This window comes from Pedobacter miscanthi, assembly GCF_032678605.1.
GTDB classification, from domain to species: domain Bacteria; phylum Bacteroidota; class Bacteroidia; order Sphingobacteriales; family Sphingobacteriaceae; genus Pedobacter; species Pedobacter miscanthi_A.
Genome location: NZ_JAVTSU010000002.1, coordinates 230,686 through 288,356 on the forward strand (window position 1 = coordinate 230,686; position 57,671 = coordinate 288,356).

Sequence of the window (57,671 nt, forward strand, 5' to 3'; positions counted from 1 at the left end):
CGCGCATCATTGCCGGAAAATTACCCAGGCTCAGCTTGTATTTATCTTCACCATAGGGTGCAACAGTATAAGGTGTACGGTTAATTAAAAAAGGATATTTTTTGGTTTGATTTTTGGGTATGTAAATGGAAGTGAATAACTTAACTCCATCGCGCATGGGGATTTGACGTTCTATTTTGGTGTAGTTTTCTCTCACATAAGCCGAATCAGTTTGCTGGGCAAGTAATTCACTGGAAATAAACAGACAAAACAGAAGACCGAAAATTCTTTGAAGATTCATTTAGTTTAATTTTTTAGAATAAAATTTAAATATAGGAGATTAAGGATTCATTAGAAAAAATAGCCCGTAAAAGGTTTGTTAGTAATAAGTCCGAAAGTCCGAAGACAGAGGTCAGAAGCCTGGTTTCAAATAATGTAAGATGTAAAATGGATGATGGAAATAGTCCGAAAGTCCGAAGACCGAGGTCAGAAGCCTGGTGTACAAACAACTTTGTGCCTTTGTGCCTTGGTGGTAAATGATGTAAGATGGAAAATGTGCGATGGATGATGGAAAGAGTCCGAAAGTCCGAAGTCAGAAGCCTGGTTTCAAAAAAAACTTTGTGTCTTTGTGCCTTGGTGGTAAATGATGTAAGATGTAAAATGTGCGATGGATGATGGAAATAGTCCGAAAGTCCGAAGACCGAGGCCAGAAGTCTGGTTTCAAAAAAAACTTTGTGTCTTTGTGCCTTGGTGGTGAATGATGGGAAATGGATGAGGTATTTTCTTCTTTCCAGTGCGTATTTTTATACAGCTTAACCGTCTATTCGTCATTGCTTTATCAAAATTTAGTTAAATCTTGTTAATGGATAATCTTTTAAGCGTTTTCATCGTCATATTGATATAGAATTAAACACAAAGAAATGAATAGGTTATTAAATAAAGGATTGGTTGTTTTCGCTGCAGCAGCGATGATTGCAACCTTGAGTATCGAAAGTGTTTCTGCACAAAGGCCAAGCAGGGGCGGAGGCGGCGGCGGTGGCAGGTCTGGTTCTATCGGCTCATCAAGGGGTGGAGGATCTATTTCCCGTCAGCCTTCAATGCACGCGCCAAGCAGAGGTAGTTTTTCTCCAGGTGTTCGTTCCGGAAGACCAAATTATAGTTATAACAGGCCGGGTTATCGTCCGGGATATGGCAGGCCAGGTTATGGCAGACCGGGTTATGGCTACAGGCCTGGTTTCGGAAGACCCTATTACAGGCCATATTACAGTTATTACAATTTTTACAGGCCGTTTTTAGGTTTCAGGATTGGTGTATTGCCTTATGGCTATTATCCGTTTTATTATGGTCCGAACCAGTTTTATTACTCTGGTGGCTTGTTTTATCAACAAAATAATAATCAATACGAAGTGGTAACACCGCCGGTAGGCGCAGAGGTTCCTAATTTACCATCGGATGCGAATCAGGTTACCATTAACGGGGTAGATTATTACGAATATAAAGGCGTATACTACACTCAAAAAGAAAATGCCGATGGCAAATCTGTATATGTAGTAGCCGGAAAAGATGGTGTTTTAAATACGACTGATGGTCCGGTTGATACGCATAATATTGGCGATATTATTAATCAGTTGCCAGAAGGATGCAGGGAAGTAACCATTAAAAATGAAAAATATTTTGTTTCGCCTGATGATGTTTACTATGAAGAAATTGTAGATGGAACAAATATTACTTACCGCGTAATTGGTAAGTTGTTTTAGAATTTTTTAAATACTGAGGTTAAGATAAATGCTGGTCGTGATTAAACATGATCAGCATTTTTTATTAAGGAATATTTATTTTAATCATTAAAGAGTTAAGATAATTAAGGCTATATTATATGGTAGAAGTGCAGTTGGATGTTACCATCCGGCTGTTTTATTTATTCTAAAAAAGATTGATTGCAAAATTTTAATAGTTTTCTGTACGTATCAGATGGTCACTGTAACATCTGACACCACAGACTGCATAAGGGAGGGATTTCATACCCTCGGCTCTAGAGAAGACCCTGAAATAAATACAGGGCGACGTATTGCGGGCAACCAAAAATCTATATTTTTACACCCTAAACATTTCGATTTGAAACCCATACGCCAATTCTTCCTTGTTTATGCTCTTTTTGCTGTTGTATTTTCATCTTGTTCGGTAACAAAAAACACAGCTGTTAAGCAAATAGAAACCAGCATTTCATCAATTAAGTTTTTAGATGAATATGTTATGCCTTTAAATTCAATTTTCCAAAATACGGTTGTTGGCGGTTTATCCGGGATTGATTATGATGTAAAGCAAAACCAATATTATTTGATTAGTGACGATCCATCGCAATTTAGTCCGGCAAGAATTTACACAGCACAGATTGATCTCAAAGATAATAAAATCGATACTGTTCGGATGACAGGCGTTACTTATTTGTTGCAGGAAAATGGTAGGCAATATCCAAAATACGGCACTGATAAAAGTGTGAAACCAGATGGAGAATCGGTACGTTATAATCCGGTTACCAAACAACTGATCTGGAGCAGCGAAGGAGAAAGGTTATTTAAAAACGGTGATACTACTATTGTTCAGCCTGGCTTAACTTTTATTGCTACCGAAGGAAAATTTTTAGACACGATTCCATTACCTAAAGGTTTTCATTTTACAAAAACGGATAATGGTCCGCGTAAAAACGCACTGTTTGAGGGCTTAACTTATGCCGATCAGTACAAAACTTTATATGCCAGTTTAGAGGAACCCCTTTATCAGGACGGGCCACAATCTTCTTTTGGATACGATAAAGCGCTAACGCGGATTTTAAAATTCGATGCAACTACTAAAAAAAATGTTGCACAATATGCCTATAACCTGGGCGATTTACCTGTGAAACCCAGTGTAGATAACGACTGGAATATAAATGGCATTTCAGAAATATTAGCGGTTAATAACCATACACTTTTGGTAATGGAAAGGGCCTGGGCAAAAGGACATGATGACCATACTTTTTTAAAACTTTACCTGGTTGATTTAAATGGTGCAGAAAACGAAATCGATAATGCATCTTTTGTAAAAAATCCTCCAAAACCATTAACCAAAAAACTACTTTTCGATTTTGATACTTTAAACAGACACATTGATAATTTTGAAGGCGTAACTTTCGGTCCGAAACTTCCTAACGGGCATCATTCCTTAATTTTTTGTGTCGATAATAATTTCGGAAAATCGCAGGTACAGCAATTTTTCCTCTTCGAAATCATCCCATAAACATTCCTTTAAAAAATTATAATGAGTAAAATAAAAGCATTGCTGTTCGATTTAGATGGGACATTAATTGATTCGGAGAAGTTTCATTTCGATTGTTGGAATACCTTTTTATGCGATTATGGAGTAGCAATCGATTTTAAAGATTGGCTAAGCAATTACGCCGGAATCCCATTACCTAAAAATGCTAAAACTATAATTGACCGATATAAAATCGAAGAAGAGCTGGAAGGTTTTGTCGATAGAAGAGAAAAGATCACTTTTGATGGCTTTAGAACAACAGATATTGAGTTAATGCCTTTTGCATTGGAATTTATCCAGTTTGTTTACGAAAAAGGACTTACCCTCGCGGTAGTTACTGCCAGTCCTAAAATGGATGTTGAAGCGGTTTTTGAACGTAATGGCCTGGCTAAGTATTTCAGTTTGTTTATTACCCGCACGGATGTAAGCAAATCTAAACCCGATCCTGAAAGTTATAACCTGTGTGTGGAGCGCTTAGGGTTGGCAAAAGATGAGTGCATTGTTTTTGAAGATACCCTGAATGGTGTTAAATCGGCCCTGGCCGCGGGCATTACCTGTTACGCTATACAGAACAATGTGCGTGCACACCAAAAACTAAAAATCGCCGATGAACTCTTTCTGAGTTTTGCCAATGCGAAAGCGTTTATGCTGGAAAAAGAATTGATTTAATTCTTGATAATTAACCAGATGAGTAAATAGCAATCTACTACCTCATGGCAAAAAAAGGATTATGGATTTACTTTCAGTATTAGCAATGCGGATTGGGCTTTAATAGCAGCATGATATTGATGCTCAGTCATCGGCTCCCTGTAAAAGCGTCATTTACTATTGGCATTTCGCTTTCAGCTTTCCGCCTTTTTTCCCTACATTTGGCTAATTAAAATTATCAAGAAATTATGCAATACGATGTCGTTGTTATCGGTTCAGGGCCGGGCGGTTATGTAGGCGCAATCCGTTGTGCTCAGTTAGGTTTAAAAACTGCAGTTGTTGAAAAATATAAAACTTTTGGAGGTACTTGCTTAAACGTAGGCTGTATTCCATCTAAAGCTTTGTTAGACTCATCAGAGCACTATCACAACGCTGCCCACACGTTCACTACGCACGGTATCAACTTAAAAGATTTAAAGGTTGATATGAAACAAATGATCGCCCGTAAAGACGATGTTGTTGCTCAAAATACGGCTGGTATTACTTATCTGTTCAAAAAAAACAAAATCGATTCTTTCGAAGGCATAGGTTCTTTTGTTGATAAAAATACCATCCTGGTAACCAAAGCTGATGGTTCTACTGAAACGCTTTCTGCTAAAAATGTAATTATTGCTACTGGCTCTAAACCTACGGCTTTACCATTTTTGCCAATCGATAAAAAACGCATCATTACTTCTACCGAAGCTTTAAATATTAAAGAGGTGCCAAAAACCATGGTCGTAATTGGTGGTGGTGTAATCGGTTTAGAGTTAGGTTCAGTGTACGCCCGTTTGGGTACAAAAGTTTCTGTAGTTGAGTTTTTACCATCTATAATCGGTACTATGGATGCTGGTTTAGGTAAAGAACTTCAACGCGTATTAAAGAAAACTTTAGGCATGGAGTTTTACATGGGCCATAAAGTTACCGGAGCCACTACTAAAGGTAAATCGGTAACCGTTACTGCCGAAACTCCAAAAGGCGAAACCATTTCTTTAGAAGCTGATTATTGCATCGTTGCTGTTGGTCGTACCGCTTATAGCGAAGGTTTAGGTTTAGATAAAATCGGAATCACGATAGAAGAAAGAGGTAAAAAAATCCCTGTTAACGAACATTTGGAAACTTCTGTTAAAGGAGTTTATGCCATTGGTGATGTAATTACCGGTGCCATGTTAGCCCACAAAGCTGAAGATGAAGGTACTTATGTTGCCGAAACCATTGCCGGTCAAAAACCACATATTAATTATAACTTAATTCCGGGTGTGGTTTATACCTGGCCAGAAGTAGCTTCTGTAGGTTTAACCGAAGAGCAGTTAAAAGAAAAAGGCGTAAAATATAAAACAGGTTCTTTCCCTTTCAAAGCCAGCGGACGTGCGAAAGCAAGTATGGATACCGATGGTTTCATTAAAGTTTTGGCTGATGCTGCTACTGATGAAGTTTTAGGTGTACACATGATTGGTCCACGTGCTGCAGATATGATTGCTGAAGCCGTTATTGCCATGGAATTCCGTGCATCTGCAGAAGATATTGCACGCACCTGCCATGCTCACCCAACTTATACAGAGGCATTAAAAGAAGCTGCCCTTGCAGCAACTGATAACAGGGCGATACATATTTAATTGATCATTCGGTTTTACGATCGGTCAATTAATTTTAATATTTTGGGCATGCCCCAAGCTGCGCAAGGGTCGGGCTATATGTTTCAATCTTTTGTTTTGCTTTCGACTACGCTCAAGCTGACAACAAAAGGATTTACACTCCTATCCCTCATGCAAAAACCTAAAGCCGATAAGAAATTGTCGGCTTTTTAATTTTAGAGTTGTCAACTTTCTAGCAAGCTGGTTATTAAAGTTGACAACTCTTCATATTCATATTTCTTTCCTTTAGCCCCTTTCCGTCTTTGCTAGGTACGAAGCAATCTTACAACGATTGCTACTAATATTTTTTACCCTTCAGCTCATCCTTGCCTCGGCTCGCCGCCGCCGAAAGGCTCTTTCTTTTTGGCGTCAAAAAGACCAGCGCAGCTAGCTTGAACACCATCAAAAGAGATAGAAGCAAGTGAAAAAACAAAAAACGCCGGCTGAAAATTTTTCTTTCAAAGCGAGTGTTTTGGCTAGTTCAGTGTCTGCCGAAAAATTTGTTAGGCCGGAATTAAGTAGAACGGGGATGTGGTGCTTAGGCCTAGCTGATTAGAAATGCATCATGCATACGATGTTCACTAAAAATCCGAGTAGGTTACACTGTAGTTTATTTAATATTTTCTTAATAAAATGATAACAAACCGCGCCTGAAAAATGGCGTTATGTGCGGCTATTTTTGCGGTTCAGATATTAAACAAACCATGAACTGTAAAAAACTATTTGGTGCCATCCTGATGGTATCATTGGCATTTACTGCCTGCAAAAAAGATTCAACTGATGATCCGATTGTAGATCCTCCCGTAGAAGCTGTTGTTCCTGAGAAAATCGACAGCTTTAAAGAAACGGCTTCGATTGATTTAGGTGGAGAATTTGCTTCAGAAATTTCAGCTTATGATCCGTTAACCAAGCGATTATTTGTAGTAAGTAACGATGGCGGAACCAAAGTTGATGTGGTTGATATGAGTAAATATCCAACGGTTACAAAATTGCAGACTTTAACTTTTGCAAGTAATGCAGGTATTAACAGTGTTGCCGTAAATAATGGTTTATTGGCAATTGCTTTAGATGGTGCAGATAAGCAAGGTAATGGCGATATAGTTGTTTTAAAAACCTCAACTTTAGAAGAAGTTAAAAAAATAACAGTAGGTGCCATGCCTGATATGGTAACTTTTAGTCCGGATGGAAACTACATTTTATCCGCTAACGAAGGTGAGCCCAATCTTGCCTATACCGTTGATCCTAAAGGAACCATTTCGATCATCAATATAAAAGATAATTATTCCGTAAAAACATTAGATTTTTCAGCTTTCGAATCACAAAAGGCAACTTTGCTTGCAGGTGGTTTCAGGATTTATGGTTTAAATGCAAGTTTTGCACAAGATATTGAACCCGAATACATTGCAGTAAGTACCGATTCTAAAAAAGCATACGTTACATTACAAGAGAATAACGGTGTGGCCGAAGTGGATATCGTTGCCGGAACCATTACCAAAATTAATCCTTTGGGTACAAGGGATATCAGTCTCGCCGAAAATGCTTTCGATGTGAGCGATAAAGACAATAAAAAAGTGCTGGGTACCTGGCCGATTAAAGCTTATTACCTGCCAGATGCAATATCGTATTTTACCACTGGTGGTACTGCTTATCTGGCTTTGGCTAATGAAGGCGATACCAGACAGGATTATACACCAAAAGATGCAAAAGAAGAAGTACGGGTAAAAGATCTAGTATTAGATCCGGTTAAATTTCCGAACGCGGCAACCCTACAGTTAGAGGCTAATTTAGGAAGACTTACCGTAACCAATACCGCTGGTTATACCATGGTTAGTGCCAATAAGGTATATCAGGAATTGTTCTCCACAGGAGGAAGAAGTGTGAGTATCCTTAATGCAAATACCGGGGCTTTGGTAGCCAACATTGGTAAAGATTTAGAGCAGCATGTAATTGATGCAGGTAAATATGATGATGACCGTTCGGATAATAAAGGTGTAGAAGTAGAAAGTGTAACCGTAGCACCGGTAAATGGACAAACCTTAGCTTTTATTGGCATGGAACGTGCCGATGCAATCGCCATTTATAATGTTACCAATCCGGCAGCACCTGTTTTTGTTCAGTTATTCTCTACCGGCGATGCACCAGAAGGTTTACTGTTTGTTAAACCAAAAGATAGTCCTAACGGAAGAAGTTTATTAATTGTATCAAACGAGGCAGATGGTACTGTTCGGTTCTATCAGCCCGATAAAATATAGTCTCTCTATTCCTTTATTAATTGTGATGTTTTAGCCCCGGTTTTATACCGGGGTTTTTGTTTTAGTCAGCTATTGGCATTTCGAGCGGAGTGCAGCGCAGTCGAGAAATCTGTCTCAAGGTAGATCTCTCCGCTCCACTGCGTTTCGGATCGAGATGACGATTTTTTAGTCTTTCCGTTTTCATCTTTGGTCTTTCTACTATCATCTTTAGTCTTTTCTTTTTTTTCTCCCAACAATAAAAACTAAGCCCTATATTGCGCTACAAATAAAACTTTAGGGGTGCCTTCAAATAGTTGGCTGAGAATATACCCGTTTTATAGGTGAAAGGTAAGAGGTAAAAGGCGGAAGGTGAAAAACCCTATGCCCTAAACTTTATATCCTATACCCATAAATGAACCTGATCTGGATAATGCCAGCGTAGGAAATTAGTTTGTCTGCACAAATTGTGTACAATGCACCCCGCATTTGAAGACTCCTGAAGTTGTATTGCAAAATGTGTCTTTCGTATGAATTATATTAACGTATTAACCATTGCCGGTTCTGATAGTGGAGGTGGGGCTGGTATCCAGGCCGATTTAAAAACATTTTCGGCATTGGGCTGCTTTGGCACTTCCGTAATTACAGCGGTAACCGCACAAAATACCATGGGGGTAAGATCGGTACATGGTATCCCTGCTGAGATAATCAAAGATCAGCTGCAGGCCGTGCTTGAAGATATATTGCCTGTTGCAATCAAAATCGGGATGATTAACCAGCCGGAGGTAGTGCAGGTGATTGAAAAAGAACTAAAAAGTTATAACCTTCATATTCCGGTTATTTTAGATCCCGTAATGGTGGCCACCAGCGGTCACCGCTTAATCGAACCCGATACCATCAACCAGTTAATCGAAAAATTATTCCCGATGGTAACTTTAGTTACCCCGAATATTGATGAAGCCATTATCCTTTCAGGGCAAGAGATCCATAACCTGGAGGATATGATCGCTGCAGGCAAAAAGATTATAAAAAAAGGTGCAAAAGCCGTTTTGGTAAAAGGCGGACATTTATCAGGTCCGATTATTTACGATGTACTTATTTCCGGGAACGCTGCCCCCGTGATATTGAAAAGCGCTTTTATAGATTCTAAAAACCTGCACGGTACAGGCTGTACACTTTCTTCGGCCATTGCAGCCGAAATGGCCAAAGGAAATGATTTACCCATTGCAATCAAAAATGCCAAAAAATATATCAGCAAGGCATTACAAAGCGGTAGCAAAGTAAAAACAGGCAATGGCAATGGTCCGTTAAATCATTTTTTTAACCCCTTAAAATTAATTATCCAATGAAATGGAGCGAACAGGCCTGGGAAAGGGTTAAACCCATCTATGATGAAATTTTAACAATGCCTTTTAATACCGAATTAAGCAAAGGCACATTACCGATAGAAAAGTTTATCTTTTATTTAGCACAGGATGCCTACTATCTTTTAGAATTTGGCAGAACTTTGAGTACCATTAGTGGCCGTATGCAGAATGCTGAACAGGTAATGGCTTTTGCCGGATTCTCTACCGGGGCTATTTTTGCCGAACGCAGTTTACATGAAAGTTATTTCGTAGAATATGATTTAGCTCCTAAAGTGCAACCTACACCATCTACCTTATTATATACCAGTTATATCCTCAGTGAGGCGGCCTATGCCAATGTAGAGGTTGCCGTTGCAGCTGTTTTACCTTGCTTTTGGGTTTATAAAGCCGTAGGCGATTATATTTTTTCGCAACAAACCGGTGAGAATCCTTATAAAAGATGGATTGATATGTATGCTGGAGAAGATTTCGCTGCTGCGGTAGAAAAAGCAATTGATATTGCTGATCAACTGGCTATACAGGCAAGTACCGCTACTCAGGCAAAAATGTTAGCTACATTTGAAATGGCAACACGGCTCGAATGGATGTTTTGGGACAGCGCCTATCAAATGGAAAGCTGGAAGATTTAGGTTTTAAAGGTGGTTTTTTGCAAATATTTTGATATAAATTCAAAAAAATGTCTGTATTTCCAATAGATTTAAGGAACTTTGTAGTTCAATCTATTATTTAAAACATCAATTTTGGAAGAAAGTACGCAAGGCCAGGAAATTTTATTAAACCAAGAAAATAAACCTGTAATAGCGCAAAGCTCTCCAAAACAAGTACGTTTAGCCATATCTGCCTTTTATTTTATGCAAGGTGTTTGTTTTGCAAGTTGGGCCAGCAGGATACCAACTTTTAAAGCTTCAATGGGTTTAAACGATGCAGAACTAGGTTCTATTCTTTTTGCATTACCCGCCGGACAGATTATTACCATGTTTTTTTCGGCTAAACTCACTACCCATTTTGGAAGTAAGAAAATGCTCAGGGCAACCGCACCGCTTTATGCAATTGCTTTAACTTTTTTAGCATTAGCAAGCACCGGCTGGCAATTGGCTGCGTTTTTAGTCCTCTTTGGCATCACGGGTAATCTTTGCAACATTGCCTTAAATACACAGGGGGTAGCCGGCGAAAATTATTATGGTAAACCGATTATGAGTTCTTTCCACGGTGCCTGGAGCATAGGAAATTTAACCGGGGCGCTAATTGCACTCGGTTTGGTAAATTTAAAATTAGGCATGTACACCCACTTTTGGATTGTTGCCTTAATATCGTTAACGAACGTAGTATTTAGCTCGAAAAAATTATTAGATCATAATAGTAAGCCCGATGTTCCGGTTGAAAAAACAAAGTTTTTTACCATGCCACAGGGTATTTTGGTTTTGTTAGGTGTTATCGCATTTTGCAGTATGGCCACCGAAGGAACCATGTTCGATTGGAGTGCTATTTATTTTGAAGATGTGGTAAAATTGCCCCATAATAAGGCTATAATAGGTTATGCTTCTTTTATGTTTATGATGGCCAGTGGCAGGTTTTTAGGCGTGTACCTGATCGGTAAATTCGGGCGGAAAAACCTGTTGCAAATTAGCGGTGCAATTATATCAATAGGAATGGCACTTGCCGTAATATTCCCGAATATCATTGTTGCCATTTTTGGTTTTATGCTTATTGGCCTGGGGGTTTCCAGCATTGTACCCATGGTGTACAGCATTGCGGGCAACAACAAAAAAGTGCCGGCTGGTAAAGCGATCACCATGGTTTCGAGTATTGGCTATTTTGCTTTTTTATTCGGGCCACCCTTAATTGGTTATGTTTCGCAATTGTCCAGCTTACGTTATTCTTTCGGGATCATTTCTGTTTTTGGTTTATTGATCACTTTTCTAGTGACGAAAATAAAGGCGATAAATTAGATTGGAGTTCCCAAAAAATATATCGGTAATTTGGAGCGTAGTGTCAGTACAAAAAAAATAAGTTTCTTCCCGTTTTTCGCTTGTACGCTTCGCTTCCTCGTGCCTCGTTGCTGCAGGGTACCACTTTAACCGGGGCTAAAAGGCCAAAATAGTATTTCATTTTGAGGGTTGCAAAGTGCAGAAGCCTTTGTTTATAAACCTGATGGGACGGGATGCCAATTCCTTCAATTGGCAGGAGGTACAGCAGGGCTAAACCAACCGAAGAAATACTGGCCCCTCATTTCCAAAATACGATATGGTTGTTATAGAAATTTAGTTAAGAAGTTATAAAAATATTCAATTACCTACTCCTTCTTCACCAACCCATGTTCTCTTAAAGCGGCAACAGCAAGTTCGATCAACCTTAAATTTTCATCCTGATGCCCGTGTTGCACCTCTACATTAATATAGGGAATATTATTTTGCATGGCATAAACCGAAAGCGAGCCATCGTTTGATGCAAATTTAGATTGAAGGATTACGTTAACTTTCGCTTTTTTCAAGCTACTAAACAACCTGGCTTCGGTAACATAAAATCACTTTCCTAGTGACGAAAATAAAGGCGATAAATTAGATTGGAGTTCCTAAAAAATATATCGGTAATTTGGAGCGTAGTGTCAGTACAAAAAAAATAAGTTTCTTCCCGTTTTTCGCTTGTACGCTTCGCATCCTCGTGCCTCGTTGCTGCAGGGTACCACTTTAACCGGGGCTAAAAGGCCAAAATAGTATTTCATTTTGAGGGTTGCAAAGTGCAGAAGCCTTTGTTTATAAACCTGATGGGACGGATGCCAATTCCTTCAATTGGCAGGAGGTACAGCAGGGCTAAACCAACCGAAGAAATACTGGCCCTTCATTTCCAAAATACGATATGGTTGTTATAGAAATTTAGTTAAGAAGTTATAAAAATATTCAATTACCTACTCCTTCTTCACCAACCCATGTTCTCTTAAAGCGGCAACAGCAAGTTCGATCAACCTTAAATTTTCATCCTGATGCCCGTGTTGCACCTCTACATTAATATAAGGAATATTATTTTGCATGGCATAAACCGAAAGCGAGCCATCGTTTGATGCAAATTTAGATTGAAGGATTACGTTAACTTTCGCTTTTTTCAAGCTACTAAACAACCTGGCTTCGGTAACATAAATAAGATCGTCGCCATCCATCTCAAAGTTAATGTAAACAGAATCGGCCGTACTGGCCAGATCGTATCCGGGTAAATAAGACGAGATGCCGAAACCTCCATCTGCATTATTGTGCAGGGTTAAAAAATAACCTGTAGCCTTTGGATCATAAAAATCTACAATCTGTTTACCCGCGCCTAGTATGGCTTTTTCAACCTCGTTCGAGCTGAACAGGTCTTTTTTTAACCTTGTGTTTACGCCTGCCTGGGTATAGATTGCATTAGGATCTATCCGGTATTGATCATCCATATAGGTAAAATAATAATCCCGAATGCCACCATACTGGCTATCGATCAGTTCACCTCCGTTCCAGCGGATGTAGTCAAAACCTGCTTTTACACCTGTATCTTCATTATCATGTACCACCAAAAACTTTACACCATTGGGTTTGTAACTATATTTTACCAGAGTGATATCGAAATTGTAAATTTTAATAAAGCTCGAATCTGTTTTCATTGCCGCGAAAACGGGAGGGTGCTGGGCTTTTACTAAGAAGGCAAAACAGAGCAGGAACAGGCTAAGAATGATTTTAAACATAACCCCTAATATACAATGCGGGCGCATAATTTGTTTGGAGACAGCATTGTAGAATTATCTGGGCATGGCCAAAGCAAGCAATTTGATATACTCCTCCGTGTTTTCTCATCGCTGTGGCCAAAAATAAAATGGTTCGTGGAGACACGAGCCACAGCGCAAGGGGAAGTTTTTAAAATAAATGATTAATAATCACACCTCTTTCGGTGCACAATGTTTTCCGTGTTCTTTGCATCCGTGGCAAATATTCAAGTCACTGCTCTGGTTACAAAAAAGCCCCGATTTTAGGTCGGGGCTAGTTGATTGTTAATATGGATGTTGATTAATGTTTTAAATCTACATCATATTCGAGTACATCTTTATGATCGTATGGTTCTACCATTAGCTCATCAATCGTTTTTCCTTTTTTGTTGAAACCTAGTTTATCCAACATAATATCGAAAATTAAGTAAACAACCGGTACAACGATCAGGGTTAAAAATAGTGAACTGGTTAATCCACCAACAATAACCCAAGCCAAACCATTTTTCCATTCGGCACCTGCACCGCTTGCCAATGCAATAGGAAGCATACCGAAGATCATGGCGATAGTAGTCATTAAAATTGGACGTAAACGCGCATGGTTAGCTAAAATTAACGCATCTATGGTTGATTTACCTTCTGCTTTCATGTGGTTGGTAAAATCGACCAGAATGATCGCATTCTTGGCTACTAACCCCATTAGCATAATAAAACCTAAAATGGTAAAGATACCGATAGAGTTGTTGGTTAACGCTAGTGCTAAGAAAGCTCCGATTAAAGCAAGTGGTAGCGAGAACATCACCACAAATGGATAAACAAAACTATCGTAAAGCGCAACCATAATCAGGTATACCAAAATAATAGAAGCCAATAAAGCAATACCTAATGTACCGAAACCTTCACTTTGGTTTTCCTGATCTCCAGCCCAGGTATAACTTACACCAATTGGTGCTTTTAGCTTGCCATTTTTTTGCAATTCGATCAGTTTCGCCTGAAACTCAGCAACCACCGTTCCTGTTGGCCTACCGATTGATTGTGCCTGAACGGATACTGAAGTAGACTTGTTTAAACGCTCTAACTGACTTGGGCCAGAACCTTCGGTAATGTTTGCAAATTGCGATAGCTTAATCTGTTTACCATCATTGTTTACAAAAATCAGGTTACGAACATCGTCAATATTTTTTCTGTTAAAATCCTGATATTGAATGTTGATGTCGTACTCGTATTCGCCTTTTCTGTATTTACCATCGGTGTTACCCGCAAATGCTGTTTGCATGGTAGAACCTACTGTTTGTAGTGTTAAGCCAACTGCCGACATCTTATCGCGGTCTACCTGAACGTTAATCTCTGGTGTTCCTTTTTCTACCGATAATTTAATCTCTGTTGCTCCAGGGATTGTTTTAAGTAGTTTTTGAGCGCCTTCGGCATATTTTAAAGCACTATCAAGGTTAGAGCCCATTACCACTAAGCTAATAGGTGCATTTTCTGCAATACCCAAAATACTAATTGGCACTGTTTTAACTTTCGCCCCAACAAGTTCTTTTGCTAAAGCACGACTCATTTTTGTTGCGAAAATATCTGAAGACATGCCTTCGCGTTTATCACGCTCTACCAGCTTAACGTTAATTTCTGATTTGTATGCTGTTGCCTGGGTTCCACCAAAGTCACCACTGGCCTGGCCAACTGTAGTAATTAACTGTACAATTTCTGGCTGTTTATCTAAGTAAGCTTCTGCTCTTTGGGTAAAGAAGTTGGTTTGTTCCAAAGGAGCATCTTTAGGTAACTCAATTTGGATCAAAAATTCTCCTTTATCAGATTTAGGGAAAAACTCTGATCCGATAAAACCTGCAGCAGCTAACCACATTGCTGCAATAAATAATACCACTACCGCTAAAATTGTACGTCTTTTATGGTTTAAAGACCATGTTAAGATGCTGGTAATCCAGATGGTAAATTTCTTAAGTTGTTTCTCGAACCATAAAATAAAGCGACCGAATATGTTTTTGCCTTCTATATGTTCTAACTTTCCAAAACGGGAGAAAAGTAATGGAACAATGGTAAACGAAGCCACTAACGATAGCAATGTTGCAATAATTACCACCACACAAAACTGACGTAGGATATTAGATACCAAACCAGAACTGATTGCAATAGGGAAGAATACCACCACAATTACCAAAGTAATCGATACTACAGTAAATCCAATTTCTCTTGTTGCATCAGAAGCGGCCCTTACTTTGTTTTTACCCATCTCCATGTGTCGCTGGATATTCTCCAGTACCACAATCGCATCATCCACCAGGATACCTACCACGAGTGATAAACCAAGTAACGACATCAAGTTTAAGGTAAAACCAAATAAACTGATACCAATAAATGTTGCAATTAACGATGCAGGGATTGATACCATTACAATTAACGCATTACGTAAACTGTGCAGGAAGAAAAGCATTACAAATGCCACCAAAACAACCGCTAAAATTAAATCGTGGATAACGGCATCGGCAGATTCTAGTGTGAAAATCGAGCTATCGTTAACAATTTTAATATCAAGGTTATTGGCTTTATATTCATCCTTAAGTTTAGCGATAATGGCATGTGTACCCTTACTCACCTCTACTGCATTTGCATCACTTTGTTTAATGATCTGAATGGCGATAGATGCTTTACGATCAACACGTGCCAGTTTTTCGGTTTCTTTTTTCGAATCCTGAACATCGGCTACATCGCCTAAACGAATTTGTGCACCATCTTTCGAGGTGGTTAAAACCAGATTCCTTAATTCTTCAATGCTTCTGTATTTACCTGATAAACGAATTAAAACATCCTGGTTTTGTGTTTTAACACTCCCGGTAGGGAAATCTAAGTTCGAAGTTAAAATCAGTTGCTGAACCTGTGGAACAGAAAGGTTGTAACCCTGTAATTTATCAGCATCTAATGAAACCTGAATCTCACGTTCCGAACCACCAATTAAATTTACCTGAGCAACGCCCGTTACCCTCGAAATTACCGGGGCAATACGTTTATCAATTAAATCGTAAAATGTAATGTCATCCATGTTTGCAGATGCAGTCATGGTAATCACCGGTAAATCATCTAACGAGAATTTACTTAATGATGGTGTTTTTACATCCTCTGGCAATTGAGAAAGAATGGCATTTACCTTACGTTGCGCATCATTCAGCGAAATATCGATGTTGGCCTTATCTGTTAAGGTAATGGTAACGGTTGATAAACTCTCAAATGATACAGAGTTGATCTTTTTAATGTTTTCCATCGATGATACCGCATCCTCAATTTTTTTGGTTACGGTATTTTCAACCTCATTTGGCGATGCACCAGGATAGATGGTCGAAATAGATACTACGTTGTTAGAGAATTTTGGAAGTAATTCATAACCCAACGAAAAGTAACTTAATAGCCCAAGCAAAGTAAGTGCGGTAAATACCACAATCACCAGCGAAGGCCTTTTTATAGATATATCTGTTATCTTCATTTTAATTAGTATTGCGTTTTGCGATTGGCGTATCGCGTTTTTAAAGCCGACTAAATCTCTCTAACTTATTTTACGATACTTACTGCAGTACCTTCAGCTAAATTAATCTGACCGCTGATAATTACAGTCTCACCTTCTTTTAAGCCATCAAGGATTTCAACATTGTCTCCTAAAATGCGGCCGGCAACAACTGTACGGGTTTTAGATGTATTGCTGGCTTTATCAAATACGAAAACCTGGTTGCTGCTAACACTACCTATAAATGAAGTACGTGGAATAAGAATACTAGGGGCCTGTTTAGGGAATTTAAATATAGCAGTTCCGTACATACCAGCTTTTAAGGTATTTTTGTGGCTGTTATCTACTTCGATTTCGATTGGGAAGTTTAAAGTCCCATCAGCTTTAGCGGCAATAAAAGTTACTTTACCTGTAAAATTATCAGTTGGGAAAACAGAAGATTTGATCTCGATGTTATCTCCAACTTTAAGGTTGGCCACCTGCGATTCGTTCACGTTTACTTTCAGTTTTAATTTAGAAACATCAACCAATTCAAATAACTGCGTGCCTTGAGTGTTTACAAATGCACCAACTTCGATGTATCTTTTATTTACGATACCGTTAATTGGTGATTTAATGTTTGCATCACTTAATTTACGTTGCGAAGCCTGTAAACGCAGTTTAGCATTTCTGGTTGATAGTTTAGCCTGATCTAACTGTTGTTGCGTAACACCACCAGTTTGAAATGAACTTTGGTATCTGGCTTCATCTTTTACTGCATTTTGGTAGTTAGCCTCAGCAGTTTCTCTATCAGTATTGATAATTTCTGCATCAACACGTGCCAAAACCTGACCTTTGCTTACGCGGTCACCTTCATCAACATAAATGGCTGTAACACGACCAGCGTTTTCTGATAAGAAGTTAAGTTCTTGTTTAGGAATAAAGTTTCCGTTTGCACTGAAATCTAAATTCACAGCTTTTTTCTCTACTTCAGCAATACGAACGGCAACAGCACCACCACCTTTAGCAATGAAAGCAGTTTTTTCTTCGTTCTTCTTTTTATTGTTGCTTAAAACATAAGCTATTGCGCCAATGGCAACAACAATTACGACAATGATAATAATTACTCTTTTCATTTCTATTTAACTAGCGATTTAATATTTCCGTTTGATTTTATTAATTGTATTTCGGCGATTTTGTAATTCAATAAAGCCTGTGTATAGCTGTTCTGTGCCGATGTAAGGGCGTTTTCTGTATCCAAAAGATCGGTTAAAGAAGCCAAACCATTGTTGTAGTTGTTTTGTGTGCTTTTGTAAATTTCCTGAGCTAAATCAGCATTTTTACGCTGCGATTTAATGGTGTTTAAATTGTTGCGCAACTGTATTTTTGCATTTTCGTAAGCCAGGTTTAAAGAGTTTACAGATTCTTTTCTGCTTTCTTGTGCTTTTTTAATGTTTACATCTGCCTGGCGGATTTTTGAACGTGTTAAAAAGCCGTTAAAAATTGGCACTTTTAAAGTTAAACCAACTGCTGATGCTCCGTACCCGATTGCAGCTGCATTAGATTTCAGGAAATCGAAACTGCCACTCTGGCTCGAGTAAGTATAATTACCAGTTAAAGCCAATGTTGGGTAATATTCGGCAACATAAGCCTTTCTTTGCAGTGATAAAAGTTTATCCTGGTTATCCAAAAGTTTAACTTCTGTTCTGTTGGCCAGATCGATAGAATCTGTAAATACAGGTAAAGTGGTTACTTCTGTCAATTCGGTAGATGGTAGATTGATCGGCGTAGAAACCGGCATACCCATTGAGAATTTCAACTGATTTTCCAATTGCGTAATCGCATTAATGGTTTGCTCACGTTGTGTGTTCAGGTTGGTTAAGTTTACCGTGATACGGTCTACATCAATTTTTCTGGCCAAACCGTTTTTAAACTGGTTCGAAACAATTTTTTCTACAATCTTCACATTTTTAATATTAGTGTCGATTACATTAAGCTGTTGTCTGTTTACCAAAACCTGGTAGTAATTGTTGGCAACCAGTTCGATAATCTGCTCTTCTGTTAATTGCGAAGTAAGGTTGTAATACTCTTCGCTCGATCTTGCAGCCTGTAAACCTGTGAAAACCTGTTGATTGAACAATTGTTGCGAAAGTTGTACACCGGCAGTTGAATTCCAATTATCTCCCAATTTAACTGATTGACCGTTAAACACGAGTTGGCCAATTATTGGATTGTAATTTAATCCTGCGTTACCTGTAAGTTGGGGTAAGGCCTGCGCCCTAACTTCCTCTACCTTGTATCTTCCGCCTTCAATATCCAGTTTCGCGTTTCGAACCTTGGTGTTGTTTTGGAGCGCGTAGGTTAGCGCATCTTTTAAGGTAACTTGCTGCTGAGCAACAACCAGCTGCGGTAAAACCGAGCCGATGAGCAGTAGGAGCATTAATTTTACCATTTTTACTCTAAGCATAATGTATTGTTTTTTGTTTTTGGGTTCTTATCTATTTAAGTTCTTATTTCAGTCTGCACATCTTAAACCTCTTACAAAGATGGTAGTGAGATTTTTTTGTTTCAATGTCATTCTGTTGAATGCTTTTTTATCCGGAAAAAGATCTTTGCCCGTTTCCATAATGCACATGGTACACAGGCCCATTAAACTTTCTAAATAAAGTTCTGCAACATGGGCGGTATCCTCATGCTCTATTTCTCTTTTTTCCTTTGCGCGACTAAAAATCTCAGCGAAAAATTCTTTCTCTGAGCCTTTAAGTGCCTTGAGCTTGTCTTTTATTACATCGTCGTTTAATAAATCAGGAATACCTTCCGTAATCCTCAGCATGTAATATTTCTGAAAAAAAGTATTTCTCACGTCTATCGTATTAAAAAGAATATCTTCTAAAGGCTGATCAGGATTATATTTCTTTTTAATCAGTTCAAAAAAATCGTGGAATACCCTTTCTATTACCCCTATAATTAAATGTTTCTTATCCGGGAAATAATAATAAAGTGATGGCTTTGAAACGGAAAGATCTTCGGCAATATCGTTCATCGTGGTTTTGCCAATACCAAAATGGATAAAGCGTTTTATCGCACCATCAATAATCTGCTCTCTCTTTTTATCGGCTACAATCATTTTACTTTTCTACTTTCTGACTTTTTTAATATTTTAGTCAAAAATAGTGCTAAAAAATGATTTGTCATGAACGCTTTGTTTAAAAGCGCATTAAGCTTACAAATTTATGACACAATTTTGCATCTTCAGCTGTTTATATACCTTTACAAACCAATCATTTAGAAAACTTGTTTATATTAATCGATATTTTAACTGTACTTTTTACCATTGTAGCAATGGAGTGTTTATCGTGGTTTATACATAAGTATTTATTCCATGGGCCGCTCTGGTTTATGCACAAAAGCCATCATCAAAAGGCAAAATCTTTTTTCGAATGGAACGATTTGTTTGCATTGTTATTTGCTGTACTCTCGTTATTTTTAATGTATACCGATCGCAGCAGTTTCGGTTTCAGGTTTTTTATCGGTTTAGGTATTACCTTATATGGCCTCATCTATTTTGTGGTGCACGATTGGTTTGTACATCGGCGTTTTAAAACCTTTAAAAGTAATAACACTTATTTGCAGGCAGTACGCAAAGCGCATAAAATCCACCATAAAAAACGGGAAAAAGAAAAGGGAAGGGCTTTTGGATTGTTATTTGTTAGCAAAACGCTGTTAAAACCATAAATCCGGATAATGAAAAATTCATGTACAATCATTCTTATCACAATTTTATCGATAACCTTATACGCCTGCGGTAAAAAAACAGATAAAGACCGTGCTATAGAGCTTGTTGAATCGAAATATGAAAATAGCAGTCAAAAACCCGATTTTGAGCTTGCAAAGCTTGATAGTCTTTACAATATCTCTCCAATGGCTTATCATGATAGCCTCAAAAAAGGAAATGAACTGGATGCTGAATTAGCAAAATTAGAAAGTGAGATCGAACATTTAAGTCAGGCAGAGTCTGATAGTGTGGGGCTGATTAGTGCGAAGCTCACAAAAGAACGTTACCATTTGCTGGAGGTGGCCAAAGCAAAACCCGTTTTTATCGGCTGGAAATTGACTGATGTAAAAATAGATGGACCAAAACCAGTTGTTAAAATTTTTAACTTTGATAAAGGCATTACCAGGATTGTAGAATAATTTTCCCGTAAATTAATTGTGAATCAAACACCGCATCCTTAAATTACTCTATCTATTATTTCTTACTTTTGCAGCATAATACAAAATCAGCATGCTTCAGATTCAGGAAAATATTTCGTTAAAACCGTACAACTCTTTTGGTATTGATGTTAAAGCCAATTATTTTGCCGAAATATTTTCAGCGGATGATTTAAGAACGCTTTTCCAAAGTGAAGTAGTAAAAAGTCAAAAACTATTTATTATTGGTGGCGGAAGTAATGTTTTATTTACTGAGGATTATCAGGGATTAATTATAAAAATCAGTATTAAAGGTATTCAGCCGGAAATTACTGATGATGAAATCCTGGTTACCGCTGGTGCAGGCGAAGTTTGGAACGATTTTGTGAATTATTGTGTGGGCCATGGTTTTGCCGGGGTAGAAAATTTAAGCCTTATTCCTGGTACAGTTGGAGCATCTCCTATACAAAATATTGGTGCGTATGGCGTAGAGCTGAAAGATGTTTTTGAAAGCTGTACCGCATTCGAAATCAAAACCGGGAAAATTAGAACCTTTACTTATGCCGATTGCCAGTTCGGTTACCGCGAAAGTATTTTTAAAGGTGAATTAAAGGGACAGTACATTATTACTTCGGTTACTTTTCGTTTATCGTCAGCCTCAAAAATTAATACCTCTTATGGTGCAATAGAAACCGAACTTAAAAACAGAGGAATTGAAAAACCGAATATTGCCGACGTTTCTGCAGCAGTATCACACATCCGTGTAAGTAAATTACCCGATCCAACTACCATTGGTAATGCCGGTAGTTTTTTTAAAAACCCGGTGATTGAAAAGTATGAGTTTGCCGATGTTGTGGCAAAACATCCCGATGTGGTACATTATGCTACAGTTGATGATAAAATTAAACTGGCAGCTGGCTGGTTGATCGAACAATGCGGCTGGAAGGGCAAAATAACAGGTAATACCGGTACCTGGAAAAACCAGGCTTTAGTTTTAGTTAACCATGGCGGCGCAACTGGCACAGAAGTGTACGCTTTTTCTGAACAGATTATAGACAGTGTAAAGTCTACTTTTGGAGTCACTTTAGAACGAGAAGTAAATATTCTGTGACGAAAACTTGCTGTGGCATGATTTTACGCTTTTGGCACCGTGCCAGAAATTTTTGGTACTAAGTTTGTTTAGGTTAAACCGAATAAGCAATAATTTGTTTTAATCTACCTAAAGCTAAAAATCATGACAAAATTTGAATTCAATCATCTGGTTAATCATCACTCGGTATCACTTAGGTCTTATGCTTTAAATTTCACTAAAGACGCAGAAGACGCAAATGATTTGGTTCAAGACACTATGCTTAAAGCAATTACTTATTATAATAAGTTTAAAGAAGGTACGAACTTAAAAGGATGGTTGTTTACCATTATGAAAAACACTTTCATTAACAACTACCGCCGTTTGGTGAAAACCAACACATTAATTACGCAGAGCGAAGATATTTCTTCTGCAAACCTTTCCTATAGCGCCACTAAAAACCAGGCAGAAAGTAAATTTGTGTTGGGTGATATTGATAAAGCCCTTTCACAATTGCCGGAAGAGTATTATGTACCTTTTATCCGCTATTTTGAAGGTTATAAATACCATGAAATTGCAGATATGTTAGAGATTCCGATTGGAACGGTAAAAACACGTATTCACGTGGCCAGGGGAATCCTGAAAAAATACTTAAAAACATATTCGAAAGAAATTGCCACCACTGAAATGGCTTAAGATACATCAATCGAAAAACTAAGGGCTCAGATTTTATCTGGGCCTTTTTTGTTTAAGGTTGAAATAGCGGAATTCAATAAAAGATTCGCCATCTCGACCGTAGCGGAGAGATCTATCATCTGTTTGATCTGCGATTTTTATCTTTTTTGTATCCGCGGGAAAAACCCGGAATGATATCGCATTTTTGTTTCCCGCAGATAACGCAGAAAAGGCCGCAGATTTATTTCATTACACTTATATTATTGTCTGCCATCCTGAGGGCAGTCGAGATAGATTTCTCCGTTTCGCTATGCTGCAGTCGAAATGACGACCCTTTTATTTAATTATTGGTTGTATTAACTAACATAAGGTATTCCCAAAATCTCTTAAAAAGCAAAAGGCCTGAAACCTCAGGCCTTTTTGCTTATCATATATTTGGTTAGTTGATTCTTATTTTTTCTTTCAACAATTCGCCTTCTCTCTTATTTCGAAACAAATGCAAACCTCGAACGATTATGTGTTTTGAAGCTTTATTGCAGTGTTTTTGTTTTGTGGTTATAAAGATAAGGGAAATTTTAAATTTGTCAAGCTTTTTTTAACTTTTTTTTTATTTCTTTTGCTACCACTTGTCCAGATATGATTGCAGGTGGCACTCCGGGGCCTGGAACGGTTAATTGACCGGTATATAAAAAATTTGTTACTTTACTTTTTATCTTCGGTTTTAAAAAAGCGGTCTGTTTCAAAGTGTTTGCTAATCCATATGCATTTCCTTTAAAGGCATGGTAATCTGCAACAAAATCATTCATGGCATAACTGCGTTTAAATAAAATGTTAGCGCTGATGTCGTTTCCTGTTAAATCCTTAAAGCGGTTAACCAATAAATTAAAATATTCTTCCCTTTTGCTTTCACTATCTGGTAAACCAGGTGCAAGCGGAACTAAAAAGAAAAGATTCTCGCAGCCTGCCGGAGCAACACCAGGATCGGTAACCGAAGGGCAACAGGCGTAAAACAATGGTTTAGATGGCCACTGTGGTTTGGTGTAGATTTCTTCGGCATGCTGATCGAAATTCTCATCGAAGAACAAATTGTGGTGTAATATATTTTTGAGTTTTTTATTTAAACCGATATAAAACAACAGGCAAGAGGGAGCCATGGTTCTTGTATCCCAGTATTTTTCATTGTAATTTCGGTATGGTTTATCAAAAAGATGCTGGTCGATGTGGTGATAATCGGCGTTACCCACTACAAAATCGCTTTTAAAACTGCTCTTATCCGTAATCACTTCTTCTGCAATATTATTTTTAACCTGTATTTTGGTTACTTCAGTATTGAAAATAAACTTTACGCCCTGGCTTTCTGCAATTTTTTGCATGGCAGTTACAATTTTATGCATGCCACCCATAGGGTACCACGTGCCAAGAACCAGATCAGCATAGTTCATTAAACTATACAGGGCTGGAGTATTTTGTGGTGTGGCGCCTAAAAATAAAACCGGAAATTCTAATAACTTCCTTAACCGGTCATTTTTAAACAATTTGTGTACATGTTTCCGCATATTGCCCAGAAGCTGGAGTTTTATTCCGCTAATGGCCAACCTTGGATCGAAATATTCCATTACGCTGTGCGAGGGTTTGAAAACATACTCGTTCATGCCCACATCATATTTATATTTAGCCTGATCGAGAAAAGATTCCAGGTTTTTACTGCTGCCGGTTTCTAACTGCTCAAATAGGGCATATAAATCTGTTATGGTTGATGGAACATCAATTGTATCATCTTTGCCGAAATAAATGCGGTAAGAGGGAATAAGTCTTTTAAGTTCGTAAAAGTCGGAGGTTGTTTTGTTGAAAAGTTTGTAATAATTTTCGAAAACATCAGGCATCCAGTACCAGCTTGGACCCATATCAAAAAGGAACCCGTCTTTTTCCCAGGTTCGTGCACGGCCACCGGCCATTTCGTTTTTTTCGATAACGGTAACCTCACAGCCATCCTTTGCCAGCAATGCTGCTGCAGCCAAGCCTGCAAAACCGGCGCCAATAACGGTTATCCTGGGTTTTTTCTCCATGGTGTAAATAAAGGAAATTTATTGGGTTTTGTTTTTGTTTTTTGTCATTCGGTGGAAGCTGTCATTGGTAATGCAGTGAAGAATCTGCTTTGTAATAGCACTTGCTAAATGGGGCAATAGCTTTGATCTTGAGGTGGAGTTTGGAGGTTCTGTGTTTCATCGGTTAGAGATCCTTCGTTGCACTCAGGATTGACAGCTGTGTGATATATTTTGTCATTCTGGACGCAGTGAAGAATCTGCTTTGTAATGGCACTTGCTTAAATGGGGCAATGGCTTTGATCCTGAGGTAGAGTTTGGAGGTTCTGTGTTCCAATCGGTTAGAGATCCTTCGTTGCACTCAGGATGACAGCTGTGTGATATATTTTGTCATTCTGAACGCAGTGAAGAATCTGCTTTGTAATGGCGCTTGCTTAAATGGGGCAATGGCTTTGACCCTGAGGTAGAGTTTGGAGGCTCTGTGTTCCATCGGTTAGAGATCCTTCGTTGCACTCAGGATGACAGTAGCGTAAAAGAATTGATTTATTCTTCAGCAATGATAGCATTAAGAAAATCCCAGTTTTTATTCTCCAATTCTATCAAAGAATTCTTTTTTGCTCTTGTCCAGCCTTTTAATTCTTTTTCGCGTTCTATAGCATACTCAATGTATTGGAATCGTTCGTAGTAAACGAGATAGTGGCAGTTGTATTTATAAGTGAAAGCAAATTTATTTTCTTTATTTTCGATGTGTTGTCTTAGTCTTACTTCTAAATCATTCGTAACTCCAATATAAACCACGGTTTTATTCTTATTAGTTAAAATGTAAACGAAATAATTATGATCCATTATTAAAAATAAATATTTTTTTAATAAAAGTACTTGTCATTCTGAACGCAGTGAAGAATCTGCTTTGTAATGGCACTTGCTTAAATGGGGCAATGGCTTTGATCCTGAGGTAGAGTTTGGAGGTTCTGTGTTCCAATCGGTTAGAGATCCTTCGTTGCACTCAGGATGACAGCTGTGTGATATATTTTGTCATTCTGAACGCAGTGAAGAATCTGCTTTGTAATGGCGCTTGCTTAAATGGGGCAATGGCTTTGATCCTGAGGTAGAGTTTGGAGGTTCTGTGTTCCTATCGGTTAGAGATCCTTCGTTGCACTCAGGATGACAGCGATGGAGCGTGTGTTGTCATCCTGAACGCAGTGAAGAATCCGTTTTGATTTAACACTTGCTTAAATGGGGCAATGGCTTTGATCCTGAGGTAGAGTTTGGAGGTTCTGTGTTTCATCGGTTAGAGATCCTTCGTTGCACTCAGGATTGACAGCTGCAATAAATGCAATTAGCTTTTCCTACCTTTGTACCTAAACATGATTAAACTACGCATTATATTTTTTCTGCTGTTTGCAGCAAGCAATATTACTTACGCCCAGCTTTCTACATCCGAAATTTCGGTGCTCAAAACCAACATGGTTAAAGCGGTAGAAAACTCCAAACTCACCGATTCTTTATTTGCCAAGCTAAATAAACTGCCCAATAAAACAGCACTAATTACAGCTTACACAGGCACTTTGGAGGCATTAAAGGCAAAACACTCGTGGAATCCATATAATAAGATTAAATACGTAAGCCGGTCGCTTAGAACGATGCAAAAAGCCATTGATATGGATAGAGAGAATATGGAAATCCGTTTTATGCGTTTCTCGATCGAGTTTTACACACCATCATTTTTGGGTTTTAGTACAGATCTGGCCACAGATAAAAAGGAGATTATTAAACATTATCAAAATGAAAATTTTGGCTTGGCAGATAATGAGCTGGTTAAAAATGTGGCCAAATTTATGATCGACAGTAAGAAATGTACCCCGGCAGAAATTAAAATTTTAAATAAACACCTCTAAAATGCACTATACCTATTTACTGATCAACCTTGCCGTAATTCTTTTTCCCCTTGTTTTATCGTTCGATAAAAAAGTGCATTTCTTTAGCAAATGGAAATTTATATTTCCTGCGATTCTGATTACCGGTGTGGTGTTTTTAATCTGGGATATTCTGTTTACCAGGCTTAACGTATGGTCGTTTAACACCGATTACTTGATTGGCGTAAACTTAATGGGATTGCCGCTGGAAGAAATGCTGTTCTTTTTAACCGTTCCTTATGCCTGTGTATTTATTTACGAGTGCTTAAATGTTTATTTTCCTAAAAATAACCTTCAAAAATACAGTTTGGCTATAAGTAATTTATTGCTGGGTGTATGCGTGGCCATGTTGTTTTTTGGCCATAGCAGGTGGTACACTTTCATTAATTTTGGCTTTTTGCTATTGGTATTGGGTTATGTAGAGTATGTTAATTCGAAACATCGGTTTATGTACAGGTTTTACAGGGCTTATCTGGTTTCACTCCTTCCTTTTTATATCGTAAACGGATTTTTAACCGCTATTCCGGTCGTAATCTATAATAGCCGCGAAAATGTTGGTTTTAATGTAGGTAGCATTCCTTTCGAAGATCATTTTTATCTAATGAGCCTATTATTGATGAATGTTTACCTTTACGAGGTTTTTAAAGCTAAAGGAAGTAAGAGCGTAGCTTAATTTGCATTGTTGTTTTTTTTGAAAATGAGTGTGCAGTGGTTCTTTGCAACTGCGGTCCCGCTTTCCATTAATCCGATGAAAAATCGGAATCATTGCAATCGGGTTTAGAAACAGGGGTTTCTACACCCTGCAAATCCTCAATATGAAATACAGTCCTGGCTACCTAGCCCCGGTTGGAGCGGTACCCTGCAGCAACGAGGCACGAGGCAGCGAAGCGTATAAGCGTAAAACGGGATGAAACGGAGTGTTTTGTACAGGTTTGCGCTTCAAAAAAGGCTTACTGCCTATCTCAACTATAATTCGTAATAAAACAGAGGCTTATGCCCCCTTATATTTCTTACCTGGTTAAAAACCTTTTTCTTTATCTTCAACGCGAAATTAATTTTGATGGATTTACCAGCTTATACTAAAGGGCAGCTCGCCTTACGCAACGGACAGGATAAACCCCAAATTTGGGTGGCTTACAAAGGGCTGATTTACGATATGACGGATAGCAGGTTATGGCGTAACGGCAAGCATTACGAACATTGGGCCGGACAGGATTTAACCGACGAACTGCCCGATGCACCGCATACTGAAGCCGTTTTTGAGAAATTTACGGCTATTGCAGTGCTGGTTAAACCAGATTCATTTTAGTAAGGGTAGCTTGTTTTAACTCCTTAAACTCTGACGGTCTTTTGCCTACCATTTTGTAAAAAGTATTACTGAAAGAAGAAATGCTGTTGTAGCCCACCTGGTAAGCTACCTCGCTGATGGTAGCATCGCTTTCCAATAGTTTTTCCATTGCCTTAATCATTCGGGCCAGTTTCAGGTACTGAAAAAAGGAAGTATCCAAAGCCGATTGAAACAATCTTGAAAGCGTACGTTCGCTAAAGCCCATGGCCTTACCCACGCTTTCTAAACTCATGCCATCATCGGCCAATCCATCTACAATATGCCTTAATACAGGCCGTAACCGCATGTTTTCTGTGGTGGGGAGTGCTATCGGCAGCGGATGTTCGCTCACCACAGGTAAAATATTTTTAAGTGTATTTAAAAAATCATATTCATGCGTTTTGGGTGTAATATTCCCGTTCCAGCGCTCCGAAAAGAGGAACATTTCGAGCAGCAGGTTATTTACCGGGTAAATGCCAATTTGTTTATAAAATGGATTTTCGTCATCGGTAGTGGTATCGAAATAAATATTCCGTACAATGGCGGCATGGTAACGGTGCTGCAAATGGTGCTCTACCCCGGCAGGAATCCAAACGTAATGCCGGGCAGGTAGAAAGTAAGATTTTTCTTTGGTGTACAGAAAAATAATGCCACCCTCTACATAAGTAAGTTGCCCCTTTAAATGCGTATGGTCTTGAAATCGGTCTTCGAACCTGCTATGCCAAACATACATGGTTTCTGGTTTTTCGTCGATTGCAAATAAAAGGTCTTCGTTGTTTACTTTTATCATTTGGCTGGTTTGAATAAATATCTGTCAGTTTAGATAAAACAAAGTAACAAATCTGTAGCGAAATTTGCATCATTAATTAACAGATATGATTTTTTTAAAGCGTAAAAGAATGTTTTGGCTATATATGGCCTTTCTTTTATCATCAGTTTTTGCACATGCACAAGCGGTCTCCGATCAAAGTAATTTCACCATCAGCCAGGTTTGGGCACTGGCCGATAGCAATAATAAAAAAATACAGGTGCAGGGACTTAACGTACTGGCCGCCGATGCCCATATAAAAGTGAGCAAGGCCGAAAGGTTGCCTGAAATAGCTGCAGAAGGGACTTACGCACATGTTTTACCCCTGCCGATTTATGAAAACGGATTGTTTAATACCCCAAGCCAGTTTCCGGTTGCGCCAACTTATTATAAAGTTGGTGCTGATGCGTACTTCAATATTTATAACGGTGGAAAAACGACTACGGAAATTAATGTTTCGAAAGTAGAAGACGAATTGAGCCGGATACAAAAGGGGCAAAGCAAACAGGAAATCCATTATATGGCGGCGGTTTACTTTTACGACGTATTCCGTAATGTTTCTTACAAAGCTTTGCTGGAGCAGGATATCCGCGACCGCGAAAAGCAGCTTGCTGAAATTAACCAGCTTTATAAAAACGGTACGGTATTAAAAAGTGATGTGTTAAGGGCTGAATTACGTCTTTCGAAACAAAAGATGTTGCTTACAGAAATTGAAAATTCGATTAACATTGCTAAACAGAAACTCAATATTTTAATCGGCAGGGCAGATGATGCACCTTTAAATCCACAGATTCCGGATCAGGAGACGGATGCCATCGCATTAAAGCGGGTTGACGAATATTTTAACGATGCAAAAACATCATCCTATAAAATCCAGATTTCAGAAAAAGAACAGGCACTGGCCAAACTGAAACTTAAAAATGTAAAATCGAATATTATGCCCTCTCTGGGCTTCTTCGGCGAGTATGCTTTTGCCTATCCGCAAATCCAGTTTTACCCTTATGCGCTTTCACTTTATAGCAATGGCATGATGGGATTAAAGCTTAAAATTCCAATTTCTTCCTGGTACACCAATCAGCATAAGGTAAAAGAAGCAGAGATCAGGGTGCACCAGCAGGAGGTAGAAGATGAGGATGTGAAGGACCATATCCGCCAGGAAGTGCAGGAAAATTATATCCGTTACAAAGAATCGGTACAGCGCATTACACTGGCCGAAGAAAACATTAAGCAGGCAACCGAAAGTTACCGCATTGTACAAAATACCTATTTCAACCAGTTGTCGCTTTTAACCGATCTGCTTGATGCCGAAACACAATTATTGCAATCGAAATTCGAATTGACGACTGCAAAAGTGAATGCCAAAATACAATACTATCAATTACAAAAAGCCATAGGAAACTTATAAAAATGAACACACAGAAACAAAGCAAGGCCGATAAAATCATTAGCAGGATTACAACCATCATTGCACTCATTGTTTTAGTGGTGCTGATGGCATGGGGAGGGAAAACCCTTTTCGGCTATATGAAATATGAAGAAACCAACGATGCGCAGGTGGATGAATATATTAATCCGGTAACGGCAAGGGTGAGCGGTTATATTAAAGCCGTAAAGTTTGAAGAAAACCAGGAAGTGAAAAAAGGTGATACGCTGGTGCTGATTGACGATGACGATTATACCGTACAACAGGATGAGGCTTCGGCATCGTTGTTAAATGCCGAAGCACAGGTTTCGGTGCAGCAGAGTAATATTAAAACCGCGCAAAGCACAGCCCTGGTTGCCGGGGCAAAAATTGCCGCTGCAAAAGCAAAACTCTGGAAACAGCAAACGGAATATAACCGTTATAAAAAATTGTTCGATGCAGAATCGGCCACACGCCAGCAATTGGAAACGATAGAAAGTTTATTGCAGGTGGCACAGGCAGAATATGAGGCCGCTAAAGAAGATTATGCAACAGCCATTTCGAGAACGAACGATATTAAGGCGCAAAGTAGCGTGCTGGAATCTGAAATAAAAAGGAGAGCAGCGGTAGTGAAAAGAAACAACCTGAATACATCTTACACGGTTATTGTTGCGCCTTATGATGGTAAAATGGGTAGAAGAACGATACAGGCAGGGCAATTGGTTCAAACCGGCCAAACCATTGCTTATTTAGTTGATCGTAGTGCGGGGAAATGGGTAGTGGCCAATTTTAAGGAAACCCAGATTGCTAAAATGCATGTGGGCGAAAAGGTGAATGTGGAAGTAGATGCTTTCCCCGGACAATCGTTTCAGGGTGAAATCGAATCGCTTTCTGGTGCAACAGGTTCACGGTTTTCGTTATTGCCACCTGATAATTCGACCGGAAACTTTGTGAAAATTGCGCAACGGATTCCTGTACGTATCCGTTTGGATAAACAGGATAAAGGCATTGATGCTTTAAGTGCCGGCATGAGTGCAAGTGTTAAAGTGAAAAAAAATGACTGATCAATTGCCCATATTTAAAGCAAGGGTGCCCGAGTGGTTCGTGATATTAAGTGTTTTTGCGGTGCTTTTATCATCGGTATTACTTTTTGCGTTATCAACAGCTGATGGAACCGCTGCGGCAGGGTATTATGGAACAAATGCTTCTGATGTTCAATTTTCGTTGCTGATGTTTTATGCCGCCGTGGCCAGTTTTGCAGTGGTAGAAAGAAGGTTTTTTGCCAGGGTTGTAACCAAAGATTACCTCTTGATCTGTATTATTCTAGAAATCCTGATTGCCTACTGGTGTTACCATACCCGTGAAATGTGGTTAATATTTACCCTTCGTTTTTTGCAGGGCATTGTAAACTGTGGTTTAACGAGCATTTCGTTGAACCTGCTTTTTAGCCGATTAAAATCAGAACATGCCAAAGAAACCGGTTATACCATTTTTTACGGCATGATTCTTTGTGTATCGCCCCTTACGGCCTTGTTTTCGGTACCTATTGTAGAAAATTATGAATACAATGTGGTTTATAAAGCCATTATATTCTGTTTTTTGCCAAGTGCCATCATGCTTTTCAGCGTGATGAACCGGGTACTTATTTTACGCAAAACCCCTTTGTATAAAATAGACTGGATGAGTTTTGTACTTTTCTCAACCATGTTGGTGCTGATTGCCTATGTATTGGTTTACGGACAGGAATACGATTGGTTGGATGATGAAAGTATTGTGTATTCCATATTCACGATCCTGTTTCTGTTTGTGGTTTCAATCGCCAGGCAGCGTACCTTGAAAAGGCCGGCAGTTGATCTGAGCGTATTTAAATCGAGAAATTTCGCCATCGGGATTGTTTTTTTAGTGATCCTGTATGTTATCCGCGGTGCTTTCAGTTTAACTTCTTCTTATTTTATCATGGTTTTGGGAATGGATTCGCTACATGCCAACGAAATCATGATATTTAATATTGCTGGGGTAATAGCCGGTTCTATAATCGCGATTCGTTTTCTTATCCGTCAAAAACATTTAAGGATATTGTGGGTAACGGGTTTTGCGCTCCTTTTTGTGTTTTTTTTGTGGATGTGCCAGTTGTTCGCTACTGAAGCCGGTACAGATAATTTTTATCTGCCTTTGTTTATGCAAGGGGTAGGTGCGGGTATGGTAATGTCGCCGATTGTGATGTTTATCATGTCATCCGTGCCTGAAAATATGAGTCAGTCGGCATCTTCGGTTGGTATTTTTGTGCGTTTTTCAACCTTTAGTCTGAGTTTGGCCTTTATTAATTTCTACCAGTTATATTTTAAAGGAAAACACAATGATGATTTGCGGAGCAGCCTTACTTTACTCGATTTTAACCTGCCGGATAGGTTGAAAATGTATCAATCAGCATTAAGCAGTAAGGGAATGCCTAAAGATGAAGCTGGTAAAGCAGCAATTGGCTTGCTTAATAAAGCCGTGCAAAAACAGACGTTCCTACAGTTTTGTGTAAGCTATTACGAATGGATTGCGGCACTTTGCCTGTTATCGATTATTTTGATTGCGTTGCAACCCGTAATCAGCAGAACGGTAATTAATTTAAGGAATAGGCAGCCTGCTGCGGTTGGGTTTTAAAAGATAAGTCGTTATGAAAAGGTCATCATTGCGAGGCACAAAGCGATCTTAATGCGCATGCCGGTAGCGATCGTTGTAAGATTGCTTCCCCGGCTGAAAAAGCCTCCTCGCAATGACGGGCCTAGAAAACAAAAAACCGCAGATTTATAAGAAATTCATCTCTAAATCTGCGGTTCATTTATCTGGATCTAAAACTGCAATCCGTCAACTGAAAACTGCCAATTAGGTTAAGTACTTCGCTGGGCTATCATTGACAAGACTTAAATAAAAGGTCGTCATCTCGAGTGGAGCCTTAGCGGAATGGAGAGGTTTATGATAGATTTCTCGACTTCGCTGCACTACGCTCGAAATGACGGACTTGAGCACTAATTAAGCTTCTATTGTAAATGCACTTAAACTTACAAATTGTTGAATCCTTGCAGCAACTTCTTCATCGGTTAAGTTTAACAACTTTTCTGTTCCAAATTTTTCTACACAGAAAGAAGCCAGGGCTGAACCATAAATAATGGCATTTTTCATGTTATTGAAGTTGATCGTACCAACCTTAGCCATATAACCGATAAAACCACCTGCAAAGGTATCGCCTGCACCGGTTGGATCGAATACTTCTGCTAAAGGCAAAGCAGGGGCAGAGAAAATTTCATCTCCACTAAACAATAATGCACCATGCTCACCTTTTTTAATAATCAGGTATTTAGGGCCCATGGCAAGGATTTTTTTAGCCGCTTTAACCAATGAGTATTCGCCTGATAACTGACGAGCTTCTGCATCGTTAATGGTTAATACATCAACCATTTTAATGGTTTCTAACAGATCATCCATCATAATGTCCATCCAGAAGTTCATGGTGTCCATTACAATTAATTTCGGGCGGTTTTTAAGGCGTTTAATTACGGTTTGCTGTACCTGTGGGGTTAGGTTGCCTAACATCAGGTATTCGCAGTCCTGATAGCTTTCAGGGATAACCGGGTCGAAGTTTTCCAATACGTTTAATTCTGTGATCAAAGTATCACGGCTATTCATATCGTTATGGTATTTTCCCGACCAGAAAAAGGATTTTTCACCTGCTTTAATCTGTAATCCTTCGGTATCAATACCATGGTTGGTGAAGGTATCGATGTCTGATTGATGAAAGTCATCACCAACAACGGCTACAATTTTTGCTTTATTATAAAAGTAAGAAGCAGCTAAACTTGCATATGTTGCTGCCCCACCAACAATTTTATCCGTTTTTCCGAAAGGAGTTTCAATAGCATCAAAAGCTACAGTACCTATGATTATCAGGCTCATATCTTTGTATTAATTTTTTTTCTAAATTTTTTCACTGCAAATATTGCATAAATAATTTAAAAGCCCTAATATTGCATTCCCAAAACGAACAAGGGTAAGGCTGCTTTAAGTATCGTAAGCCCCCGTTTTAAGAAATGATCAAAGGATTTTGATCAGTATTAATGAAAACACAACCAGAATAAATAAATATTCCTTCTTAGCTCAGCTGGTTAGAGCATCTGACTGTTAATCAGAGGGTCGCTGGTTCGAGCCCAGCAGAGGGAGCAAAGCCCGCAGCGAAAGTTGTGGGCTTTTTTTGTATATTGTGATAAAAAAGCTATAGGATGCAGTCTCTTTTTTTAATTTCCTCAGTTTTGTTTTAATATATAATCAACAGTTTCATTAACCCAGTTATTACTGGTAAGTTCTACATCTGGTTTTACGCCAACACCTTCTAGCGAATGTCCGGCACGGGTTGTAATTTGGCAGTTAGGTGTAAACATCCAAAAAACGGTATCAGAATTTTGCAGATAAGTGCTCATCGCATTGCCCGGATTTCCTGCTCCTGCTGTGGTTTTTCCTAAAATGGTTGCCCTTTTCATTTCCTTGGCAGTAAAAGCAAAATATTCGGCTGCCGAAAAGGTTTTATCAGAGGTAATGATATATAAAGGTGTATTGAAGAGTTTAGGTCCCTGCGAATAGTTGAAAATCACTTCGCTCTGGTGCCAATTGGCTTCGCCGGTACATTTTTTTACCAGCAGGGTTTGGTAATCTTTCGATTCATAAAAAAACTGGTTAATAAAGGCACTACTGGCTCCATCTCCCCCTGGGTTTTCAGTGATATCGAAGATAATCTGCTTACAGCCTGCTACAGAATCCAGTGCGCTCCGTATTTTTTTAAATGCCGCTTCGCCCGCAATACAGGCGTCCCATTTGATATAGCCAATGTTGTTTTTGAGTATTTTGATGCTCGTAATACCTGCTGTAAAAGGCTGTTGATTTTGTGGTTGGGTCTGTTTAGCTTCTGCCTGGGGTTTGATGGTGTAGGCAATTATATTAAAGTGTTTATCGTGTGTTTCTTTACGGAGCATGTCGGTTATCATTTTCGCCGCCACCTCTTCAGAAACGCCTTCAAATAATTTTTTGCGCTCCATCTCCGTTACCTTTTCTATCAGTTCATCGGCTTTATTCTGATCGAAGTAATTTTTAAGATTGGTTTTTACAACAACTGTCAAAAAATTGATGTTTTCTGCGGCCGATGGTTTGTGTTGAGAACAAGCGGGCAATGTGATTATGGCTACGAGAAGTAAGGATAGAATTACAGTGAAATTTTTAATCATGGATGAAAGCGTTAATTTTATGGTTGATATCAAAAATAGAAAAAATCTGCGTTTTTTAATTATTTAAATCGTTTTAGTTAGGTTGAAATCTGTAATATCTCCATAAAGTATAATGAAGCCTGAAACTGAAAATATATTTTCTGCAGATCGTATTTTATTTGCTGAAATGCAATTGGGTATGGATGAGGTAGGGATAGAGATAATTTAATTGTAAACGGCTAAACCGGCCTCAAATGCAGCTTCAACCCTTGGAGTATGCTTAAAAAAATACTGCAAAAGCAATTAAAGCGGAGAACAGCATGTGGTATGCTTTAACCATAATGGAATTTTACTTTCTAATCAAAGGTATCTGAAGATTGCCTGGTCGGTTTTCTTCGGTATCAAAACCTCTTCCGTCAACGTTTCTTGCTCCCCAGAATAAAAGATTCTCGAGCGGATATATCAGATCATATTCTGCAAATATTTGACCTTCTGCCAGGCCAAAAGGAACAAATGCTTTTTTAAGGATATTCTGGGTTTTGCCCACTTCCCAGGTATTATAACCGTTAACCGCAATTTTATTAAGTAAATCGGCAAACGGTTGGATCAGTGGGGTAACCTCATACCCTTCATCAGCGATAAACTTTACTTTTTGGGCATTTACAGCAATAGGATGTTCTCCCTGCCATACAATATTGCCTTTTAACCATATTTTAGATAAGGGTGTTTTCCCATAAGAATCCGCTGAATTAATGATTTCGAGTTCAAACTTGTCGTTGGGCAGGTACTTAAAGTTTCTTTTCAGGTAAAAAGGCTTGATGGTGCCATCTTCATTTTTAAGGCTGCTTGGACGGATTTCAGGTGCAATACTTGCCCATTCTCCTAAAATATGTTGTTTAATTTCTGCTAGTACCATGATTTTTTTATTAATTCGATTTTAAACCGTTGGATATTAAGTCTGAACAAATTTACTACCTTCGGTTTCTATCTGAAATAGTCGTGAGTATTGTGCTTAGTACATCATTTTAGACCAATGGCAAATAAAAGAAAGAACAAAGATTTTAACCCAAATAATTGTGGGGTAACACATTTTTTGAATAAAGTTGGCGGAAAATGGAAAGTGTTGGTTATTTACGCCATTAGCTTAAACTGTAACCGTTTTAGTCTGTTAAAAAAAGGCATACCAACCATCAGTAAACAAACGCTGGTAAACTTGTTGAAAGAACTGGAAGAAGACCACATTATCGAACGCATTGTGTTCCCTGAAGTACCGCCACGCGTTGAATATAAGGTTACTCCATACGGACTTTCGCTCCTTCCGCTGATCAAAACAATAGAGCAATGGGGCAGGGATGATATGGCGGCCGTAATAACGGCATAGTTGTGTTTTTAATCTATCCGTTACCAATTTGGTTGTATTTGTTACTTCATTAAAATATCAATTAAAATGCCTAAACCCCCTATAGAAATGGAAAATGTGAGCATGCCCAAACTATAGGCAATAAATGCTTTTAAATAACTTGATACTTTCTTTTTGTTAAAGAACTGGGCAATGGCCCAGGTACAATAGGCTACCCCCATTGGTCCCGAAACTTTCATAAGGCTGTATTTGGTTAATCCTTCTATAAAGGCAAAGAAAGAAAAAATCAACATGCCCACGCCCATTACAAAACATAAGAGGATCAGTATCTCAAAAAAGTTATAGTTATACTTTTTAAAAAAGAGTTTCAGCCAAAAAGAAATGAATATGCCCATCATGATATTGCCATAACCATAATGGTTTTGCACCCAATCAACAATTGATCCTACTGCAGATTTTTTGGTGCCGGTATACACTATATATCCTTGTTCGATATGAAAGAAATGATTGATTATGGTATAAATTAAAGAAGTAATGATGATAAACAATATTGGCTTTACCAATCTGCTGCGGTTATCGCCGATAAACTCTTTAATGTTTTGTCCGGGCCTGATTAATAGCTCCTTGATGGTATATAATATACCTTTTTCGAAATGTAAAACATGTTGTATTTCGTGTAGGATATAGTGCGAATCGACCCTTTTAATATTTACGGGCTGACCGCAATGGCCACAAAAATTGCCGTTTACGGTGTGACTGCAGTTTCTGCAATTTGCGATATCAGGATACATCATATAATTCGATTTTTTTAACCGCTACAGGAATGAATAAATAAGTTTTGTGTGAAGAAAAAATAAGGAGAAAACAATAAATAAACCCACTATAAAAATTACAATTAAGGCATCTTTGAAGGTTATTTTACGTTCATTTAGCTCATTTAATTCTAATTCAGGCCGTTTTTCCATTATGTAAAAAATATTTTCCGTAAAAGTGAGTACAAAAATATTTTCAAAGGCTACACTTTAGTGTAAATTTGTGATTAGGCCATCCTGTAAATGAAAGATTATATCAACTCCAGCTTGCTTACCAAAAACAAAGTCGGGAAAATCTCTGATGAAGAATACCTTCAACGGCAAGATTACCTGGAAGCTATAAATGCTTTTGCAAGATTGACCTACGAAAGCGTGTATGTGATTAACTATGAAAAGATGGTTTTCGAATACGTTTCCGAAAATCCCTTATTTTTATGCGGATATTCGCCAACCGAGGTGCTTAATTGGGGTTATGAGTTTTATTTCAAAAATGTACCTGAAAAAGATCTGGCCTTATTAAACCAGATTAATGAAGCAGGTTTTGATTTCTTTGCCAAATTACCTGCAGACGAGAAAAAGCTATATAGTATTTCGTATGATTTCCACCTGATCAACCAAGAAGGTAAGCCCATGCTGATTAACCACCGGCTAACGCCTTTATTTCTCTCCAGGGAGGGTAAAATGTGGAAAGCGATGTGTATTGTTTCCATTTCGAACCACCAGCAGGCGGGTAATATCTGTATTTATAAACAAGGTACCAACGACGTATGGGAGCTTGATATTACAGGTAATACCTGGCGGAAATCGGAAAAGGCAAAACTCAATGCAAGGGAAATAGAAATATTGCGGCTACATGCACAGGGACTAACTATTAACCAAATTGCTGAGAAAATATTTGTGGTTCCTGATACGGTGAAGTATTACAGGCGACGAATTTTTGAACGTTTAGGGGTGAGTAATATGGTAGAAGCACTTTCTTATGCGGTTAACAGCAGGATTATTTAGGAAATATTTTCCGAGCCGCAGGTTTCCGCTAACGCTCGTTTCTAACGAGTGTTGAATAGTTGATCGTTTACAAACGATAAAATCGTATAGCTGTTTATGCATTCGTTGAGAAATGAACGCAAGCGGCACACTTAAATATATTCATTTGGTTAATGTTATTTGGAAATGAGGGTTCAGTTTTTCATCGGATTTTCGGCCCCGCTTTCCGTTTTATTCCGATAAAACCTGTGAAACAAGCAAGCATACCAAAAAATAATAAACAACAATGCTTCAATCGGAATGTTCACTTCATCTGATAGCTACCGAATCGGGTTTATTTACAATGGCTAGTAGCACAGAGGTTGACACCCGCGCCATGGTTTGTGTCGTCACGAACCATTTTCTTTAAACCTCGCCGGTTCTTTAAACCTGCGAAGTTTGCTGCAAATTGGCTTCACATTCAATAAAATAAGCCATGTAACATTATTAATAGTTAGTCTATAGATTTTGTAGATTAAATATTTATCAATATGTTTGCGATGATCATGAATGCAACAATAATTCCCCAAACATCCTCTATCTCTGATATTAATCTTAAGCGCTCAGTTTTAAATATCTATTTCCATGGGAATATGTGCTGTTGTTGATTTTGATTTTCTACGAAAAGTTATGGGTTAATACCTATGGCGCTTTAAAGCCTGACCACCAATCCCTCTTAAATATGTGTTAAAATTATTGCAAAAAAAGAACCGGCAAGGAAGCCTCGCCGGTTACCATGGAATATCAGTTCTGTAACGCCAATCACGCACTGATACCCATCCAGCCTTATCCAATGAATTGAATCATTAATATAAAACCCGTTAAATATGGAAATATTTCTCCATAAGAAAAAACCATTCTTATTGGCTTGCCTTGTTTTGCTCCTCAGTGTGCTGGCCGTACCCCTCAAAATTTTTGCCCAGGTTGAGCCGCCACCGCTCATTAATTCCAAATTGGCAGGTACAGTAATCGACTCCCTGACCAAACAGCCATTGCCTGGCGTTGTAGTCCGCATTAAAGGCGTTACGCACGTAGTTTCGACCGATGGTGATGGCAAATTTGTTTTTGTAACCGGTCAAAAATTACCTTACACTTTAATTTTAAGCTCTGTAGGGTACCAAACTAAAGAAATTGTAGTGGGTACCAGTCCGGTTATTATCCGTTTAAAAGAAATAAACAGTCAGTTAAACGATGTTGTGGTAGTGGGTTATGGCACCCAGACCAGAAAATCGCTAACCGGTTCGGTTTCTACCATTGCGGTTGATGAAGTAAGGGCTAAACCAACTGCTACCTTTGCCGAGCAGCTCCAGGGTAAAGCCCCGGGGTTGCAGGTAAGTACTTCTACAGGTGTTCCAGGCGATGGGATGTTTATCCGCATCCGTGGTACAACTTCGATCAACGCCAGTAACGATCCCTTATATGTAATTGATGGTGTTTATGTGAACAGCGGATCGCTACAAAAACTGACTACCCAAGGACAGGCCAACAATCCCTTATCAGACATTAGTCCGGATGATATTGAAAGCGTTACTGTTTTAAAAGATGCCGATGCAACGGCTATTTATGGTGCGCGTGCGGCCAACGGAGTTATCCTCATCACTACCAAACGCGGAAAATACAATACTGCACCCAAAGTAAGTTTAAGTGCTTACGTAGGTGTGGCAAATGCGCCGAAATTGTGGGATCTGGTAACCGGACCGCAACATGCCGAACTGATTAACGAATTTTACCGCAATTCAAATGCTGATGCCATCGCCATTGCAGCTGCGGGTGGAACCACTCCGGTTACCACTTACAGGTTTCAGCCGTTTAGGGCTTTAACCGATAATCCTACCGCTTCGCCAGCACCACGGGGTTTGCCACAGGATCAGAATACCTATGATCGTTTAAATAAAGCTTTCCGAACCGGACTGTTGCAAAACTATGATCTTTCTGTTTCAGGCGGTAACGATAAAACCACTTATTATATCGGCGGTGGTTTAAACAAGCAGGAAGCGACCCTTAAAACAAATGATTTTAGAAGGGGAAGTTTTAAACTCAACCTCGATCAGAAAATCAACGATTATGTAAAAATCGGGACCAGCAATATCCTTACCCAAACTTACCGCACCAATGCCCGTGTAGGTGACGGACCACAGGGTGGGATTTTACAGTCGGCTTTACACACCCCTACTTATCTGCCAGAGGTAAATGCCGATGGAACTCCCGGTAAATGGGCAGGTTTTGATAACCTCGATGTACTGCTGAACAACACCAATATGAACAGCACCAGTAACAGGCTGATCAGTAACTTGTACGGTGAAGTAAACATTACCAAAGATTTAACCTTTAAAACCAGTTGGAGTGTTGATTATAACCAGTACAACGAATTCCAGTACTGGAACAGTTTAACCAACCTGGGGATTGCGAACAAAAACCTCGGTACCTCAAGTGTAAGTAATAACACCATCTGGACGAATGAACAGACCTTAAATTATAACCACGTTACCGGTAAACATAGTTTTGGTGCTTTAATCGGTAATTCCTTGCAGGGATCGGTATCTAACCAAACCCTAGCGCAGGGTACCAATTTCCCGAATGATTCGTTCCAGCAGATTGCCTCGGCAGCAACGACCACTTCATCTGCCTCAGAATCAAAATATACGTTATCATCGTTTTTTGCCCGTGTAAATTATAACTATGGTGGGAAATATTATGCGGTATTCAGTGTCCGTGCCGATGGTTCTTCACGTTTTGGTGCCAACCACCAATGGGGATATTTCCCTTCGGCAGGTTTGGCGTGGCGTGTTAAACAAGAAAATTTCTTAAAAGATGTTGCCGTAATTTCAGACTTAAAACTCCGCGGAAGTATCGGCGTAACCGGAAACCAGAACGGAATCAACGATTTTGCTTCGCGCGGTTTATGGGGCGCTGGAGCCAATTATCTGAACAGCCCGGGTACAGTGCCTTCGCAATTGGCCAATCCTGATCTGAAATGGGAAAGTACCCGTCAGGCCAATATCGGTTTCGATTTAAGTTTCTTTAAAGACCGGTTGACTTTAAGCGGTGATGTTTACGATAAATATACCAGCAACCTGTTGCTTAACCTGCCTTTGGCTTCGAGTAAAGGATTTTCTTCTATCCTCACCAATGCTGGTGAAATGAGCAATAAAGGTTTGGAGCTGAACATCAGCAGCGTTAACCTCGACGGTGCGTTTAAATGGAGTACCAATTTCAATATTTCGCGCAACATCAATAAAATAGAGAAACTGCCTACCCCTGTGGTTGCCGCTTATGCTGCCGAACGTATGGTTCAGGGCCAATCTATGTATACTTTTTATGTGTATAATCAACTTTACGTTGATCCGCAGACAGGAAACGCCGTGTACGAAGATGCCGACAAAAATGGCGTAATCAATGCGAATGATATTGTTCCGGTAGGTAATGCGCTGCCGAAATTTAACGGTGGTTTAACCAATAACTTAAGTTATAAAGGTTTCGATTTATCGGTATTTTTCAATTTTGTTTATGGCAACAAAGTTTATAACAACAACAATTATTTTCTTGAAGGTGGCGGTACCCGCGATGCCAACAGGGCCATGGATGTATACCAGTTAGACCGCTGGCAAAAACCGGGCGACATTACCAATATGCCAAGGTTAACCGCTTACGGACAGAATTATACCTTGAGTCCAACCAGCCGTAACATTGAGGATGGATCTTTCCTTCGCCTGAGCAATGTAACCCTTGGTTATAACCTGCCGAAAGACTTTATCAAAAAAGCCAGAATGGCTTCGGTAAGGATCTACGCAAGTGGTTCGAACCTTTGGTTATGGACTAAATATAAAGGTCCGGATCCGGAAATCAATGTGTCATCATCGGCCACTGTATTGGGTTACGATTTAGGCACGCCACCGGTGCCACGTACTTTCCAGATAGGTGCAAACATTACTTTTTAAACCGAAATCAATCATGAAAAAAGTTATATACATATTCGCGGTTATATTCCTGTTTACTTCCTGCAAAAAATTTCTGGAGGTACAGCCCCAGTTGCAGGTAGATCAGGATCAGGCCATCATCAATGCCGGTAGTGCAGCTACTGCGGCCAATGGTTTATTTAACCTTTTGGCGGCCAACAGTTATTATGGCTCAAACTTTCCTGCACTTTCTTATCTATCTGCAGGAGATATCCAATGGTCGGGCTCACAGTCTGATCCCAACGAAATTACCAAACACCTTACTTCTGCCACCAACGGTTACGTACAATCGGCATGGACAGCGATCTATAGAACCATTTTGCAGGCCAATTATATCCTCGATAGGGTTCCGGCGGTTAGCGATCCACTGCTTACCACAACCCTGAAAAACCAATACCTTGGCGAAGCTTATTTTGTACGTGCACTGGCATATTTCGACCTTGCACGTGGTTGGGGAGGTGTACAGCTGGTTCTGAAACCCACCAATATCCCTTCAGATAATAGCGATATCCCACGCAGCAGCCTGGCCGATACCTATGCACAGGTATTAAAAGATTTAAATGCTGCCGAAACCCTTGTACCCGCGGCGGTAAACCGTAACCGGGTAAGTTTACGTACGATACAAGCATTAAAAGCGAGGTTTTACCTCTATCAGAAAAACTGGGCACTAGCCGAGCAATTTGCCTCATTGGTAATTGGCGATAACAAAAATTATTACCTCGTAACACCTTACAGTGCATTTTTTGCAGATAATGCTGTAAGCACCGGCGAATCGGTGCTCGAACTGGCTTATACTACCTCAAACACCAACGGACACAGCAACTGGTGGTTACCACCAGCTTTGGGCGGACGCAGAGAATGGTCGCCGAATGATGCTTTGGTTGCCTTGTTAAATAACCCGGCCGTTGGCGGTAACCGCAATACTTTGATTGCGCAAACAGCGCCTCCTGGCAATTTATGGTATGGCAAATTGTATTATCGCAATCCATTGGGTACTGATCCGGCTTATGTAATCCGTATGCCCGAATTATACTTTATCCGTTCTGAGGCAAGGGCGCAACAGGGCAATCTGATCGGTGTAAACAGTGCACAAACAGATTTAAACCTGGTACGTGGCCGTGCGGGTCTTGGGGCCACCACTGCGACTACCTTAAGCGAGATTTTGTTAGCCATTGAAAAAGAACGTCAGGTAGAATTTGCTTTCGAAGCTGACCGTTGGTTCAATTTGGTACGTACAGATCGTGCACAAACCGTGCTGGGCCTGCCCGATAAACACCTTTATCTTTTCCCTATTCCTTATAACGAAACATTGGTTGATCCGCAATTGGCGGGAGCTAACCGTAATCCAGGTTATTAAAATATTGATTATGAAAAAACTTAGCATTTTTCTTCTGGCCCTAACTGCATTCGGTTATTCGGCCTTTGCCCAATCTTCACCAATCACCGTAAAAAAATCTGATACCAGGCACGGCCCCGAAAAAGGTAGTCTGTTGATTATTGGTGGTAATGTGGGTTCGCAACGCGATATCTGGGAGAAATTTACCGAACTGGCCGGAGGGAAAGATAAAGCCGTGTTGGTGGTGGTTACCACCGCTTCGGGCGATTCGGCAGCCTATGATAAAAAAGGGGTGGAGGAAGTAAAACGCCAGACAGGCATTAAAAACGTAACCCTTTTCCATACCAGCGATTTTAAGGAAGCCAATAGCGAAAAGTTTATAGCCCCTTTAAAAAATGCAACAGCCGTTTATTTTGAAGGTGGGCGCCAATGGCGCATTGCCGATTCTTACCTTAACACCCTTACCCATCAGGCTTTTATTGATGTGCTGAATAGGGGTGGCGTAATTGCAGGCAGCTCGGCCGGGGCAAGTATTATCGGTTCTTTTTTGTGGAGGGGTGATACCAAAGGTGCACAGATCTTGGTCGGCGATCATATACAGGGTTTGGGGTTTCTTAAAAATTCGGCTATTGATCAGCATTTATTGGTGCGTAACCGCCAGTTCGATCTGGTCGATTTTATCCGCAAAGCACCTGATTTAATCGGTATTGGCCTGAACGAGGCAACTGCCATTTTGGTGCAGCGCGATACCCTTCAGGTGCTCGGACATTCTTTTGTGGCGATTTACGATTACAATACCATCGTAAACAACAGCGAAAAACATGTGGTAAACAACCGTGAAGATTTTGCGGCTTCGAACGGGCCTTTTTTCTTTCTGGGTGCTGGTCAGAAATACGACCTGGCCAAAAGACAGGTAATTAAAGAGCCACGCAAAGCGGGCAAGGCAGATGACTACCAATAACCTTAAAAAATAAAGCAATGAGTAGTACACACATACCATCGCCACCTGTATGGACAGATAGGGGAAAGCTGATATTCAGGTTCTTTTTCCTCTTTTTTATCCTTCAGGCCATTCCTTTAAGTATCGATTTTTTTAAAATTGTTTTTGGATTTAACTGGCTGCACATCAGCTATGGCGATATTTTTAACCTTACCCGTTTATCCGCAAAATTTCTGCCTGGTGCCGATAGTTTTATCAATTGGATCATCGTAGCGGTAATTGCACTGCTTGGTGCCGCAGCCTGGGAAAGATCGAAATATAAAAATATAGATTACGACCAGTTTTATTACTGGTTAAGGGTAGCGGTGCGTTACCGTTTGGCCATTGGCATTATCGGTTACGGGTTTATCAAATTTTTCCCTTTGCAGGCGCCTTTTCCATCTATCAGTAATTTAAATACCAGTTATGGCGATTTTACCGACTGGAAAATATTTTCGATGAGTTTGGGTATTGTACCTTCTTACGAAGCATTTTTGGGCGCTATCGAAATCCTCGCAGGTTTATTATTGTTATCCCGCAAAACAGCAACCATCGGGGCAGCCATTATCCTGGTATTTACCGGAAACGTGTTTATTTCCAACCTGGCTTATGAAGGTGGTGAGTTTGTATATGCCACATACCTGATTACTTTCGCGCTTTTCGTATTGTGGTTTGATGCACAGCGGATTTATAACCTGGTTTCGCTCGAGCGGCCGACCGCGCCCAACAGTTTTAAACCACATTTTACTGGGAAAACCAAAACCCTGCGTTTAGTGCTTAAAACACTCGTAATTTTCTTTTTTGTTTTCCTGTATGGTTTTAAAACCTACTCCGGTTTCCATCACGATCCTTACCAGTTTCCGCGGACTAAAGGTTTGGCAAAAACTGCCGGGATTTACAATGTAAGCGAGTTCAAAATCAATGGCCGTGTATTGCCTTATGCTGCCGCAGATTCCATCCGCTGGAAAGATGTAGTGTTCGAGAAATGGGCCACCATCAGTGTACGTTCCGATCGGAAGGTAATTGTTGATTCTGCAAATTATGAACAGGTATTTAAAAATGATAAAGACCGCGATTATGAACTGGCGGGTACCGCAGGAAGGCATTATTACAGTTATACGGTCGATTCGGTGAATCATGTACTATTGTTAGATAATAAAAACCCGCACTATAAAGGAGAACAATTGCGGTTAAATTATAACCGCCCTGATAGTGCTACGGTGATCCTTTCGGGTACCAATCAGCACCGCGATTCGATTTACGTGGTACTGAACAAAATCGATAAAAAATATCCATTAAAGCTTAGCCGCCGCAAAGCACTTAAACTATAAAAAAGCTTAATGTTATGTCTGAAATAAAACAACAGGATATAGAAAATGGCGTAACGGCGCAACAGGCCGAAGCTAAAAAACCATGGTCGTGGCAAAAGAAATTTGGCTTCCGCGTGCTGTTTATTTTCTTCCTCGCCATGTCTATCCCTTTTTCGGCCAATTGGTATAAAAATGTTTTTACCTTAGATTGGTCGCGACCGCATTACCGCGATCTTTACGATATCGCCCGTTTCCAGCCCAGCTTTTTATCACTTTTTGGCGGACAGCGATCGCGTGATATTACCGATTCGCCATCGGGTGATGAAACTACCAAAAAAGGTGGTACTAAAAAGAATAAAGCAGAAAATGGAGGTATAAAAAAAGCTGAAACCAAAAACGAAAATGGTGCAGCTTTACCTCCAAAAAGAAGTTTCCTCGCTGATTATGCAGATTGGGGTATCGCACTGTTATTTGCCCTCATTGTTGCATTAGTGTGGACAGCCTTCGATCGCAAGCGTAAATCTTATCATATTCTTTATTACTGGATCAGGGTGGTGGTGCGTTACCGCGCCGGGATCGGGATTATCGGCTTCGGTTTTACCAAACTTTTTCCTACGCAGATGCCTTATCCGTCATTGGGCTTGCTCAACAGTAATTTTGGCGATTTTACCACTCAAAAAATATACTGGCTTTCAGTAGGTGTGGTGCCCTGGTACCAGGTTTTCGGTGGCGTGATAGAACTGGTTGCCGGTGGCATGCTTTTCTTCCGGAAAACCAGCACTTTTGGGGCTATACTTTTAGCGGCTGCGCTAGGCGATATCACTTTCGTTAACTATGCCTACGATGGTGGTGTACATGTATATGCGTTTTATTTTGTGCTGCTGGGGCTGTTTATCGCTGCAGATGATTTCCCTAAATTATATAACCTGCTTATTCTCGAACGTTATACCGTACCGTTCAGGATTTATCCCGATTTTAGCAAGCCCTGGCTTAAATACAGCCGCATTACCCTAAAAGTGCTTACTTTTGTGATCTTTTTCGGGGTGCTCACCTATACCGAAGTCATCAATTTTAAATACGATCCCTATAAACAGCCTGCAACCGCCGGCGTTAAAAAACTAAGGGGAAATTACCGCGTAAGTGAATTTAAAATCAACGGAGAAGTGATTCCGTTTAACCCCCTCGATTCTACCCGATGGCAGGAAGCCACTTTCGAAAACTGGACAACTTTAACCTTCAAAATCAACCGTCCGGTATTGATTGATCCATCAAATGGTGGCGGTAGCCCAATGCGCGATATCCAGCGTACTTTCGAAATTAGCGGTGTTGCCGGGGGGCAAAGGGCATTTCATTATTATGCCGATACCGTAGATAAAGTGCTTTACCTGCAGGATAAAAATGTGATGGCTTTAAGGGGCGGACGTAAAGGAGCCGATAAGGCCAAAGAAGCTAAGCCAAAAGAAGATAACTGGATCAGTAAAACGGCATGGCAGCATATCGGCGATGAAAATAAAATGATCGATAAAGCAGCCTGGTCTACCCGCAGGGACCGCGAATTTGCGGAAAAGCCAAGAGAAGTAAAACGCCATCGTATGGTACTGAAATACGATACCACAGATGGTTCGAGGGTTATCCTTTCGGGTATCAATGAGCGAAAAGATTCTATTTATGTGGTGCTCGATCGTTATGACCGACCATATGTATTGCCAAAAAGCACTTTGAGCGCAGGTAAATATTAATGCAATGAACAAAAAAACGGTACTCATACTCGCCTGTCCTGTAATGTTATTATTGATGTCGCTAAAAACGGCATTTGTACCCATTCAGGTTCAATTGCCACTGACTGATAGCTTAAAGCGGCCGGCTAAATTTGGTTTTGGCCGGCCAGCTACCGCTCAGGAAATTGCGGTTTGGGATATCGACGTTCGTCCCGATGGGAAAGGTTTGCCGGCAGGCCAAGGTGATGTGAAAAAAGGAAGGGTACTATACGCTCAAAAATGTGCAATGTGCCATGGGGTTGATGGTACCGAAAAACCCGGCTTAAAACTCCCTGGAAATGCTTTGGTAGGCGATACCTCAGCCACCAGCAAACCCAAAACCATTGGCAATTACTGGCCTTATGCCACTACCTTGTTCGATTATATGCGTCGTGCCATGCCCTATAATCTTCCAGGCTCTTTAAGTAACGATGAAGTTTACAGCATAACAGCCTATCTGCTCAATGCCAACAAAATTATCAAAGCAGATGTGGTGCTTGATGCCAAAAACCTACACAAAGTGGTAATGCCAGCTAAAAAACTGTTTATTATGGACGATCGTAAAGGAGGCCCTGAAATAAAATAATGGAAAAGAGCGACAACAAAGATCAGAAAATAGCCACGGGCAAAATCAGCAGGCGGACTTTATTGGGTGGCGTAATTGCTGCGGCAGTTTTACCTGTACATTCTTTATTTGCTGATGAAATACCGACTGAAACGCCGGTTATCCCGGAAATTACAGACGATCCGACCAAAATTGTTGGCCCCGGACCAAGTCCGCTGGGTAAACGTTCGCCATTTGAGCAACCCGTACGCAAAGCTTCCGATATTTCCTCCCGTACACCTTTGCAGGATATGTACAGCACCATTACGCCCGCAGATTTACATTTTGAACGTCATCATGCAGGTATTCCAACCATCGATCCGGCAACACACGAACTGCTGATCCATGGTTTGGTCGAAAATCCGATGAAATTTACCCTTGCCGACATTAAAAGGTTTCCATCCGTTACCCGTACCTGTTTTATCGAATGTGCGGGTAATTTTCGGACAGGCAAAGCAGAAATGACCCCGCAGGATATCCTGGGGCTCACCAGCCAGAGCGAGTGGACAGGGGTAATGCTTTCCACTATATTTAACGAAGTAGGCATCAGCGATAAAGCCAAATGGTTTTTGGCCGAAGGTTCGGATGCTGCGGTGATGACCCGTACCATCCCAATCGCAAAAGCCTGGGATGATGCCATGATTGTTTACGCACAGAACGGCGAAGCCATACGGCCCGAGCAGGGTTACCCCATCAGGTTACTTTTGCCCGGTTTTGAAGGCAATATGAATATCAAATGGTTAAGGCGGATTGAACTTTCGGAAGAACCTTACATGACCAGGGAAGAAACGTCAAAATATACTTACCCTATAAAAGATAAAATCAGAATGTTTAGCTTTGAGTTGGATGCGCGTTCGATCATCACCTATCCATCCTATCCTCAAAAGGTAAATAAAGGTTGGGTAGAAATACGTGGAATCGCCTGGAGTGGCAGAGGAAAGGTAGAAAAAGTAGAAGTAAGCACCGATGCCGGCAAAACCTGGCAACTGGCTAATTTACAGGAGCCTGTGTTGAGTAAGGCACATACTTATTTCAGGTATTTGTGGGATTGGAAGGGCGAGGCTACTGAAATATTAAGTCGCGTGACTGACGAAACCGGCTATTTACAACCAACTTTGGCACAATTGGTAGAAGCCCGTGGCGTAAACCTGGGTGGGTACCACATGAACCCCATTACAGCATGGCAGATTAAAAATGATGGAAGCGTTTTATTTAAACCGGAAACAATAAAATAACCAGATGAAATTAGAAAAACGGGATTATGATGCAATTGTAGTAGGATCGGGGCCAAATGGCCTGGCTGCGGCCATCCTTTTGCAGCAACAGGGACTCTCCGTTTTAATTATAGAAGGTAAGGACGTAATTGGTGGCGGGTTGAGTTCTGCTGAACTCACTTTACCTGGTTTTACGCATGATGTATGTTCGGCGATCCACCCGATGGCACTGGCCTCGCCATTTTTTAAAACCCTGCCTTTGGCCGATTTTGGATTGGAATACCTGCAGCCCGTTTTGGCCGCGGCGCATCCTTTTGATGATGGTACTGCCGCGATATTAGATCATTCCATCCAAAAAACAGCTGATTATTTAGGTAGCGATGCCAAAACCTATACTTCCTTAATGGAGAATATCACGGCTACCTGGCCACTGATTGATGAAGATGCTTTAGGGCCATTACATTTCCCCAAACATCCATTGGCCATGGCGGGTTTTGGCCTAAAAGCATTGAGCAGTGCCACAGGTTTTGTTAAACGTTTTAAAGGACAACATGCCCGTGGACTTTTTGGCGGAATGGCTGCGCATGCCATACAACCGCTAAGCAATTTAAGCACCACAGCCATTGGTTTGGTATTAATGGCCACCGGGCACCTTAAAGGCTGGCCGATACCCAAAGGCGGATCAAAATTTATTGCAGAAGCCTTGGCGGGTTATTTTAAATCGCTGGGTGGAAAAATCGAAACAGGAACCTTTGTTAGTTCATTAGGTCAGTTGCCTTCTGCCCATGCCGTGCTTTTTGATGTAACCCCGAAACAATTATTGCAGATCGCAGGGCATAAATTCTCCAATATTTACAAATGGCAACTCGAACGTTACCGTTATGGTATGGGCGTTTTTAAGGTAGATTGGGCTTTAGATGGCCCGATTCCATTTACCGCTGAAGAATGCAAAGGAGCTGGTACGATACATTTGGGCAATACTTTCGAAGAGATAGCGGCAGGCGAATTGATGACCAGTAAAGGCCAGCAGGCAGAAAAACCTTTTGTGCTTTTGGCACAGCAGAGTTTATTCGATCCTTCGCGTGCACCTGAAGGGAAGCAAACGGCCTGGGCCTACTGCCATGTTCCCAATGGATCAAAACAGGATATGACCAACATTATCGAAAATCAGGTGGAACGTTTTGCCCCTGGCTTTAAAGATAGAATTATCGCCAAACACACCATGAATACCGAACAAATGGAAGCGCATAACCGAAACTATATTGGAGGGGATATTAACGGAGGGATATTGGATCTCGGACAATTATTTACCCGTCCGGCCTTAAGGTGGTCGCCATATAAAACCTCTGCCAAAGGATTGTACATCTGCTCGTCATCCACTCCTCCAGGAGGTGGCGTACACGGAATGTGCGGCTACAATGCCGGAAAAAGAGTATTAAAAGATATTTTCAACATAAAAATCAGATAACCACAAAGAAACACTATGTCAACACAAAACAATGCTTCAGGAACTACGGAAGCTTTAACAGATGCCGGAATCACACCTGACAAAAAAACATTTTTACAATCGCTTACCGAAGATTGGTGGGCGGTAATTTTAGGAACCATCATTATTGCAACTGTACTCTATTTAACCAATAGCGGTACAACGATTACTTTACCTGCTTATAAATGGGCTACTTCCGAAGATCTTTTTGGTAAAATCCTTTCAGGCCAGAATTTATTGCTCATTTTAGAAACCGGTGTCGTTTTTCTGGCGCTTGCATCCATAGCCATCGGCCTTTCTGGTGGTAATGTAGCCAGGTTTGCTGCAGGTTTTTCACTTATTTATTTTTTCGCGATCATTTCTTTCATTATTGGCGGCAATAAAAACGTATCTTATTTCGGACTGGAATATGTGGTTTTTGCTTTGCTGATCGGTATCCTGTTAGGTAACGTGATAAAACTACCCGATTGGTTAAAAGAAGCTGTACGGTCTGAATTTTACATAAAAACCGGTCTGGTAATCTTGGGAACCACCATTTTATCGGCCGATTTGATCAAAGCAGGTTTACCGGGCATTGTACAGGCCATTATCGTAGTTACCGCCGTTTGGTTTTTCTCCTTATGGTTAAGCCGCAAACTAAAAGTAGATGACGAATTTGGTGTAATTTTAGCCTCCGCGGTATCCATTTGCGGTGTTTCAGCAGCGATAGTTGCAGCAGGAGCCATTAATGGCGATAAACGCAAACTCTCTTACGTAACCACATTGGTGTTAATTATGGCCATCCCTATGATGGTGATCCAGCCCTGGGCGGTAAGGTATTTTCACATCCCGGAGGTAATCGGTGGTGCCTGGTTGGGCGGAACATTAGACACCACTGCCACGGTTACTGCGGCAGGTGATTTAGTCGGGCCAATTGCTGTTAAAGCCGGAGTAATAGCCAAATTCTCGCAAAATGTGTTTATCGGTGTGGCTGCATTTTTTATTGCCATTTGGTGGGCCTATAAAAAGCCAAAAGGAGAAGCTGGCGAAGTTTTACCGAAAGCTAAAAGCCCCGGACTTAAAATTGTTTGGGAGCGTTTCCCGAAATTTGTACTGGGATTTGTTGCCGCGTCGTTAATATTCTCTTTCTTATTATCACCGGCAACTGCAAAAAGTGTGGCGCCAACCCTGAACGGATTACGTACCGTTTGGTTTGCCATTGCCTTTATTTCGATCGGTATGGAAGCCAAATTTTCGTCACTCGTTAAATTGCAAGGTGGCCGACCTGCATTTACCTTTGTAACCGCACAGATTTTTAACATCTTCTGGACGCTTCTATGGTCGTATATTTTATTCGGGGGGTATTTATTCCCTATACCGGATTTTAAATAATGAAGGTCGTAATTTAATTAAAACAGCGCTTCGGAACATCCGGGGCGCTATCTTTTTATCCCATCCGATAAAAGAACTCGTCGGCAATGATTTTACCGTCCTTTACTTCGTAAACGCAGATCTCGCTCATTTTCATTCTTCCATGCTCCTTATAAGTGGCATCAATATCCATTACTAAAGAAAAGTGATGCTCGGCAACAATCGGGTCTGAAAGGGATGCACTATGGATCTCCTGCACGCTTTCTTCCCACTGTAACGTTTTGTTTTTTACCGCAGTTTTACCTTCAGTCAGTTCCATGTCAGATCCCTTCGGCTCCCTGCTCACCACGTTGTCTGCATAAAGTTCTTCAATCGCCTGATCGTTTTTGCCTTCGCGGCACAGCTGTACCAATTGGTCAGCAACTTCTTGTGTGGTCATATCATTATATTTTAGTTATCATAATTATAGACGTTTACAGCAAGCAAATTGTTTAGTACAGATGATCATGGTATTAGCATGGGAAGAGGATTCGACAAGCTATCAATGATAGATTCGAATAGGAAGGTCGTCATTGCGAGGAGAAATCCCGAATGTTCGGGAAAGCAATCTTTTATGCTAGTGATCCTTGCTAAAAAGATTGCTTCGCTGGCTGAAAAAGCCATCTCGCAATGACGATATCACGATGTTATTCATTCCCTTAAAACCATATCATTCATATTGTTTTTATACAATAAATTAACCCTCAGGATGACAATCCATCAAAAAAAACCTCAAAAATTTGCGTAGTTAAATGACTACGCTTATATTTGTAGTCAAATAGCTACATAATGAATTTAAGAAGAGATGTATTTCAGGCCATCGCCGATCCAACCCGCAGGGCCATATTGGTGTTGGTAGCCACACAATCGATGACTGCAGGTGCTATTGCGGCCAATTTTGATACTGCCCGCCCAACAGTTTCTAAACACCTGCAAATCCTTACCGAATGCGAACTGCTGGAACAGAAACAGAACGGGAGGGAAGTGCATTACCATACCAATGCAAAAAAAATGAAAGAAATAGCCGATTTTATTGAGCCTTTCCGCCAAATGTGGGATGACAGATTTAATAAACTGGAAGATATTATGAAAAATTATAAACCAACCAAATAGAACCAATGGAGCAGAAAACAAAAATTGATGCCGAAAATGGCCGGCAGGAAATTGTGATTACCAGGGAATTTGATCTTCCGGTCGAGTTGCTTTTCAAGGCTTATGTAGAACCCGAAATTGTAGCGCAGTGGATGGGGACAAAAGTATTGAAACTCGAAAATAAAAAACACGGCAGTTATGCATTCGAAACTTCGGATAATAAAGGAAACATAGCTTTTGTGGCCAGCGGTGTAATTCATGAATTTGTGACTGATGAAAAAATCACACGAACCTTCGAAATGGAAAATACACCCTTCGCGGCGCAGCTCGAGTTTTTAACTTTCGAAAAACTAACCGGTGATAGAAGCAAACTTACCATGCACGTGATATATAAATCGGTGACGTTGAGAGACCAGATTTTATCACTGCCGTTTGCCCAAGGCATTAACATGGCGCATAATCGTTTGCAGCAGATTGTAAGTTTACTAAAATAACAAATCATGACAAAGAGAAACAAAATTATCTATTGGATCACCACGGTTTGGCTTTCCTTAGGCATGCTATCTACCGGCATTGTACAGTTGTTAAAAACAAAAGAAGAAGTAGCACTTTTTACCCAATTGGGTTATCCCGTATATTTCCTCACTTTACTGGGGATCTGGAAAATTTTGGGTGTTATTGCTGTGCTTATTCCTAAATTTACTTTACTGAAAGAATGGGCTTATGCAGGTTTTTTCTTCGCCATGTCGGGCGCTGTTTTTTCGCACATTTCGGTAGCCGATCATAGCTTTTCAGCCTATTTCGGGCCGATGTTGTTGTTGGTATTAACGGTGCTTTCCTGGTATTTCAGGCCTGAAGAAAGGAAAATTGTTTCCACTAATTTATAAGATGATGAATCCAAAAGTTGATTTTTATTTTAATAAAGCCAAAAAATGGCAGGAAGCCGTAAACTTATTAAGAACAATTGCCCTTGATTGCAGTGTTACCGAAGAATTGAAATGGGGTTGTCCTTGTTACACTTTTAATAAAAACAACATCGTTTTAATACACGATTTTAAAGAATACTGCGCTTTTTTGTTCTTTAAAGGTGCTTTATTAAAGGATAAAGAAAATATATTGATTCAGCAGACAGAAAATGTACAATCGGCACGCCAAATCCGATTTACCAATGCCTTGCAGGTTGTAGAAATGAAGAGAATCTTAAAAGCTTATATTTTGGAAGCCATTGAGGTAGAAAAAGCTGGATTGAAAGTAGAACTGAAAAAAACAAAAGAATACAGCATTCCTGCAGAGTTTCAAAGTAAACTGGATCACATTCCCGATTTAAAAGTGGCATTCGAAGCCTTAACCCCTGGAAGGCAAAGGGGATACCTTTTACATTTTTCGGCACCGAAACAATCGAAGACACGAGAAGCAAGGGTTGAGAAATACATGCCAAAGATTTTGAATGGTAAAGGATTGGATGATTAGTGTTTGGGCGGTTTGTCATCCTGAGCGTAGTCGAAGGTTTTTTGCCCTACTCCCAGTCTTGCCTCGGCTCACCGCCGCCGAGGGGCTCTTTCTTTATCCTTGATGATAAAGAAACAAACAATCAAGGCTTGCATCTTTTCTTGAACTAAGCTATCGAAATTCTTATTGCGGCAATATGGAGGCCCCGATGAAAAATCGGGACTGTGTATTGCCTTGTGTTGTGGATTGTTGAGGGTTTGTGCCTGAATTTCAATGCTTATTCCGGCGAAAATCCGCTATGCCGGATATCAGGGCGCAGATAAAACCCAATGAAAAATCTATTCCTTTTCACTACATTTAATTCCAAAATCATAATATGGATACTGCATTTTACTTAGAAAAATTTCAAAAAGTAGCCGATCAGCTCGATCAAAAAGTGCTCCGTGAAAAAGAAATTGAAGTAGCTGTTGGTGTGGTATTAAATTCGGTATTTTTAAAGCTTTATAAAAAATCGTGGGCAAGTAAAGTACAAGATCCTCTAACAGCCGAATCGCGGATTTTCTTTTCCATCTGGAGCAGTGAGGCTGCAATTGAACTAGAAAAGATAAGTTATAACATTCATGCATTTAAACTGCGACATCTAAAAGGTTACGCAATACAAAGCAGACAATTTGCTGATGCTTTTAGAAATGGTTTTAAGGTTTTTGAACAGCAATGGCCAAATGTGAGTGTAAAATATGGGCCGCTAACTTTAATGGAGGGTTGGGTAAAATTAGAGCATGGTGATTTTCAAAATGAAATTATATCATTGGCTAACAACTTTTTGGCAATTGAATATTTGGTTGACGATACACTTTTGAAATTTAAAAAATAGCGTTAGGGAAGGGTTATTTAAATTAGGAAATGAGTGGTTTGTGGTTCTTGGCGGTTTTTAGTCCCGCCGTCCGCTAATTCCGCTGAAGGATCGGAACCGCTGTTGTCGGGTTTATGTACAAGGGTTTGTGCACCCTTCAACCGCAAAAATGAAACGCTGTTTTAGTGATTTAACCTAGGTTGAAGCATTACCCTGCAGCAACGAGGTATCCCAACTTTCGGGAAAGCGTAAAAGCGTAAGCCGGGAAGAAACTTAATATTTTGTACAGGCATTGCGCTCCAAATAGAAATTGACACTTTTCAAAACTGAGAAATAAAAGAAACATGGTTCTTTAAAAAGAAATATCTTCCAGAGAAACTAAATTTAATACCAATATGAGCAAAATAAATACAAAAGAACTATCAGCTAACCAGGTGCAAGAACTACTCCATACATTGAAAACCCGTTTTGAAAAAAACATGAACCGACATAAAAGCTTGGAATGGATTAAGGTAGAAGAAAGGCTGGTATCCAGACCAGAAAAGCTCCGGATACTGGATGAAATGGAAATTACCGGAGGCGAACCCGATGTAGTAGATTATGATGAGGCTACCGGCGAATATATTTTTTACGATTGCTCGGCAGAAAGTCCTAAAGGCCGCAGAAGTGTTTGTTACGATCGCGAAGGACTTGAATCGCGAAAAGAACACCAACCCGAAAACAATGCCATTGATATGGCCGCTGCAATGGGTATCGAATTGTTGACCGAAGCACAATACCGTTATTTACAACAACTCGGAAAATTCGACACCAAAACTTCAAGCTGGATTGTTACCCCAACTGCGATCAGGAAACTTGGCGGTGCTCTATTTGGCGATCGCCGTTACGACCATGTATTTATTTATCATAACGGGGCGCAATCTTATTATGCTGCAAGGGCTTTCCGCGGTTCGTTAAGGGTGTAAGAACTATAACAACTTTTCGTAACAGAAAAACCGTAACCCGGGGCGTTTGGCCAAACCAATTTCGCCGCTAAAAGTATAACCTAGTTTCGGGAAGAGCGCTTGTGTAGCTTTATTCTCACTATTGGTATCTACCCTTAAAATGTTAATACCTGTTTTTTTGGCAACTACTTCTGCCTGTTGCATTAAAGCTTTGGCAATGCCTTTGCCCTGGCAATCGGGATCTACAGCCAAACGATGTGTAACAATGGCTTTTTCGGTAATGTCCCAGCCAGCATCCGCATATTCAGGGTCCTGATCGTTGGTAATGGCCGAAACGCCAACAAGCTGATTTTCCAATATTGCCACCCATAACTGCCCGATGGTAATATCCTTGGTAAATACTTCAGGATTAGGATAGTCATCTCCCCATTGAAAATTCCCGGCGGCACGCATTAAGGGTACAACTTTCTTTACCAGTTGCATAATTTGAGGTATATCTTCTGTAACGGCTAATCTTATTGTCATGGATGCAAAGATAATAGATAGGTTTATTGATTCAGTTGTTCATCGGTCATTTGTTTGTTGGTTCATTGGTTCAATAGTCATTTGTTTATTGGTTAGCATGGTGTAGATACTTAGCGACTATCATCTGAGAACTGCCAACTGCTAATTGATTATTAGGTTAACTTTGTAAATCGTTTAATTGACCACACATGCCCAATTTCAGGCTAACCCTTCGACTCCGCTACCATTGATGTTATTTTGTAATAGTTTAAAAATAAGCATGTTACGTAAAACATGCATTTCCAGCCAGCTAGGCCGCAGCACCATATCCCCGTTCTACGTAAATCCGGCCTAACAAATTTTTCGCCCCCCACTATTCTAGCCATACCCCTGACTTCGAAAGAAAACGGCGTAAGCCCTCATGAATACCATTGAAAATTACATCAAAAAATGAATAAATTTTCAGCCGGTGGTTTTTGTTTTTTCACTTGTTTCTATTTTTTTAATTGTGTTCAAGCTAGCTT

52 protein-coding genes, 1 tRNA gene, 1 pseudogene and 1 riboswitch (2 of these 55 only partly in view) are annotated in these 57,671 nt (G+C 40.0%); of the genes and pseudogenes, 37 read left to right on the forward strand and 17 right to left on the reverse strand.

Features of this window, described 5'->3' with window-relative positions; all coding sequences use genetic code 11:
- On the reverse strand, window positions 1-280 hold the 5' portion of the coding sequence (locus R2R28_RS03820; RefSeq protein ID WP_316824382.1) for a CocE/NonD family hydrolase. It extends 1,592 nt beyond the left edge of the window; only the first 280 of its 1,872 coding nucleotides appear in the window; the start codon lies at window positions 278-280; its stop codon lies off the left edge, out of view.
- A gap of 619 nt (window positions 281-899) precedes the next feature.
- On the opposite strand from R2R28_RS03820, the gene R2R28_RS03825 reads away from it, so the two are divergent.
- The 8 genes from R2R28_RS03825 (at window position 900) to R2R28_RS03860 (ending at window position 11,138) form a co-directional block, all read left to right on the forward strand.
- Window positions 900-1,736: a DUF6515 family protein gene (locus tag R2R28_RS03825; protein ID WP_316824383.1), complete on the forward strand. Its 837-nt coding sequence runs from the start codon at window positions 900-902 to the stop codon at window positions 1,734-1,736.
- Window positions 1,737-2,232: 496 nt separating this feature from the next.
- On the forward strand, window positions 2,233-3,255 hold the full coding sequence (locus tag R2R28_RS03830) for an esterase-like activity of phytase family protein (RefSeq protein ID WP_316824384.1): 1,023 nt from the start codon (window positions 2,233-2,235) through the stop codon (window positions 3,253-3,255).
- A gap of 21 nt (window positions 3,256-3,276) precedes the next feature.
- On the forward strand, window positions 3,277-3,942 hold the full coding sequence (locus tag R2R28_RS03835) for an HAD family phosphatase (RefSeq protein WP_316824385.1): 666 nt from the start codon (window positions 3,277-3,279) through the stop codon (window positions 3,940-3,942).
- A gap of 227 nt (window positions 3,943-4,169) precedes the next feature.
- Window positions 4,170-5,576, forward strand: a complete 1,407-nt coding sequence (gene lpdA, locus R2R28_RS03840; RefSeq protein WP_316824386.1) for a dihydrolipoyl dehydrogenase — start codon at window positions 4,170-4,172, stop codon at window positions 5,574-5,576.
- Window positions 5,577-6,298: 722 nt separating this feature from the next.
- Complete coding sequence (locus R2R28_RS03845) at window positions 6,299-7,846, forward strand: choice-of-anchor I family protein (RefSeq protein ID WP_316824387.1); 1,548 nt, start codon at window positions 6,299-6,301, stop codon at window positions 7,844-7,846.
- A gap of 265 nt (window positions 7,847-8,111) precedes the next feature.
- Window positions 8,112-8,288, forward strand: a riboswitch (TPP riboswitch).
- Between the two features lie 64 nt (window positions 8,289-8,352).
- Window positions 8,353-9,171 carry a bifunctional hydroxymethylpyrimidine kinase/phosphomethylpyrimidine kinase gene (gene thiD / locus R2R28_RS03850; protein ID WP_316824388.1) on the forward strand — a complete coding sequence of 273 codons (819 nt, stop codon included), beginning with the start codon at window positions 8,353-8,355 and terminating at the stop codon, window positions 9,169-9,171.
- Window positions 9,168-9,818, forward strand: a complete 651-nt coding sequence (locus tag R2R28_RS03855; protein WP_316824389.1) for a TenA family protein — start codon at window positions 9,168-9,170, stop codon at window positions 9,816-9,818. Before thiD ends, R2R28_RS03855 begins: the two co-directional genes overlap by 4 nt.
- A 111-nt stretch (window positions 9,819-9,929) precedes the next feature.
- On the forward strand, window positions 9,930-11,138 hold the full coding sequence (locus tag R2R28_RS03860; protein WP_316824390.1) for an MFS transporter: 1,209 nt from the start codon (window positions 9,930-9,932) through the stop codon (window positions 11,136-11,138).
- A 344-nt stretch (window positions 11,139-11,482) separates the two neighbouring features.
- Here the strand turns inward: R2R28_RS03860 and R2R28_RS03865 are convergent, their stop codons facing one another.
- The 7 genes and pseudogenes from R2R28_RS03865 to R2R28_RS03890 all read right to left on the reverse strand — a co-directional run bounded on the left by R2R28_RS03865 (window position 11,483) and on the right by R2R28_RS03890 (window position 19,536).
- On the reverse strand, window positions 11,483-11,680 hold the full coding sequence (locus R2R28_RS03865) for a hypothetical protein (protein WP_316824391.1): 198 nt from the start codon (window positions 11,678-11,680) through the stop codon (window positions 11,483-11,485).
- A gap of 414 nt (window positions 11,681-12,094) precedes the next feature.
- On the reverse strand, window positions 12,095-12,898 hold the full coding sequence (locus tag R2R28_RS03870; protein WP_316824392.1) for a hypothetical protein: 804 nt from the start codon (window positions 12,896-12,898) through the stop codon (window positions 12,095-12,097).
- A 189-nt stretch (window positions 12,899-13,087) separates the two neighbouring features.
- A pseudogene (locus R2R28_RS29120) lies at window positions 13,088-13,168 on the reverse strand (hypothetical protein); the annotation flags it as partial.
- Between the two features lie 49 nt (window positions 13,169-13,217).
- Window positions 13,218-16,412, reverse strand: a complete 3,195-nt coding sequence (locus R2R28_RS03875; protein WP_316824393.1) for an efflux RND transporter permease subunit — start codon at window positions 16,410-16,412, stop codon at window positions 13,218-13,220.
- Between the two features lie 65 nt (window positions 16,413-16,477).
- The gene (locus R2R28_RS03880; RefSeq protein ID WP_316824394.1) at window positions 16,478-17,545 is read right to left on the reverse strand and encodes an efflux RND transporter periplasmic adaptor subunit; all 1,068 of its coding nucleotides are present in this window, start codon (window positions 17,543-17,545) and stop codon (window positions 16,478-16,480) included.
- Window positions 17,546-17,547: 2 nt separating this feature from the next.
- The gene (locus tag R2R28_RS03885; protein WP_316824395.1) at window positions 17,548-18,876 is read right to left on the reverse strand and encodes a TolC family protein; all 1,329 of its coding nucleotides are present in this window, start codon (window positions 18,874-18,876) and stop codon (window positions 17,548-17,550) included.
- Between the two features lie 48 nt (window positions 18,877-18,924).
- Window positions 18,925-19,536: a TetR/AcrR family transcriptional regulator gene (locus tag R2R28_RS03890; RefSeq protein WP_316824396.1), complete on the reverse strand. Its 612-nt coding sequence runs from the start codon at window positions 19,534-19,536 to the stop codon at window positions 18,925-18,927.
- Between the two features lie 167 nt (window positions 19,537-19,703).
- Here R2R28_RS03890 and R2R28_RS03895 point away from each other — a divergent pair, with 167 nt between their 5' ends.
- From R2R28_RS03895 to R2R28_RS03910, 4 genes are all read left to right on the forward strand, one after another.
- Window positions 19,704-20,144: a sterol desaturase family protein gene (locus tag R2R28_RS03895; RefSeq protein ID WP_316824397.1), complete on the forward strand. Its 441-nt coding sequence runs from the start codon at window positions 19,704-19,706 to the stop codon at window positions 20,142-20,144.
- A gap of 9 nt (window positions 20,145-20,153) precedes the next feature.
- The gene (locus R2R28_RS03900; protein WP_316824398.1) at window positions 20,154-20,603 is read left to right on the forward strand and encodes a hypothetical protein; all 450 of its coding nucleotides are present in this window, start codon (window positions 20,154-20,156) and stop codon (window positions 20,601-20,603) included.
- Between the two features lie 91 nt (window positions 20,604-20,694).
- Window positions 20,695-21,711, forward strand: a complete 1,017-nt coding sequence (gene murB / locus R2R28_RS03905) for a UDP-N-acetylmuramate dehydrogenase (RefSeq protein WP_316824399.1) — start codon at window positions 20,695-20,697, stop codon at window positions 21,709-21,711.
- A gap of 123 nt (window positions 21,712-21,834) precedes the next feature.
- Window positions 21,835-22,365, forward strand: a complete 531-nt coding sequence (locus tag R2R28_RS03910) for an RNA polymerase sigma factor (RefSeq protein ID WP_316824400.1) — start codon at window positions 21,835-21,837, stop codon at window positions 22,363-22,365.
- A gap of 563 nt (window positions 22,366-22,928) precedes the next feature.
- Here R2R28_RS03910 and R2R28_RS03915 read toward each other — a convergent pair.
- Window positions 22,929-24,410, reverse strand: coding sequence for a phytoene desaturase family protein (locus tag R2R28_RS03915; protein ID WP_316824401.1), 1,482 nt, complete (start codon window positions 24,408-24,410; stop codon window positions 22,929-22,931).
- A 519-nt stretch (window positions 24,411-24,929) separates the two neighbouring features.
- Window positions 24,930-25,232 (reverse strand): GIY-YIG nuclease family protein, encoded by a 303-nt coding sequence (locus tag R2R28_RS03920; RefSeq protein ID WP_316824402.1) that lies wholly within the window; start codon window positions 25,230-25,232, stop codon window positions 24,930-24,932.
- A 521-nt stretch (window positions 25,233-25,753) separates the two neighbouring features.
- Between R2R28_RS03920 and R2R28_RS03925 the strand changes: the two genes are divergently transcribed.
- The 3 genes from R2R28_RS03925 to R2R28_RS03935 all read left to right on the forward strand — a co-directional run bounded on the left by R2R28_RS03925 (window position 25,754) and on the right by R2R28_RS03935 (window position 27,611).
- Window positions 25,754-26,284 (forward strand): hypothetical protein, encoded by a 531-nt coding sequence (locus R2R28_RS03925; RefSeq protein ID WP_316824403.1) that lies wholly within the window; start codon window positions 25,754-25,756, stop codon window positions 26,282-26,284.
- A 1-nt stretch (window position 26,285) separates the two neighbouring features.
- Window positions 26,286-26,975 (forward strand): lycopene cyclase domain-containing protein, encoded by a 690-nt coding sequence (locus R2R28_RS03930; RefSeq protein ID WP_316824404.1) that lies wholly within the window; start codon window positions 26,286-26,288, stop codon window positions 26,973-26,975.
- 387 nt (window positions 26,976-27,362) lie between these two features.
- Window positions 27,363-27,611 carry a cytochrome b5 domain-containing protein gene (locus R2R28_RS03935; protein WP_316824405.1) on the forward strand — a complete coding sequence of 83 codons (249 nt, stop codon included), beginning with the start codon at window positions 27,363-27,365 and terminating at the stop codon, window positions 27,609-27,611.
- Here the strand turns inward: R2R28_RS03935 and R2R28_RS03940 are convergent.
- Window positions 27,592-28,419 (reverse strand): AraC family transcriptional regulator, encoded by an 828-nt coding sequence (locus tag R2R28_RS03940; protein WP_316824406.1) that lies wholly within the window; start codon window positions 28,417-28,419, stop codon window positions 27,592-27,594. The two genes, R2R28_RS03935 and R2R28_RS03940, sit on opposite strands and share 20 nt — an antisense overlap.
- Window positions 28,420-28,528: 109 nt before the next feature.
- Between R2R28_RS03940 and R2R28_RS03945 the strand changes: the two genes are divergently transcribed.
- The 3 genes from R2R28_RS03945 to R2R28_RS03955 are packed head-to-tail and all read left to right on the forward strand — an operon-like array spanning window position 28,529 to window position 32,491.
- On the forward strand, window positions 28,529-29,842 hold the full coding sequence (locus tag R2R28_RS03945) for a TolC family protein (RefSeq protein ID WP_316824407.1): 1,314 nt from the start codon (window positions 28,529-28,531) through the stop codon (window positions 29,840-29,842).
- A 2-nt stretch (window positions 29,843-29,844) separates the two neighbouring features.
- Entirely contained in the window at window positions 29,845-30,903 is a 1,059-nt protein-coding gene (locus R2R28_RS03950) for an HlyD family secretion protein (protein WP_316824408.1), read from the forward strand.
- Window positions 30,896-32,491 (forward strand): MFS transporter, encoded by a 1,596-nt coding sequence (locus R2R28_RS03955; RefSeq protein WP_316824409.1) that lies wholly within the window; start codon window positions 30,896-30,898, stop codon window positions 32,489-32,491. Before R2R28_RS03950 ends, R2R28_RS03955 begins: the two co-directional genes overlap by 8 nt.
- A 369-nt stretch (window positions 32,492-32,860) precedes the next feature.
- Here the strand turns inward: R2R28_RS03955 and R2R28_RS03960 are convergent, their stop codons facing one another.
- Window positions 32,861-33,781, reverse strand: coding sequence for a PfkB family carbohydrate kinase (locus R2R28_RS03960; protein WP_316824410.1), 921 nt, complete (start codon window positions 33,779-33,781; stop codon window positions 32,861-32,863).
- A gap of 190 nt (window positions 33,782-33,971) precedes the next feature.
- Here R2R28_RS03960 and R2R28_RS03965 point away from each other — a divergent pair.
- Window positions 33,972-34,045 (forward strand) — tRNA-Asn (locus R2R28_RS03965).
- 83 nt (window positions 34,046-34,128) lie between these two features.
- Here the strand turns inward: R2R28_RS03965 and R2R28_RS03970 are convergent.
- Window positions 34,129-35,100 carry a S41 family peptidase gene (locus R2R28_RS03970; protein ID WP_316824411.1) on the reverse strand — a complete coding sequence of 324 codons (972 nt, stop codon included), beginning with the start codon at window positions 35,098-35,100 and terminating at the stop codon, window positions 34,129-34,131.
- A gap of 328 nt (window positions 35,101-35,428) precedes the next feature.
- Window positions 35,429-35,995: a hypothetical protein gene (locus tag R2R28_RS03975; protein WP_316824412.1), complete on the reverse strand. Its 567-nt coding sequence runs from the start codon at window positions 35,993-35,995 to the stop codon at window positions 35,429-35,431.
- 117 nt (window positions 35,996-36,112) lie between these two features.
- Between R2R28_RS03975 and R2R28_RS03980 the strand changes: the two genes are divergently transcribed.
- A complete protein-coding gene (locus R2R28_RS03980; protein ID WP_316824413.1) occupies window positions 36,113-36,460 on the forward strand; it encodes a helix-turn-helix domain-containing protein in 348 nt (115 codons plus the stop codon).
- Between the two features lie 41 nt (window positions 36,461-36,501).
- Here the strand turns inward: R2R28_RS03980 and R2R28_RS03985 are convergent, their stop codons facing one another.
- Complete coding sequence (locus R2R28_RS03985; RefSeq protein ID WP_316824414.1) at window positions 36,502-37,233, reverse strand: DUF3667 domain-containing protein; 732 nt, start codon at window positions 37,231-37,233, stop codon at window positions 36,502-36,504.
- Between the two features lie 261 nt (window positions 37,234-37,494).
- Here R2R28_RS03985 and R2R28_RS03990 point away from each other — a divergent pair, with 261 nt between their 5' ends.
- The 10 genes from R2R28_RS03990 to R2R28_RS04035 all read left to right on the forward strand — a co-directional run bounded on the left by R2R28_RS03990 (window position 37,495) and on the right by R2R28_RS04035 (window position 52,287).
- A complete protein-coding gene (locus R2R28_RS03990; RefSeq protein ID WP_316824415.1) occupies window positions 37,495-38,256 on the forward strand; it encodes a helix-turn-helix transcriptional regulator in 762 nt (253 codons plus the stop codon).
- Between the two features lie 845 nt (window positions 38,257-39,101).
- Entirely contained in the window at window positions 39,102-42,212 is a 3,111-nt protein-coding gene (locus R2R28_RS03995; protein ID WP_316824416.1) for a TonB-dependent receptor, read from the forward strand.
- A gap of 13 nt (window positions 42,213-42,225) precedes the next feature.
- Window positions 42,226-43,587 (forward strand): RagB/SusD family nutrient uptake outer membrane protein, encoded by a 1,362-nt coding sequence (locus R2R28_RS04000; RefSeq protein WP_316824417.1) that lies wholly within the window; start codon window positions 42,226-42,228, stop codon window positions 43,585-43,587.
- Window positions 43,588-43,597: 10 nt separating this feature from the next.
- Window positions 43,598-44,527 (forward strand): cyanophycinase, encoded by a 930-nt coding sequence (locus R2R28_RS04005; protein WP_316824418.1) that lies wholly within the window; start codon window positions 43,598-43,600, stop codon window positions 44,525-44,527.
- Between the two features lie 17 nt (window positions 44,528-44,544).
- Complete coding sequence (locus tag R2R28_RS04010) at window positions 44,545-45,876, forward strand: DoxX family protein (protein ID WP_316824419.1); 1,332 nt, start codon at window positions 44,545-44,547, stop codon at window positions 45,874-45,876.
- Between the two features lie 14 nt (window positions 45,877-45,890).
- Window positions 45,891-47,594, forward strand: a complete 1,704-nt coding sequence (locus R2R28_RS04015) for a hypothetical protein (RefSeq protein WP_316824420.1) — start codon at window positions 45,891-45,893, stop codon at window positions 47,592-47,594.
- Window positions 47,595-47,598: 4 nt separating this feature from the next.
- Window positions 47,599-48,198, forward strand: coding sequence for a cytochrome c (locus R2R28_RS04020; RefSeq protein ID WP_316824421.1), 600 nt, complete (start codon window positions 47,599-47,601; stop codon window positions 48,196-48,198).
- Window positions 48,198-49,451: a sulfite dehydrogenase gene (soxC, locus tag R2R28_RS04025; RefSeq protein ID WP_316824422.1), complete on the forward strand. Its 1,254-nt coding sequence runs from the start codon at window positions 48,198-48,200 to the stop codon at window positions 49,449-49,451. The genes R2R28_RS04020 and soxC overlap by 1 nt, the downstream gene beginning before the upstream one ends.
- Before the next feature lie 4 nt (window positions 49,452-49,455).
- On the forward strand, window positions 49,456-50,898 hold the full coding sequence (locus R2R28_RS04030) for an NAD(P)/FAD-dependent oxidoreductase (RefSeq protein ID WP_316824423.1): 1,443 nt from the start codon (window positions 49,456-49,458) through the stop codon (window positions 50,896-50,898).
- A gap of 15 nt (window positions 50,899-50,913) precedes the next feature.
- A complete protein-coding gene (locus R2R28_RS04035; RefSeq protein ID WP_316824424.1) occupies window positions 50,914-52,287 on the forward strand; it encodes a YeiH family protein in 1,374 nt (457 codons plus the stop codon).
- A gap of 55 nt (window positions 52,288-52,342) precedes the next feature.
- Here R2R28_RS04035 and R2R28_RS04040 read toward each other — a convergent pair whose 3' ends face one another.
- Complete coding sequence (locus tag R2R28_RS04040) at window positions 52,343-52,705, reverse strand: SnoaL-like domain-containing protein (RefSeq protein ID WP_316824425.1); 363 nt, start codon at window positions 52,703-52,705, stop codon at window positions 52,343-52,345.
- Between the two features lie 389 nt (window positions 52,706-53,094).
- Between R2R28_RS04040 and R2R28_RS04045 the strand changes: the two genes are divergently transcribed.
- The 6 genes from R2R28_RS04045 (at window position 53,095) to R2R28_RS04070 (ending at window position 56,664) form a co-directional block, all read left to right on the forward strand.
- Entirely contained in the window at window positions 53,095-53,418 is a 324-nt protein-coding gene (locus tag R2R28_RS04045) for an ArsR/SmtB family transcription factor (RefSeq protein WP_025142012.1), read from the forward strand.
- 5 nt (window positions 53,419-53,423) lie between these two features.
- Complete coding sequence (locus tag R2R28_RS04050; RefSeq protein WP_316824426.1) at window positions 53,424-53,891, forward strand: SRPBCC domain-containing protein; 468 nt, start codon at window positions 53,424-53,426, stop codon at window positions 53,889-53,891.
- A gap of 6 nt (window positions 53,892-53,897) precedes the next feature.
- A complete protein-coding gene (locus tag R2R28_RS04055; protein WP_316824427.1) occupies window positions 53,898-54,284 on the forward strand; it encodes a DoxX family protein in 387 nt (128 codons plus the stop codon).
- 1 nt (window position 54,285) lies between these two features.
- Window positions 54,286-54,867 (forward strand): YdeI/OmpD-associated family protein, encoded by a 582-nt coding sequence (locus tag R2R28_RS04060; protein ID WP_316824428.1) that lies wholly within the window; start codon window positions 54,286-54,288, stop codon window positions 54,865-54,867.
- Between the two features lie 355 nt (window positions 54,868-55,222).
- Window positions 55,223-55,720, forward strand: a complete 498-nt coding sequence (locus R2R28_RS04065; protein WP_316824429.1) for a hypothetical protein — start codon at window positions 55,223-55,225, stop codon at window positions 55,718-55,720.
- 374 nt (window positions 55,721-56,094) lie between these two features.
- The gene (locus R2R28_RS04070; RefSeq protein ID WP_316824430.1) at window positions 56,095-56,664 is read left to right on the forward strand and encodes a DUF4256 domain-containing protein; all 570 of its coding nucleotides are present in this window, start codon (window positions 56,095-56,097) and stop codon (window positions 56,662-56,664) included.
- A gap of 3 nt (window positions 56,665-56,667) precedes the next feature.
- On the opposite strand, the gene R2R28_RS04075 is transcribed toward R2R28_RS04070, so the two are convergent.
- Complete coding sequence (locus tag R2R28_RS04075; protein WP_316824431.1) at window positions 56,668-57,168, reverse strand: GNAT family N-acetyltransferase; 501 nt, start codon at window positions 57,166-57,168, stop codon at window positions 56,668-56,670.
- A 429-nt stretch (window positions 57,169-57,597) separates the two neighbouring features.
- Between R2R28_RS04075 and R2R28_RS04080 the strand changes: the two genes are divergently transcribed.
- Window positions 57,598-57,671: the start of a hypothetical protein gene (locus tag R2R28_RS04080; RefSeq protein WP_316824432.1), read on the forward strand. 85 nt of this gene lie beyond the right edge of the window; only the first 74 of its 159 coding nucleotides appear in the window; the start codon lies at window positions 57,598-57,600; its stop codon lies off the right edge, out of view.

Bases quoted from the DNA above. Each gene is read 5' to 3' on its own strand.
- R2R28_RS03875 (WP_316824393.1), bottom strand. From the start codon at position 16,412: ATGAAGATAACAGATATATCTATAAAAAGGCCTTCGCTGGTGATTGTG.
- R2R28_RS04065 (WP_316824429.1), top strand. From the start codon at position 55,223: ATGGATACTGCATTTTACTTAGAAAAATTTCAAAAAGTAGCCGATCAG.
- R2R28_RS03985 (WP_316824414.1), bottom strand. From the start codon at position 37,233: ATGATGTATCCTGATATCGCAAATTGCAGAAACTGCAGTCACACCGTA.
- R2R28_RS03915 (WP_316824401.1), bottom strand. From the start codon at position 24,410: ATGGAGAAAAAACCCAGGATAACCGTTATTGGCGCCGGTTTTGCAGGC.
- R2R28_RS03995 (WP_316824416.1), top strand. From the start codon at position 39,102: ATGGAAATATTTCTCCATAAGAAAAAACCATTCTTATTGGCTTGCCTT.
- R2R28_RS03975 (WP_316824412.1), bottom strand. From the start codon at position 35,995: ATGGTACTAGCAGAAATTAAACAACATATTTTAGGAGAATGGGCAAGT.
- R2R28_RS03885 (WP_316824395.1), bottom strand. From the start codon at position 18,876: ATGCTTAGAGTAAAAATGGTAAAATTAATGCTCCTACTGCTCATCGGC.
- R2R28_RS03845 (WP_316824387.1), top strand. From the start codon at position 6,299: ATGAACTGTAAAAAACTATTTGGTGCCATCCTGATGGTATCATTGGCA.
- R2R28_RS04070 (WP_316824430.1), top strand. From the start codon at position 56,095: ATGAGCAAAATAAATACAAAAGAACTATCAGCTAACCAGGTGCAAGAA.
- R2R28_RS03930 (WP_316824404.1), top strand. From the start codon at position 26,286: ATGCACTATACCTATTTACTGATCAACCTTGCCGTAATTCTTTTTCCC.
- R2R28_RS03920 (WP_316824402.1), bottom strand. From the start codon at position 25,232: ATGGATCATAATTATTTCGTTTACATTTTAACTAATAAGAATAAAACC.
- murB (WP_316824399.1), top strand. From the start codon at position 20,695: ATGCTTCAGATTCAGGAAAATATTTCGTTAAAACCGTACAACTCTTTT.
- R2R28_RS03900 (WP_316824398.1), top strand. From the start codon at position 20,154: ATGAAAAATTCATGTACAATCATTCTTATCACAATTTTATCGATAACC.
- R2R28_RS04005 (WP_316824418.1), top strand. From the start codon at position 43,598: ATGAAAAAACTTAGCATTTTTCTTCTGGCCCTAACTGCATTCGGTTAT.
- R2R28_RS03950 (WP_316824408.1), top strand. From the start codon at position 29,845: ATGAACACACAGAAACAAAGCAAGGCCGATAAAATCATTAGCAGGATT.
- R2R28_RS03880 (WP_316824394.1), bottom strand. From the start codon at position 17,545: ATGAAAAGAGTAATTATTATCATTGTCGTAATTGTTGTTGCCATTGGC.
- R2R28_RS04050 (WP_316824426.1), top strand. From the start codon at position 53,424: ATGGAGCAGAAAACAAAAATTGATGCCGAAAATGGCCGGCAGGAAATT.
- R2R28_RS04045 (WP_025142012.1), top strand. From the start codon at position 53,095: ATGAATTTAAGAAGAGATGTATTTCAGGCCATCGCCGATCCAACCCGC.
- R2R28_RS03870 (WP_316824392.1), bottom strand. From the start codon at position 12,898: ATGTTTAAAATCATTCTTAGCCTGTTCCTGCTCTGTTTTGCCTTCTTA.
- lpdA (WP_316824386.1), top strand. From the start codon at position 4,170: ATGCAATACGATGTCGTTGTTATCGGTTCAGGGCCGGGCGGTTATGTA.
- R2R28_RS04000 (WP_316824417.1), top strand. From the start codon at position 42,226: ATGAAAAAAGTTATATACATATTCGCGGTTATATTCCTGTTTACTTCC.
- R2R28_RS04010 (WP_316824419.1), top strand. From the start codon at position 44,545: ATGAGTAGTACACACATACCATCGCCACCTGTATGGACAGATAGGGGA.
- R2R28_RS04020 (WP_316824421.1), top strand. From the start codon at position 47,599: ATGAACAAAAAAACGGTACTCATACTCGCCTGTCCTGTAATGTTATTA.
- R2R28_RS03945 (WP_316824407.1), top strand. From the start codon at position 28,529: ATGTTTTGGCTATATATGGCCTTTCTTTTATCATCAGTTTTTGCACAT.
- R2R28_RS04060 (WP_316824428.1), top strand. From the start codon at position 54,286: ATGATGAATCCAAAAGTTGATTTTTATTTTAATAAAGCCAAAAAATGG.
- R2R28_RS03970 (WP_316824411.1), bottom strand. From the start codon at position 35,100: ATGATTAAAAATTTCACTGTAATTCTATCCTTACTTCTCGTAGCCATA.
- R2R28_RS03890 (WP_316824396.1), bottom strand. From the start codon at position 19,536: ATGATTGTAGCCGATAAAAAGAGAGAGCAGATTATTGATGGTGCGATA.
- R2R28_RS04015 (WP_316824420.1), top strand. From the start codon at position 45,891: ATGTCTGAAATAAAACAACAGGATATAGAAAATGGCGTAACGGCGCAA.
- R2R28_RS04075 (WP_316824431.1), bottom strand. From the start codon at position 57,168: ATGACAATAAGATTAGCCGTTACAGAAGATATACCTCAAATTATGCAA.
- R2R28_RS03940 (WP_316824406.1), bottom strand. From the start codon at position 28,419: ATGATAAAAGTAAACAACGAAGACCTTTTATTTGCAATCGACGAAAAA.
- R2R28_RS03935 (WP_316824405.1), top strand. From the start codon at position 27,363: ATGGATTTACCAGCTTATACTAAAGGGCAGCTCGCCTTACGCAACGGA.
- R2R28_RS03980 (WP_316824413.1), top strand. From the start codon at position 36,113: ATGGCAAATAAAAGAAAGAACAAAGATTTTAACCCAAATAATTGTGGG.
- R2R28_RS04030 (WP_316824423.1), top strand. From the start codon at position 49,456: ATGAAATTAGAAAAACGGGATTATGATGCAATTGTAGTAGGATCGGGG.
- R2R28_RS03825 (WP_316824383.1), top strand. From the start codon at position 900: ATGAATAGGTTATTAAATAAAGGATTGGTTGTTTTCGCTGCAGCAGCG.
- R2R28_RS03830 (WP_316824384.1), top strand. From the start codon at position 2,233: ATGCCTTTAAATTCAATTTTCCAAAATACGGTTGTTGGCGGTTTATCC.
- R2R28_RS04035 (WP_316824424.1), top strand. From the start codon at position 50,914: ATGTCAACACAAAACAATGCTTCAGGAACTACGGAAGCTTTAACAGAT.
- R2R28_RS03955 (WP_316824409.1), top strand. From the start codon at position 30,896: ATGACTGATCAATTGCCCATATTTAAAGCAAGGGTGCCCGAGTGGTTC.
- R2R28_RS04055 (WP_316824427.1), top strand. From the start codon at position 53,898: ATGACAAAGAGAAACAAAATTATCTATTGGATCACCACGGTTTGGCTT.
- soxC (WP_316824422.1), top strand. From the start codon at position 48,198: ATGGAAAAGAGCGACAACAAAGATCAGAAAATAGCCACGGGCAAAATC.
- R2R28_RS03960 (WP_316824410.1), bottom strand. From the start codon at position 33,781: ATGAGCCTGATAATCATAGGTACTGTAGCTTTTGATGCTATTGAAACT.
- R2R28_RS03910 (WP_316824400.1), top strand. From the start codon at position 21,835: ATGACAAAATTTGAATTCAATCATCTGGTTAATCATCACTCGGTATCA.
- R2R28_RS03855 (WP_316824389.1), top strand. From the start codon at position 9,168: ATGAAATGGAGCGAACAGGCCTGGGAAAGGGTTAAACCCATCTATGAT.
- R2R28_RS03990 (WP_316824415.1), top strand. From the start codon at position 37,495: ATGAAAGATTATATCAACTCCAGCTTGCTTACCAAAAACAAAGTCGGG.
- R2R28_RS04040 (WP_316824425.1), bottom strand. From the start codon at position 52,705: ATGACCACACAAGAAGTTGCTGACCAATTGGTACAGCTGTGCCGCGAA.
- R2R28_RS03925 (WP_316824403.1), top strand. From the start codon at position 25,754: ATGATTAAACTACGCATTATATTTTTTCTGCTGTTTGCAGCAAGCAAT.
- R2R28_RS03835 (WP_316824385.1), top strand. From the start codon at position 3,277: ATGAGTAAAATAAAAGCATTGCTGTTCGATTTAGATGGGACATTAATT.
- thiD (WP_316824388.1), top strand. From the start codon at position 8,353: ATGAATTATATTAACGTATTAACCATTGCCGGTTCTGATAGTGGAGGT.